This window comes from Oscillochloris sp. ZM17-4, assembly GCF_019599295.1.
In the GTDB taxonomy this organism is placed as follows: Bacteria; Chloroflexota; Chloroflexia; order Chloroflexales; family Chloroflexaceae; genus Oscillochloris.
This window is the reverse complement of record NZ_JAIEWN010000010.1, coordinates 111,163-152,755: the sequence shown is the minus strand read 5'-3', so window position 1 is coordinate 152,755 and position 41,593 is coordinate 111,163. Positions and strand designations below refer to the sequence as shown.

Annotated in this window: 33 protein-coding genes; 13 read left to right on the top strand and 20 right to left on the bottom strand. The window is 66.5% G+C overall.

The window, feature by feature from the left end:
• Positions 1–4,034 (bottom strand): Ig-like domain-containing alpha-2-macroglobulin family protein (locus tag K2Z83_RS10510; protein ID WP_220595128.1); only part of this gene is annotated, 4,034 nt, incomplete at its 3' end.
• A gap of 124 nt (positions 4,035–4,158) precedes the next feature.
• Positions 4,159–6,657 (bottom strand): transglycosylase domain-containing protein, encoded by a 2,499-nt coding sequence (locus tag K2Z83_RS10505; protein ID WP_220595127.1) that lies wholly within the window; start codon positions 6,655–6,657, stop codon positions 4,159–4,161.
• A gap of 210 nt (positions 6,658–6,867) precedes the next feature.
• Here K2Z83_RS10505 and K2Z83_RS10500 point away from each other — a divergent pair, with 210 nt between their 5' ends.
• A complete protein-coding gene (locus tag K2Z83_RS10500) occupies positions 6,868–7,350 on the top strand; it encodes a peptidylprolyl isomerase (protein WP_220595126.1) in 483 nt (160 codons plus the stop codon).
• A 141-nt stretch (positions 7,351–7,491) separates the two neighbouring features.
• Here K2Z83_RS10500 and K2Z83_RS10495 read toward each other — a convergent pair whose 3' ends face one another.
• From K2Z83_RS10495 to K2Z83_RS10485, 3 genes are all read right to left on the bottom strand, one after another.
• Positions 7,492–8,178 (bottom strand): hypothetical protein, encoded by a 687-nt coding sequence (locus tag K2Z83_RS10495; RefSeq protein WP_220595125.1) that lies wholly within the window; start codon positions 8,176–8,178, stop codon positions 7,492–7,494.
• Between the two features lie 127 nt (positions 8,179–8,305).
• Positions 8,306–8,689 carry an Hpt domain-containing protein gene (locus tag K2Z83_RS10490; protein WP_220595124.1) on the bottom strand — a complete coding sequence of 128 codons (384 nt, stop codon included), beginning with the start codon at positions 8,687–8,689 and terminating at the stop codon, positions 8,306–8,308.
• Between the two features lie 28 nt (positions 8,690–8,717).
• Positions 8,718–10,043 carry a hybrid sensor histidine kinase/response regulator gene (locus K2Z83_RS10485; RefSeq protein ID WP_220595123.1) on the bottom strand — a complete coding sequence of 442 codons (1,326 nt, stop codon included), beginning with the start codon at positions 10,041–10,043 and terminating at the stop codon, positions 8,718–8,720.
• 247 nt (positions 10,044–10,290) lie between these two features.
• On the opposite strand from K2Z83_RS10485, the gene fusA reads away from it, so the two are divergent.
• Positions 10,291–12,402, top strand: a complete 2,112-nt coding sequence (gene fusA, locus K2Z83_RS10480) for an elongation factor G (RefSeq protein ID WP_220595122.1) — start codon at positions 10,291–10,293, stop codon at positions 12,400–12,402.
• A gap of 110 nt (positions 12,403–12,512) precedes the next feature.
• Here the strand turns inward: fusA and K2Z83_RS10475 are convergent, their stop codons facing one another.
• The 10 genes from K2Z83_RS10475 to K2Z83_RS10430 form a co-directional block, all read right to left on the bottom strand.
• A complete protein-coding gene (locus tag K2Z83_RS10475; protein ID WP_220595121.1) occupies positions 12,513–14,015 on the bottom strand; it encodes a serine/threonine-protein kinase in 1,503 nt (500 codons plus the stop codon).
• 201 nt (positions 14,016–14,216) lie between these two features.
• On the bottom strand, positions 14,217–15,683 hold the full coding sequence (era, locus tag K2Z83_RS10470) for a GTPase Era (protein ID WP_220595120.1): 1,467 nt from the start codon (positions 15,681–15,683) through the stop codon (positions 14,217–14,219).
• A 50-nt stretch (positions 15,684–15,733) separates the two neighbouring features.
• Positions 15,734–16,903 (bottom strand): AI-2E family transporter, encoded by a 1,170-nt coding sequence (locus tag K2Z83_RS10465; RefSeq protein WP_220595119.1) that lies wholly within the window; start codon positions 16,901–16,903, stop codon positions 15,734–15,736.
• A gap of 218 nt (positions 16,904–17,121) precedes the next feature.
• Positions 17,122–17,388, bottom strand: coding sequence for a cell division topological specificity factor MinE (minE, locus tag K2Z83_RS10460; protein WP_220595118.1), 267 nt, complete (start codon positions 17,386–17,388; stop codon positions 17,122–17,124).
• A 15-nt stretch (positions 17,389–17,403) separates the two neighbouring features.
• Positions 17,404–18,204, bottom strand: a complete 801-nt coding sequence (gene minD, locus K2Z83_RS10455) for a septum site-determining protein MinD (RefSeq protein ID WP_220595117.1) — start codon at positions 18,202–18,204, stop codon at positions 17,404–17,406.
• 3 nt (positions 18,205–18,207) lie between these two features.
• Complete coding sequence (minC, locus tag K2Z83_RS10450) at positions 18,208–18,882, bottom strand: septum site-determining protein MinC (protein WP_220595116.1); 675 nt, start codon at positions 18,880–18,882, stop codon at positions 18,208–18,210.
• 191 nt (positions 18,883–19,073) lie between these two features.
• Positions 19,074–21,170, bottom strand: coding sequence for a penicillin-binding transpeptidase domain-containing protein (locus K2Z83_RS10445; RefSeq protein WP_220595115.1), 2,097 nt, complete (start codon positions 21,168–21,170; stop codon positions 19,074–19,076).
• A gap of 30 nt (positions 21,171–21,200) precedes the next feature.
• Positions 21,201–21,734 (bottom strand): rod shape-determining protein MreD, encoded by a 534-nt coding sequence (gene mreD, locus K2Z83_RS10440; protein ID WP_220595114.1) that lies wholly within the window; start codon positions 21,732–21,734, stop codon positions 21,201–21,203.
• Positions 21,707–22,663 carry a rod shape-determining protein MreC gene (gene mreC / locus K2Z83_RS10435; RefSeq protein WP_255603720.1) on the bottom strand — a complete coding sequence of 319 codons (957 nt, stop codon included), beginning with the start codon at positions 22,661–22,663 and terminating at the stop codon, positions 21,707–21,709. Before mreC ends, mreD begins: the two co-directional genes overlap by 28 nt.
• Before the next feature lie 20 nt (positions 22,664–22,683).
• Positions 22,684–23,763, bottom strand: a complete 1,080-nt coding sequence (locus K2Z83_RS10430; RefSeq protein WP_370650134.1) for a rod shape-determining protein — start codon at positions 23,761–23,763, stop codon at positions 22,684–22,686.
• 339 nt (positions 23,764–24,102) lie between these two features.
• Here K2Z83_RS10430 and K2Z83_RS10425 point away from each other — a divergent pair, with 339 nt between their 5' ends.
• The 7 genes from K2Z83_RS10425 to K2Z83_RS10395 all read left to right on the top strand — a co-directional run bounded on the left by K2Z83_RS10425 (position 24,103) and on the right by K2Z83_RS10395 (position 31,424).
• The gene (locus tag K2Z83_RS10425) at positions 24,103–26,190 is read left to right on the top strand and encodes a putative cobaltochelatase (RefSeq protein WP_370650133.1); all 2,088 of its coding nucleotides are present in this window, start codon (positions 24,103–24,105) and stop codon (positions 26,188–26,190) included.
• A 41-nt stretch (positions 26,191–26,231) separates the two neighbouring features.
• Positions 26,232–27,803, top strand: a complete 1,572-nt coding sequence (locus K2Z83_RS29600) for a S1 RNA-binding domain-containing protein (RefSeq protein WP_220595112.1) — start codon at positions 26,232–26,234, stop codon at positions 27,801–27,803.
• Between the two features lie 186 nt (positions 27,804–27,989).
• Positions 27,990–28,163, top strand: coding sequence for a 50S ribosomal protein L34 (gene rpmH, locus K2Z83_RS10415; RefSeq protein ID WP_129682636.1), 174 nt, complete (start codon positions 27,990–27,992; stop codon positions 28,161–28,163).
• Positions 28,164–28,237: 74 nt separating this feature from the next.
• Positions 28,238–28,642 carry a ribonuclease P protein component gene (rnpA, locus tag K2Z83_RS10410; RefSeq protein ID WP_220595111.1) on the top strand — a complete coding sequence of 135 codons (405 nt, stop codon included), beginning with the start codon at positions 28,238–28,240 and terminating at the stop codon, positions 28,640–28,642.
• Positions 28,643–28,653: 11 nt separating this feature from the next.
• On the top strand, positions 28,654–29,658 hold the full coding sequence (locus tag K2Z83_RS10405) for a YidC/Oxa1 family membrane protein insertase (protein WP_220595110.1): 1,005 nt from the start codon (positions 28,654–28,656) through the stop codon (positions 29,656–29,658).
• A 135-nt stretch (positions 29,659–29,793) separates the two neighbouring features.
• Entirely contained in the window at positions 29,794–30,498 is a 705-nt protein-coding gene (gene jag / locus K2Z83_RS10400) for an RNA-binding cell elongation regulator Jag/EloR (protein WP_220595109.1), read from the top strand.
• Positions 30,499–30,566: 68 nt separating this feature from the next.
• Complete coding sequence (locus K2Z83_RS10395; protein WP_220595108.1) at positions 30,567–31,424, top strand: PfkB family carbohydrate kinase; 858 nt, start codon at positions 30,567–30,569, stop codon at positions 31,422–31,424.
• Between the two features lie 21 nt (positions 31,425–31,445).
• Here K2Z83_RS10395 and K2Z83_RS10390 read toward each other — a convergent pair whose 3' ends face one another.
• The 3 genes from K2Z83_RS10390 to K2Z83_RS10380 form a co-directional block, all read right to left on the bottom strand.
• Complete coding sequence (locus tag K2Z83_RS10390; protein ID WP_220595107.1) at positions 31,446–31,793, bottom strand: single-stranded DNA-binding protein; 348 nt, start codon at positions 31,791–31,793, stop codon at positions 31,446–31,448.
• A 94-nt stretch (positions 31,794–31,887) separates the two neighbouring features.
• Positions 31,888–32,703, bottom strand: a complete 816-nt coding sequence (locus K2Z83_RS10385) for a response regulator transcription factor (protein WP_220595106.1) — start codon at positions 32,701–32,703, stop codon at positions 31,888–31,890.
• 65 nt (positions 32,704–32,768) lie between these two features.
• Positions 32,769–34,772, bottom strand: a complete 2,004-nt coding sequence (locus tag K2Z83_RS10380) for an ATP-binding protein (protein ID WP_220595105.1) — start codon at positions 34,770–34,772, stop codon at positions 32,769–32,771.
• A 234-nt stretch (positions 34,773–35,006) separates the two neighbouring features.
• Here K2Z83_RS10380 and K2Z83_RS10375 point away from each other — a divergent pair, with 234 nt between their 5' ends.
• The 3 genes from K2Z83_RS10375 (at position 35,007) to K2Z83_RS10365 (ending at position 36,873) form a co-directional block, all read left to right on the top strand.
• Positions 35,007–35,378 (top strand): roadblock/LC7 domain-containing protein, encoded by a 372-nt coding sequence (locus K2Z83_RS10375; protein WP_220595104.1) that lies wholly within the window; start codon positions 35,007–35,009, stop codon positions 35,376–35,378.
• A gap of 198 nt (positions 35,379–35,576) precedes the next feature.
• On the top strand, positions 35,577–36,311 hold the full coding sequence (locus K2Z83_RS10370; RefSeq protein WP_220595103.1) for a DUF4388 domain-containing protein: 735 nt from the start codon (positions 35,577–35,579) through the stop codon (positions 36,309–36,311).
• A gap of 19 nt (positions 36,312–36,330) precedes the next feature.
• Complete coding sequence (locus K2Z83_RS10365) at positions 36,331–36,873, top strand: ATP/GTP-binding protein (RefSeq protein WP_220595102.1); 543 nt, start codon at positions 36,331–36,333, stop codon at positions 36,871–36,873.
• A gap of 69 nt (positions 36,874–36,942) precedes the next feature.
• Here K2Z83_RS10365 and K2Z83_RS10360 read toward each other — a convergent pair whose 3' ends face one another.
• Both K2Z83_RS10360 and K2Z83_RS10355 read right to left on the bottom strand, forming a co-directional pair.
• The gene (locus tag K2Z83_RS10360) at positions 36,943–38,790 is read right to left on the bottom strand and encodes an APC family permease (protein WP_220595136.1); all 1,848 of its coding nucleotides are present in this window, start codon (positions 38,788–38,790) and stop codon (positions 36,943–36,945) included.
• Between the two features lie 439 nt (positions 38,791–39,229).
• On the bottom strand, positions 39,230–40,813 hold the full coding sequence (locus K2Z83_RS10355; RefSeq protein WP_220595101.1) for a CBS domain-containing protein: 1,584 nt from the start codon (positions 40,811–40,813) through the stop codon (positions 39,230–39,232).
• Positions 40,814–41,076: 263 nt separating this feature from the next.
• Here K2Z83_RS10355 and K2Z83_RS10350 point away from each other — a divergent pair.
• The coding region (locus tag K2Z83_RS10350; RefSeq protein ID WP_370650132.1) for a phosphoribosyltransferase family protein at positions 41,077–41,593 on the top strand (517 nt) is incomplete at its 3' end.

Here is a 41,593-nt window from a genome sequence, read left to right as displayed (position 1 = left end):
TAGATATTCGGCGCGTAGTCGGCCGTAATCGGCACCTCCAGCAGCTCGGTCGTCCCGGCGATGCTGAGGATGCGGTGCGAGATCACCTCGCCGCGCTCGATCGTCAGCAGGGCCGTGCTGCCCTTGTAGGGCGCGGTCACCAGGATCTTGGCCGTGTCGCCGGGCTTGTAGCTGGTCTGGTCGGCGATCAGGTCGATCCGGTTCGAGTCATTCACGCCCCAGAAGGCGTCGCCGCCGGCGGCCCAGACGAAGGCGCTGGACTGCACCGTCCGCCCGCCGTCGTCCTTGCCCGTCGCGCCGATCCGGTAGGAGCCGGCCTCGCGCGGGGTGAAGCTGATCTGCGCCCGGCCCTGGGCGTCCGTGGTGGCCGGGATGGTCTGCTGGAGGGTGTCGGTGTAGGCCGAGGTGAAGTAGAACTGGCCGTCCGGCCCCTGCTCGCGCACGCTGTACCACTCGCGCTGGTAGACGCCCACCTCCACCGCGCGCCCGGCCACCGGCTGGCCCTGCGGGTCGAGGGTGATCAGGTCAACCTGCTGCGGCTGGCCGATCTGGGCCACGTAGCCCGCCGGGCGCAGGCCGAGGTAGAAGGCCCCCACGTGCAGGCGCAGGTCGCCCTGGCCGGCGATCACCTGGCCGTCGATGTCGGTCACCTCGATGTCCAGGGTCAGCGCGCGGCTGTGCGGGTCGCTGGCGGTGCCGGCCGGCAGGCTCAGGGCGAAGCGGCCCTGGGCGTCGGTGGTCGCCTCGCCCTCGGCCACCAGATCGCCGCCGCTGGCCGGCGGGCCGTCGAACCAGCGGTACGAGGCGTAGGCGTCGTCGAGGTTCTCGAACTGGTAGCCCGGCGCCGCGTCGGCGCTGAAGTAGTAGGGGTTGGCCAGCAGCCGCCAGTGCAGCGGCGCGTTGGCCAGCACGCCCCCGGCGAAGTAGCGCGCCGTGGCCGTGGCCACGATCGGCTCGCCCATCAGCACGTCCTCGCGGTCCGGCTGCACGCTGATCTCGAAGACCGGCTTGCGGTACTCGGCCACGCCGAAGCTGCCGTAGGTGCCGTAGTAGGAGCTGTCGCCCACGAGCTGGGCGCTCATGAAGTAGCTGCCCAGGGGCGCGTCCCCGCTCAGCGGCAGGTCGGCGCTGAAGGTGCCGAACGGGCTCAGCTCCAGGGTCGAGGAGTAGACCTGGTTGCCGTTCGAGTCGCTGACGGTCAGGCTGGCCAGCCGATCCGCGCCGGGAATCGTGTAGCGCCCGTCATCGTCAAGGCGCAGCACCCCGCGCATATGCACCGGCTCGCCCGGCCGGTAGATCGGCCGGTCCGTGCTCAGGCTGCCCACCACGGCGGCCCGGTCGATGCTGGCCGGCAGCGAGAAGCTCCAGGGGTCGATGCCGTCGCTCCAGACGGTGCTGCCGAAGGCGAAGGGCGCGCCCTCGGCCGACCAGATGTAGATCGGGTCGTAGGGGTTGTCCGCCGCGTAGTCCGCCTGCACCACCCCGTCGGCGTCCGTGATCCCCAGGCTCGCCACCTCGCCCATGCGCTGCCCGCCGTCCGCGTAGGTCATGGCCGCCGCCTGGATCGCCTGGCCCGCCGTCGGCCTGCCGCTGGCCAGGTCCACCGCCCAGACGAAGAGCTTATCCGCGCTGCGCTTGACCGTCAGGGTCGTCGGGCTGACCAGCATCAGCTGGCGCTCGACCTGCCCGGCCCCGCGAGCCTCCAGCAGGTAGGCCCCGGCCTCCAGGCTGCCCATGTCGAGCAGAGTCAGGTTGACCCGGTTGCGCGGCCCCTGCGGCGCGAGCGTGTCGCTCTTGATCGCGCCGCCCGCCGGCGCGAAGGCCCGCCACTGATCATCGTCCTGGGTGGCCGCGACCAGCGCGCCCAGCCGGGCGCGCTCCACCCGGTAGAGGTCGTAGCTCACGCTGTCGGTGTTCACCGTCTGCAGCGGGACGCGCGCCGGCGCGTAGCTGCTGTAGGTCATCATGCGGCCGCCGCCGACGAGGTTCAGCGAGGGCGGCAGCGCCGCGGTGCGGAAGCTGATCGTCGTGTCCTGGCCCAGCGTGCTGCCGTAGAGGTCGCTCGCCGCCGCGCCGACGGTGATCGTGTAGTCGCGCTCGGCCTCCATCGTCAGGTAGAGGGAGAGCTCGCCGTCGTAGGTTCCGGTGTAGACCTCGGTCGGCTGCGGGTCGATCGTCAGGCTCTTCTGCACCGAGGCCCAGTCCATCGGCTCGCTGAAGCGCAGGTTGATCGAGTCGTTCGGGCTGACGCCCCGCGCGCCGCTGGCCGGTGTGCTGTCGAGCAGGGCCGGCAGCGGGGCGACGGTGAAGGTGGCCGAGAAGGGCTGGGCCAGGGCCGCGCCGCCCTGGGCGGATCGCGCGCTGGCGCGCACGATCAGGCTGTAGATCGCGCCGCGCGTCAGCGGGGCGGCCGGTGTGAATGTCACCGTGAAGCCGCTCACATAGGGGTTGTCGTAGTTCTGGCCGCCCTGGCGGAAGACCTGGGCCGGCTTCGCCGCCACCGACAGGCTTCCCGGCACGCTGGCTCCGCTGGGGTCGAGCAGGGCTACCGCCCCGCCCAGGCTGCCCATGTCCATCGGCTGGTTGAACACAATGCTCAGCGGCCCGCTCGGGCTGGCGAATGCCTCCCCGTCGGCCGGGAGCGAGCCGTAGGCCAGCGGTGCCACCGTGGTGAAGCTCCAGCTGAAGGCGTCGCGCAGCTGCCCGCCGGTCTGGTCGGCCAGCCCGGCCGCCACGCTGGCGGTGTAGGTGGTGGCCGGCTCCAGCGGCGTGGTGGGCGAGATAATGAAGGTGCTGGTGTCCAGCCAGCGGCCCACGCCCGCCACCGCCGGGCTGATCGTCAGCGGCTGCGGCAGGCTCGCCTGGGCCGAGGGGCTGACCAGGGCCACAACCGGGTGGTTGAAGTGGACGGCGATCTGCTGGGTGGTGGTGATGATGTCGCTGGCATCGGCGGCCGGGATCACTTGGGCCACGCTCAGGTCGCCGATCACGCCAAACTCCCAGCTCAGCGGCTGGCTGTTGATCGCCGCACCGCTCGCCGCCAGCACCCCCGGCTGGATCGTCGCCACGTAGCGCCCGCCCCGCGTCAGCGCCGAGGCCGGCTTGAAGATGAAGCGGTCGGCCTGAGAATCCACCGTCCCCGCCACCGGCGCGCCGCTGGCCGCGTCGGCCAGGACAAAGCGCTGCGCCGCCGAGGCCACGTCCACGCCCCGGGCCAGACGCACCTCGACCGGCTGGCCGGCCGCCACGTCCTGCTCCTGGTCGAAGGGCCGGGTCGAGGCCAGCACGCTGGCCGCCGTGCTGAAGCCCCAGCTGAAGGGCTGCTCCATGCGCGCCGCGCCGTCGGCGCTGACCTGGGCCGGCACCGTGACGGTGTAGCTCGTCGCCGCGCCCCAGCCGCCCTCGGGCGAGAAGACATAGCGCGTGGGCGAGAGCCACTGGCCCGCCCCGGCGATGGCGGGCGTGAAGGCCAGCGGCTGCGGCAGATCCGCCGCCTGGCGCGGGTCCTCGGCCGCCGCCCGCACCTGCTCCGCGCTCACCACCGGTGAGTCGAAGATCACCGTCAGCGGCGCGTTCGCCGCGATCTCTTTGGCCCCATCCTGCGGGCCGACCTCGGCCACCGCCACGAAGGGCTGCGTGGTGAATCCCACGCTCACCGGCTGCTCCAGCTGCCGGCCAAAGCTGTTCTTCACCGCCCCGATCGTCAGGCGGTAGCCCGCCCCGTAGGCCAGCCCGCCCTCGGGCCGGATCGTCACTGTGGCACCCGAGGCGCTGGCCGCGAAGGCGGCCGGCGGGTCGAGCTGGATGGCATCTGCGAGCGAGGACTCCTGCACCGGCTGGTCGAAGGTGATGGTGATCTCGGCCTGCGGGTTAGCGTGGTCCGACCCGTCGGCCGGGCTGACGCTGAGCACCTGCGGCCCGCGCAGCAGCTGCGGGCCGACGGCGACCCCGCCGCCGATCAGGCCGATGACGGCGAGCACCGCCAGGGCGATCAGCCCGCCGCGCGGTGTGAGAAGAGAGCGAAGACGGCTCATAACATCCTCCCGGTGGGGGTATGGGGGCGGCTTCGCCGCCCCCACAATATTTTTTGTTCTGGTTTGGCGGCGAAGCCGCCAAACCAGAACAAAGAGCAGGTCTGGGGCGCAGCCCCAGAAGGCCTTATCTGATCACCGTAAAGCGCACCTCGGCGCTGCGGGCGCCGCCCGCCTCGGCCCAGGCCCGGTGCTCGCCCGGCGCGAGCTGCCAGAAGGCGTGGTAGGGCGGCCCGCTGAGTTGTGCAACTGGCTCTCCATCAATGACGATGGTGAGGGCCGAATTTGTTCCCCCGCCGACCGCCTCGATCACGATCTGCTGGCGATCCGCCGGCACCCCCGCGCTCATCCGGTAGACCGAGCCGGCGGCCGGGCTGATCAGGGTCGGGCCGGCCGCCACATCCCCGGCCGATACATTGGCTTGCGGGGCTGTCGGCGTGGGGCCGCCCTCCTGCCGGCAGGGCTGGGCCGGCGGCGCGGGGATGCCGTTCTCCCGGCCCCAGGCCGCCGCCTCAGGCGGCAGCCGCCGGAAGATCCGCGTTGTCGTTCTGGCGGCCGGGTAGCCCGCCGGGGCCAGGCAGCCCAGCAGCCGGTCCACCCGCAGCGCCACGTGGGTCGTGTCAGGCTGGCGCGGCTCCGTCCCCGCCACGAAGCGCTCCAGCCGGGATGCGGGGCATGCCGGCCCCGGCAGCATCCCGCCCTCGGCGCAGACGCTCAGCTCGACGATCCCCGCCGGCCGGGCGAAGTCGCGCGCCGGCAGGCCACGGTGCGCGGCCAGCATCACATCGTGCCAGACCGGCCCGGCCCCGCTGATCCCGCTCACGTCCTTCATCGGCTCGCCGTCGGCGTTGCCCACCCACACCCCCACCGCCCGGTCCGGCGTGTAGCCCACCGTCCAGTTATCGCGCCAGTCGGTCGTCGTGCCCGTCTTCGCCGCCGCCGGCCGGCCGATGTCCAGCGGGCTCTCGACGCCGAAGGCCCGCATCCGGGCGTAGCGATCCGAGAGAATGTCGCTGATCAGGTAGGCCACCTGCGGCGAGAGGGCTGGCTCAGGCCCGGCGTGCCCCGGCGTCGCCGCGCCAGAGATTGACATAACAGAATAGGGCGTCACCCGGCTGCCGCCGTTGGCGAAGGCCGCGAAGGCCGCCGTCAGCTCCAGGGGCCGCAGCTCCCCGCTGCCCAGGGTCAGCGAGAGCCCGTAGCGCGCCGAGTCCTGGCCGAGCGAGGTGATCCCCAGGCGCTGCGCCATCTCCAGCAGGGCCGGCACGCCAATGTGGTCAAGGGCGCGCACCGCCGCCACATTCGAGGATGTCGCCAGGGCCTCGCGCAGGCTGAGCGGGCCGTGGAAGGTCGAGTCATAGTTCTCCGGGGCGTAGGGCCGGCCCTCGCGGGTCGCAAACGAGCTCGGCACATCGAGGATCGTCGTCGCCGGCGTCCAGCCGCGCTCCAGGGCGGCCGCGTAGGTCAGCGGCTTGATCGCCGAGCCTGGCTGGCGCAGGGCCAGGGCGGCGTTCACCTGCCCGGCGCTCGCCCGGTCGGCGAAGTCCGGGCTACCCACCATCGCAAGAATCGCGCCATCGCGCGGGTCGAGCACCACCACCGCGCCGCCGCTCACCCGGTGGGGCAGCCCGCCGTCGCGCGGGCTGCTCAGCCGCTCGATCTGGCGGCGCAGGACCTCCTGGGCCGCGTCCTGCAGGTCGGCGTCCAGGGTCGTGGTGATCGTCAGCCCGCCGCGCAGCACCGTGTCGGGGCCGAGCGCGGCGGTGAGCGTGTCGAGCACATAGCCCACAAAGTGCGGGGCGCGCATCTCCGCCGCCGCGCCATGCAGCTGGAGCGGCTCGGCCTTGGCCCGCTCAGCCTCCTCGGCCGTGATGAAGCCCTCGCGCGCCATCGCGTCGAGCACCTGGGCCTGGCGGGCCGCCGCCAGATCGGGCTGGCTGAACGGGTCGTAGCGGCCGGGCGCCTGGGGCAGCCCCGCCAGCAGCGCCGCCTCGGCCAGATCCAGGTCGCTTGCCGGCTTGCCGAAGGTGCGCTGGGCCGCCGCCTCCACCCCATAGCTTAGGCCGCCGTAGTAGACCTGGTTCAGGTACATGGACAAGATCTCGCCCTTGCCAAAGCTGGCGCTCAGCTTGAGGGCCAGCACCGCCTCGCGCAGCTTGCGGCCGAGGCTCTGCCGCTGGGCCTCGCGCGGGTCGAGCAGGATCGTCCGCGCCAGCTGCTGGGTGATCGTCGAGCCGCCGGCCACGATCTCGCCGCTGCGCAGGTTCTGCCAGGCCGCCCGCGCGATCCCGCGCAGGTCGACGCCGGGGTTCTGGTAGAAGCTCGCATCCTCGACGGCCACCGTGGCCTGCTGGAGGGCCAGCGGGATCGCGGAAAGCGGCACCGGCTGCTGCCGGCCGCTGAGCGGGTCGGGCACCGCGTAGAGCAGCCGGCCGCCCCGGTCGAGGATGCGCGTGTTCCCCAGGCTCGCCCGCGCCCAGATCTGCCCCGGCTCCGGCAGCGGCGTGGAGACCCACAGGTAGCCGCCAAACAGCAGCCCGGCCAGCAGCAGCAGCCCAGCGATGCGCAGGGCCGGCCGCCATAGTCGGCGTGTCGCAATAGTTTGTGCTCTGGGCTGGCGTGCCATCACTCAACACTTAACACTCAACACTCAACACTCTGCCCGAATCATAGCACTTTGTTCGCCGGTCGTACTCTGATAGCCAGATTATGCGTAGCTATCAGCTATCAGCTATCGGCTATCAGCTATCGGCTATCAGCTATCGGCTATCGGCTATCTCCTCCCCGTGCTATAATGCCGCCGGCATTCGTAACGGCATACAGTAAGGAGTGACGTGTGGCACACCAGTGGAGCAGCCCGCCGGCGCTGACGATCGACAAGACCAAGACCTACAAAGTTACCATAGATACCACTAAAGGCGATATCGAGCTCGAGCTCTATCCCCAGAGCGCCCCGCTGACCGTGAACAACTTTGTCTTCCTGGCGGGCCAGGGCTTCTACAACGGGCTGAAGTTCCACCGCGTGATCAGCAACTTCATGATCCAGGGCGGCGACCCCACCGGCACTGGCAGCGGCGGCCCCGGCTACAAGTTCGCCGACGAGGTGCGCGGCAACCCGCTCACCCACCAGACCGGCGTGATCTCGATGGCGAACGCTGGCCCGAACACCAACGGCAGCCAGTTCTTCATCACCCACGCGCCCCAGCCCCACCTCGATGGCAAGCACACCGTCTTCGGCCGCGTCACCAGCGGCATGGATGTGGTCAACGCCATCCGCCAGGGCGACGTGATGGTCGATGTCTCTGTCGCCGAGGCGTAGCTGCGCCCGGTGAGGGTGTGCGAGAGCGACGCTCTCCCACACAACACAAATGGTGCAATACCGCAGAAGTCACGCGGTGACCCGACCGCGCCCGGCCCGTAAACGGGCGGGCTAGGGTTTGCGAAGGCCGCCTGCGCGGCCTCAGACAGGCCGCGCAGGCGGCCTTCGCATTGGGCGCCCGGTGACGATCTGCGCGTCCAGGGCGGCAGGGACGCCGGTTGCGCCAGTGCTATCCTTCCATCCCGGGGTGCCCCAGATCCAGTCGCCCGCGTTCAGCGCGCCGGGCTGGTTCGGGTAGTCGACTGGCGCGGTTCCCAGAACTGGCCAGGGAGCCTCCTCAAAGCCCGATCCATAGTTGCCCTCGCCGCTCAGCGAGTTCACCAGCGCCTGCCCGCTGGTCGCCGGGATGCCCCCTGGCGCAAAGCTCTCGTTCCAGCGCAGGTAGGCGAAGCCGCCGGGCATGCTGTCGGTGGTGACGTAGAGTCGGCGCTGGATCTGGCCGTTGCTCAGTACCTTGTACTCGTTGGGGTTAGTCGTGTCAACGCCGAGATTGTTGAAGGTGTCCCCCGTGATCGTCGCCGTGTCGATCCCGATCGGATAGACCCCGGTGCAGGGTTCTGTCGGCGTTGTCGTCGCGGTGGCGGTGGCGGTGCTGGTGGCGGTGGCCGTGAGGTCGGTCGGCACCGGGGCCTGGCCTTGACCCGAGCCATCGCTGACGAGCAGTGGCAGGTAGACGGTATTGCCCGTGTCGGCTCGGGCGATACTCAGCAGCGTGGCGAAGGCCAGTAGTGCGGTCAGAGCCATGAAGAAGCGACGATGGTGCGGCATAGCGTTTCTCCTACGATTCCACCATGAAGGAGTATAACCGGAGAATTTGCTATGTAAATACCTGTACGGGTGACAGTTTTTTTAAGACGTATTGAGCTTTTCTATCTGCCCCCCTTATCGCAGAACCCTACAGCGCCTCAAGCGCGGCGCGCACGAGGGCGAGCTCTGCGGCAACCTCGTCAAGCGCCGCGCCGGCATCGCTCAGACCGCCATCCGCCGCGCGCCGCTCCAGATCGCGGCAGAGGGCCTCCAGCGCGCGCGCCCCGAAGGTGTTGGCGTTCGATTTGAGCGTGTGCATGGCCCGGCGCATGGTGGGTCGGTCGTCTCGCCCGATCGCCACGCGCGCGCTGGCCAGGAGCGCGTCGCCGCTCTCGATGAACGTCCTGATCAGCGCGGGCATGACGGCGACGCCCTGATCTCCCAGGGCGCTGGCCAGCTGCTGGATGACGGCCCTGTCGATCGCCTGGGGCGCGCTGTCGGCCGCCGCACCATGGGTGCTCTGGGGAGTCATGGGTGATGGATCCTGTCCTGGGTGGCGCTCAGCCAATTGCTATGCGAAATCCGAAGCTGCTCCCCACGCCGGGTGTGCTGCGGGCCAGCAGCTTGCCGCGGTGGGCCTTGATGATGCAGCTCACCAGCGCCAGCCCCATCCCCAGCCCCTCTACGCCGCGCTGCACGTCGTCGCTCGTCTGCGCGAACACATCCCAGATCGTCTCCAGCTTATCCTGGGCGATCCCCGGGCCATCATCCTCAATCATCAGCGTGAGCTGCCCGCCCTGCGCCGCGCAGCTTAGGCGGACATGCCCGCCGGGCTGGCTAACCTTGATCGCGTTGTGTACCAGGTGATGGATCGCCTCGCTGAGCTGCTCATGATCGACCGACATCATCGGCAGCGGCTCGGCGATCACATAGCTCAGCTCCACCTCCCGCGTCTCGGCGAGGCGCTGGAGCGGGGCGGTGCTCTCGCGGATCATGGCGGCCATATCAGTCGGCTCGGGCTGGGGCGCAGTGAGCTTGCTGACCAGCGACGCGTAGCTGATCACGCTGTCGATCATCTGTCGCCCCGCCGCCAGCTGCCGATCAAGCTGGCCCGCCTCCACACACACCTCGGCCAGCATCTGGCGCTCGGCGTAGCGCTGGATCAGCTGGGCCGTGAGCCCGACCGAGACGAAGGGGCTGCGCAGCTCGTGGGTGATCTTGCCGATCAGGGCCGACTTAAACTGGCTCTCCTGCTTCAGCTGCCGCTCGCGGGCCTCGACCTCGCGCGCCATCTGCGTGAAGACGCGGGCCAGCTGGCCGAGGGCGTCCCCGCGCGCCGCGACCGGCCCCAGGCTGGCGGCATCGAAGCGCTTGGCCTCGATCGCTGCGGCAGCGTCGGTGATCCGGCGCACCTGGTGCAGGTACTCGGCCTCCTGGTCGTGCAGGCGCTTGGCCGCCAGCGAGGCGTTGATCCGCGCCCGCAGCAGCATCGGGTTGAAGGGCCGGGCCAGGTGATCGGTGGCCCCCATCTCGATGCAGTGCGTGATGTTCTCCATCTCGTCGAGCGCCGAGATCACGATCACCGGAATGTGCCGCAGCTCGCTGTCGGCCTGGAGCAGCGTGAGCACCTGGAAGCCATCCATCTCGGGCATGAGCAGATCCAGCAGCACGATGTCGAAGGGCCGCTCGCGCAGCATCGCGATGGCGGCCAGCCCATGCTCCGCCGTCTCAACCTGATGGCCCTCCTGCTGAAGCTGGATGCGCAGGATGGTGCGGTTGATCTCATTGTCATCGACGACCAGGATCGTTCCAGGGTATGCTGGCATTGCTCGCTCGGGGTGTGGGGAGAAGCTGTGGGTGTGGCCGCCGCTCGTTCTTGAGGCCATGTTCGCACGTGCTCACGAGCATAACAAGGGCGTATTACCAGTAGGGGAAGAAAAAGGGCACGGCATTTTAGCGCATTATGAAGAGGTTTCTTGTGCATTCGGTGTTCATGCGCTGTGTTGCGGCGTTCTCTATTGACGTTGCCCTTAAGGTGTCTATAATGCAATCTTAACACACCCCTTTCCAAATTCACCGCCCATCCCGCCCACCCCCAGGGCGGCCTCGACGGTCCAGTCAAGGAGGACAACCATGCGAGCGTATGGCCCGGAAAGGATCCACAATATCGGCATATTTGGTCACCTCGGCAGCGGGAAGACCACGCTGGCCGAGGCAATGCTGATGACCGCCCACGCCATCCCGCGCATGGGGCGCGTCGAGGACGGCTCGACTACGAGCGATTACGATCCCGACGAAGCCCGCCGCGGGATTTCTGTGTCCCTCTCTGTGCTGCCCCTCGAATGGCACGATGACAAGGTGAACCTGATCGATGCCCCCGGCTTCGCCGACTTCGCCGGCGATATGGCCGCCGCCATGCGTGTGATCGACGGCGCCGTCATCGTCCTCGACGCCTCCGCCGGCGTGGAGGTCGGCACCGAGATCGCCTGGGAGATGGCCATCCAGAACAAGGTGCCGCGCCTGATCTTTGTCAACAAGCTCGACCGCGACAACGCCAACTTCTACCGCACCATCGAGCACGCCCGCGAGGTTCTCGACGCCGCTGTCATCCCGATGCAGATCCCGATCGGCACCGGCAAAGATTTTCAGGGCCTGATCTCGCTCCGCCAGCAGCGTGCCTGGCTCGTCTCGCCCCAGCACGACGGCGGATTTGTCGAGGCCGACGTCCCCGCCGAGATGAACGCGCTGATGCACGAGTGGCGCACCGCGCTGATCGATAAGATCGCCGCAACCAACGACCACCTGATCGAGCGCTATCTGGAGGGCGGCGAGGATGCGCTGACCCTCGATGAGCTGCTGATCGGCCTGCGCACCGGGATCGCCGATGGCTCGATCGTCCCCGTCTTCTGCGGCTCGGCCACCGAGGTCGCCGGCATCGCCCAGCTGCTCACCGGGATCGTCGACTCGATCCCCTCGGCCGCCCGTAAGCTGGTGCATGTCACCGACATCAACACCGGCGCCGACTTCACGCTCAACGCCGCCAGCAGCGAGCCGTTCAGCGCCCTCGTCTTCAAGACGGTCTCCGACACCTACGGCAGGCTCAGCTTCTTCCGGGTCTACAGCGGCGAGCTCCACGGCAACACCAGCCTGCTCAACTCGCGCACCCGCAAGGAGGAGCGCGTCGCCCACGTCTACAGCGTGCGCGGTAAGGAGCAGGCCGAGATCGATGTGGTCGGCGCCGGTGATATCGGCGTGATCACCAAGCTGGTCGATACGGCGACCAACGACACGCTTAGCACCGCCGCCCACCCGCTCCAGCTCGACCCGATCAGCTTCCCGGCTGCGCCCTTCGTCGCCACCGTCAAGCCCCATAGCCGCGCCGACCTCGATAAGCTCGGCGTCGCCCTCGGCCGCATGATCGAGGAGGATCCCATCCTCCGCACTGACCGCGACCACCAGACGGGCGAGACGCTGCTGATCGGCCTCGGCGAGAGCCACCTGGGCATTGTCGCCGAGCGCATGAAGCGCAAGTTCGATGTCAGTATCGACATTGAGCTGCCGCGCATCCCCTACCGCGAGACGATCCGCGGCAAGGCAGAGGCCCAGTACCGCCACAAGAAGCAGACCGGCGGCGCCGGCCAGTTCGCCGATGTTAGCCTGCGCGTCGAGCCGCTGGAGCCCGACCCTGATCGCGAGGATCCGCTGGAGTTTGTCAACGCGGTCGTCGGCGGCGTGATCTCGCGCGGCTTCATGCCGGCGATCGAGAAGGGCGTGCGCGAGGCTATGGCCGACGGCGTCCTCTCAGGCTGCCCGCTGCTCGACGTGCGCGTGGCCGTCTTCGACGGCAAAGAGCACCCGGTCGACAGCAAGGAGATCGCCTTCAAGAGCGCCGGCAAGGAGGCCTTCAAGCTCGCCGCCGCCAAGGCCCACCCGGCGATCACCGAGCCGATCTACCACATGGAGATCATCGTCCCCGACCAGTTCGCCGGCGATATCATGAGCGATATGAGCACCCGTCGCGGGCGCGTCCAGGGCATGCTGCCCGCCGGCAACGGCAAGACGACGATCACCGCCCAGGCGCCGCTGGCTGAGATCCAGCGCTACGCCACCGACCTCAAGGGGATGACCCAGGGCCGCGGGCGCTTCTCGGTGGCCTTCGACCACTACGAGGACGTCCCGCCGCACCTGGTGGATGGCATCATCGCCGCCCACAAGAAGGATGTCGATGCGGCCCACGCGCACTAGATCACTGCGCCACTGAGGTGATCAACAAGCGGGGTGGTCGATGCCTAGCATCGACCACCCCGCTTTCGTTCAATGCGCGGCTCTGGCACGCACCTTAGCGGCTCAGTGATCTACGGCGTGTAGATGTAGCCCTGCATGGTGGCCTGGTAGGTTGCCATGCCGCTCGCGTCCGGATCGCCGAGCTGCTCGATCGTGCCGCTTATCGGGCTCGGCGGCGAGTTGGGGTTGACCAGGGTGCCCTCGCCATACTGCGCCTTCGCTGTCGTCGCGAAGGCTGCGCGCAAGGCGTTTGTGATCTCCTGGTTGCTCGATCCGGCGGGGACCTGGATCGTCACGGTGATCTGCACCAGTTGCGAGGTCAGGTTCGTGGGTGCGCTGGTCGGCACCAGGTTGGTCAGCGGGGCCAGGTAGGGCTCGGCCCAGGCCGGGCGGGCCACGTACACGTAGGCGCCCAGGCCGATCGTGGCCACCACCAGCAGCGCGATCATCCAGCTGACAAACGCCGCGATGCCGGCCAGAAGGCCGCGCCGGCGTCGGGCGGGCTGCTGCGGCGAGGGCGTCGGGACGGGCGGCCGCTGCGGCGTCGGCTGCGGGGGCGGCGTCGGGCGGGCCGGCGCCGGCTTGGCCGCCGGGGCTGCCGCGCCGGCCATCGCAGGGGCGCCGGACACCTGGGCCGCAGCGGCGGCCGGCAGCGTCACCGTCGGCTGGGCAACCCGCACCTGGGCCGGCCGGCGCGCCCGCTCGGGGCGCAGCGCGTCCCAGAACTCGGTCATCGTCGCGAAGCGGTCCTGCGGCACCTTCTGGAGCGCCCGCTGGAGCGCCTCGCTCGTGCGCTTCGAGACGCTGGAGTTCACGCTGTTTGCCGGCGGGAAGTCGAAGGGCATCTGCTCCGTCGGGTCGCGGCCGGTCAGCAGGTGGTGCAGCGTCGCCCCCAGAGCGTAGATATCGGAGGCGGGCGTGGCCAGCCCCTGGTACTGCTCGGGCGGGGCGTAGCCCGGCGTGCCGATCTGCGTGCCGCGCTCGGTGGGCTTGAACAGCTTGGTGATCCCGAAGTCCACCAGCTTCACGCCGCCCGAGGCATCCTCGATCATCACGTTCGAGGGCTTCATATCGCGGTAGATCAGGTTCTTGCCATGCAGGTACACCAGCACATCGCAGATCTGGTCGGCGTAGGCCAGCACCTGATCCTCGGGCAGCAGGCCCCGATCCTCGGCGATCTGCTCTAGATCCTTGCCGCGGATAAAGTCCATCGTCAGGTAGTGCCGGCCCTCGTCGGTGAAGTGGCTGTAGATCCGCGGGATGCGCGGGTGGCTCATGCCCTTCAGCAGCTCGGCCTCGGCGTTGAATCGCTCGATCGCCTCGGTGCGCTCCTTCGGGTCGGTGAACTTGTCCAGCATCTCCTTGATCGCGAAGACCTGGCCGCTCTCATCGATCCCCTCGTAGACCGCGCCCTGCCCACCCTGCTTGATCACGCGCGTGATCACATAGCGCCGGCCGTCGGTCGGCTTATCGTTATTCAGCACAATATCGCTGCCGCAGTGCTGGCAGAAGCGGGCGCGGCGCAGGTTCTGCTTATGACAGATCGGGCAGAGGATCTGGTTGACCTCAGCCATAACGCTCCAGATAGGCTTGGCGAGGGCGACGGGCGCTCCTGCCGTTCGGGCATAGGTGGGCATCGTGCCGCCTCCAGGGTAGCATAGGCGGCACCTCCCGGCAAGGGCGGCCGCACATCCTATCTACGTCTGTGACGGCCATTTTGTTGCATATACGCGATGCCAACCCCCAACCCCCAACCCCCAACCCCCACCTCCCACCTACGACCAGTCCTTCATCCGGTAGCCTAGCCACCCCATCGCCGAGAGGTCGTCCCGCCAGTTCTCGCGGACCTTCACCCACAGCTCCAGGAAGACTTTCTGGCCCAGCATCAGCTCGATATCCTGGCGGGCCGAGCTGCCGATCCGCTTGAGCATCGTGCCGCCCGCGCCGATCAGGATGCCCTTCTGGCTATCCTTCTCCACATTGATCGACATGCGGATATAGGTGGCCGCATCCTTCTGCTCCCACTCGTCCACCTCGACGGCCACGGCGTGCGGCACCTCCTGCTGGATGAAGTAGAGCACCTTCTCGCGCACCAGCTCGCCGGCCAGCTGCTGCTCGTTCTGGTCGGTCACCTGATCGGTCGGGTAGAGCGGCTCGCCCTGCGGCAGGCGGGCCACGATCTCATCGAGCAGCTGGCTCAGGCCGTGGCCGCGCCGCGCCGAGATCGCCAGCTCCATCGCCCAGCGCCCCAGGTCGCGGTACTCCTCCATGTAGGTTGCGCCCCGCCGCGGCGGCACGTCCACCTTGTTGAGCAGCAGCAGCTTGTGCCCGCGCGCGCGCTGCACCTGCTCGGCGATCTTGCGGTCGAGCTGGCTGGGCGGCTGGCTGATATCGACCATAAAGCAGATCACGTCGGCGCCCGGCAGGCTGCGCTCGGCCAGGTCGACCATAAACTTGCCCATCTTATGGCTCGGCTGGTGGATCCCCGGCGTGTCGATGAACACCACCTGCGCGTCCGGCCGGCTCAGGATGCCGCGCACCGGCACCCGCGTCGTCTGCGCCCGCGGCGAGACGATCGTCACCTTCTGGCCGAGCAGCTGGTTCAGCAGCGTGCTCTTGCCGACGTTCGGCTTGCCCACCAGGGCCACGAAGCCGGAGCGGAAGCTGGCGCCAGGAGGCAGGTGGCCGGAGGCAGATGGCAGGTTCGAATCCTGCGTCCCGCCACCTGCCTCCTGCCCCTCGCCACCTGCCTCCTGCCCCTCGCCACCTGCCTCCTGCCCCTCGCCACCTGCCTCCTGCGGAGCAAACACCACCGGCCCCTCGCCGGCCTGGGGCTCCTCATCGAGGGCGACCATCGCCGACGTCAGGTGGGCCAGCCGCTCGGGGGTCAGCCACGATTCCGGCGGCGCCAGCTCCACCCCCAGGATGCGCTCGTCCTCGTCCAGGTCGAGGATCGCCGTCTGCTCCAGCGGCTCTGCGCTCGCCGCCACAGCGCCCGGGACCAGGATGGAGAGGAATCCAGTCTCCATATCCAGCCGGCCGAACTCATCGTCAAGGGCCAGCGCCAGCTGGTCGAGCGTGATCTCATCGTCCAGGTCAAGGCGCAGGCCGACCACCTGGCCGGCGTCGTCGAGCAGCAGGCTGGCCGGGTACTCCAGGGTGTAGACCGCCTGGCCCGCCTCAAGCTCGGTGAAGTAGGCGTACAGGGTACACGCCTCGGGATCGTGCGAAAATTGCAGCATAGTCTTTCTATAATCGTGTGTGGGCGCACTCGCGCCCCAGAATCAGTGCCTCAGTGATTCAGTGCCTCAGTGCTCTTTGGCTGGGACGCCGGCTTGGCCGGCTCCTCCTGCTCTCTCGTTGTCGTCGGCGGCGACGCCGGCGGCTCCGGCTGGTCGGTCATCTTGCGGTAGAGGTAGCTCAGCAGGATGCGCACCACCGCCGCCAGCGGGATCGAGATAAAGAGGCCGAAGGCCCCGCCGAGAGCCCCGCCGGCCAGGATGGCGAAGATCACCATCGCTGGGTGCAGCCGCACCAGCGGCCCCATAATATTCGGGATGATGAAGTGGTCCTCGATCTGGCGCAGCAGGAAATAGATCGCGCCGACCATCGCCGCCAGGCCGAGGCCCGACAATCCGAACGGGATCTCGGTCTGGAACAGCGTGGCGGTGATCGCGATCCCCGCCGCCGACCATGGCCCGATGATCGGCAGGATCTCCAGCGTGCCCGAGGCCACCGCGATCACCAGGGCGTAGGGCACCTGGAGGATCGAGAGCGGGATATAGAGCAGCACCGACATGATCACGATCAGCAGGAGCTGGCCGCGAATATAGGCGCTGAACACCGCATCGATCTGCCTGCCCAGGCTCCCGATCTCATCGCGGTAGGGCGCCGGGATGAGGTTCGATGACCAAGTTTTTAGCTGGCCGGCCTCAAGCAGCAGGTAGAAGGTGATGATCAGGTACACCAGGATGTAGATCACCGTCTCCAGGGCCGAGAAGACCAGCCGCGGCACATTGCCGCTCATCCAGGCACCCATATCGCGCACCACGCTGATCAGCTGATCTTCGAGGGGCGCCAGGTCGATCACAAAGCCGCCCAGCTCGATCTGCTCGCGGCCCTCGAAGAAGCTGCGGATCTCATTCACGAGCTGTGGTGCGGCGCGGGCCATATCGCGCGTCTGCTCCACAATAATCGGCCAGATCCAGATGAACAGGCCGTAGAACAGCAGAAAGGCCAGGACATACAGCACCACGATCCAGATCGCCCGGCCCATCCCCGTGCGTCGCTGGAGCCAGGTCACCAGCGGGTTGAAGAGATACGCGGTGATAATCGCCCCGATGAAGGGCGGCAGCACGTGCCTGATATGTTGAAAGAACAGGATCGTTAGAGCGACGATCACCGCCGTCGTAATAAGCTTATAGCGCGCCGAGAAGCGAATCGGCACTGACTCCTGCGACATAGTCGATCCTCTATAGCGGCGGGAAGAATCATTGAGCCTGTCGCAGCAAGGTGCGAGCGCAGCGAGCCACCAGATTCAGTGCCTCAGTGGCTCAAGCATTCCGCTTCAGTGCTCTCATGGGGCGTCGTCGTACCACACAGACACTAAAAACAGCATGCCCCGACCACCGCGCGTCGAGCCATGCTGACTATTATACCGCGTTCAGCTGTTTCAGGGCGTCACATATCGGAGGATGCGCGCCGCAGCGGGATATCCGCCTTCAGATGGTCATTCCCCTCGCCGCGCATCAGCGTCACCTCGATCTGATCCGGGTCAACCGATGGTAGGTATCGCGCCAGCACTTCGGCGATATCGAGCTTCATCTGCTCCTTCATCTCCGGCGTGAGCTTATAGCGGTCGTCCACGAGCACCGTCGCCAGGCGCTCCTTGGCCACATGGGCGCTGCGGTCGCGCCGCCCGCCGAATATCGAGTCGAAGAAGCCCACTGCTGTCCCTTTCCGCTACGAGCGGCGCCGGCCGAACATCCCTAACAGCCGCTCAAGCACGCCCTGCTGGTCGGTGATCGCCATAAACGGCACATCCTCGCCGCCGAGGCGCCGCGCAACATTGAGGAAGGCCCGCCCGGCGAGCGAGCCCTGGTCGTAGACCACCGCCTCGCCGCGGTTGGTCGAGGTGACGATCGCCTCGTCGTCGGGGACGATCCCGATCAGGTTGATCGCCAGCAGCTCCAGCACATCCTCGACCGAGAGCATCTCGCCGCGGTTCACCAGCCTCGGCTTGATCCGGTTGACGATCAGGTGCGGCGGCCCCTTCTCGGCCGCCTCAACCAGGCCGACGATCCGGTCGGCGTCGCGCACCGCCGAGACCTCGGGGGTGGTCACGATCACCACCTCGTCGGCACCGGCGATCGCATTGCGAAACCCGCCCTCGATCCCGGCCGGGCTGTCGATCAGCACGAAGTCGAACTCCTGGCGCAGCTGGTTTGTCAGCGCGATCATCTGGTCGGGGCTGACCGCGTCCTTGTCGCGGGTCTGCGCGGCGGGCATCAGGCAGAGCTCCGGCAGGCGCTTATCTTTGATCAGCGCCTGCCGGAGCCGAGCGCGGCCCTCCACCACATCAACCAGATCGTACACGATCCGGTTCTCCAGCCCCATCACCACATCGAGGTTGCGCAGCCCAATATCGGCGTCGATCACCGCCACCTTCGCCCCCTGCATGGCCAGGGCCGTCCCAAGGTTTGCGGTGGTGGTGGTCTTGCCGACGCCGCCCTTGCCCGATGTGATTGTGATGACACGCGCCATCCTCTATCCCCTTTTCGGCCCTTCCCAAGGCTCAACGACAATTCGGCCATCCTCGATCCGCGCGGTCTCCGGCCCGAGCCGCCCCACACCATCGGGCGTCCGGGTGATCTGATCGGCGATCCGCAGCTGTGTTGGCCGCAGCTCCAGCGCACACACCACAGCCTCGGCATTCCCCAGCGCGCCCGCGTGGACCAGGCCACGCATCCGCCCCCAGACCACCACGCTCCCGCCAGCGATCAGCTCGGAGCCGGGGTTGACATCTCCGATCAGGGTGATATTCCCGTGGTGACGCAGCACCTGGCCTGATCGCAATGTCCGTGTCACCATCATCCCGTCGCTCTCGGCGGCCGGCGCAGGCCCGGCGGGCTCCTGGTAGCGCGGCAGGGGGCGGGCCGTCACCCCAGACGCGCGGGCGGCGTTCCGGCTCTCGCGGGCGGTCGCGCCCAGCGACTCGATCTGCACGCCGTAGTGCTGGAGCAGATCAAGGAGCGTCGCCATCTGCGCATCACTCAGCGCCCGATCACCGATCTCCAGGGTCAGCCGCGCTCCGGCGAAGAAGCCGCTGTTCTGCGTGATCTGCTGCTTCAGGGCTTCCGTGAGCACCTGCCAGTCAGCCGTGTCGTCGAGACGAAGCCGTAGCCCATCGCGACCTCCTTTGATGCTGATCAGGTCGCTCATGCTCCTGTGTCCATATTTGAACGGGTGATATCTGTTAATTATAGCATAGGAAGGGCGAATTGCGCGCCTCGCTGATCCGCATTGGCCTTACACTCTTGATAATTGCAGATTGCAGATTGTAGATTGTAGATTGGCAATACCGCAGAAGTAACGCGGTGAAGCGTCATGTCATTCTGAGCGAAGACATGGTTTCAGAAGCACTTGACAGTTTGGCGTCGCTTACCGTCGGGCGTGAGGATCGGTCCGAACTCGGCCGTCCCCGTCTTTCCGGCGATGCTCAGGCCCGAGCACTCGTCGCGCGCGGCGATGTTGAGCCCCTCCGTTACCGACTGGCGCATGCCCTCGCGGATCACCGCCAGGTAGGCCGGGTCCACCGGCGCCTTCGCCCGCACCTCCGGCGTGATCGTGCTGACCACATTGCCGTCGCTGTCGGTGATCGCGCTTACCACATGCGGCCGGTAGACGGTGCCGTCGGTGGCCACCGCGCCGGCGGCGGCCACCAGCTGGAGCGGCGTCACCTGGAGGTAGCCCTGGCCGATCGCCGTGTTGTAGGTGTCGCCGGTCGTCCAGCTCTCGCGCAGCGTCTGGGCCTTCCAGGTCTTCGTCGGCACCAGGCCGGGCGCCTCGCCGGCGATGTCGACGCCCATCAGCCGGCCCAGGTTAAACCACGATAGCCCCTCGACCAGCCGGTCGATGCCGAGCCCCTCGGTGCGGAAGGCCTTGTCATCGATGTTGACCACCTGATCGTTGCCGCCAGCCACCGAGGCGAAGAAGACGTTTGAGGAGAGCCGCAGGGCGTCGACCACCGTCAGCTCGCCATTGTCGCGGCTGCGCACCGAGTTTGGCAGGATGAACTCGATCCCGCTGCGCTCGATCAGCCGGAGCAGGCCCGGGTCGCGCAGCTTGGTCTCGGGGGTGATCACCCCATCCTGAAGCGCCGCCGAGCCGACGAACTGCTTGAGCGTCGAGCCGGGCGGGTACTGCCCGGCGATCGCCCGGTCGAGCAGCGGCGCCACCAGCGGGTCTTCGGGCGCAAGAAGCGCCTGGAGATCCGCGACGCGCGCCGGGTCCACCCAGACATTGTTATCGTAGTCGGGCACGCTCACGATCGCCAGGATGCGCCCGTCGCGTGGGTCGATCGCCACGGCGATACCATTCGTGATCGGCCGATAGTTGCGCTTGTAGTCCTCTTTGACGTTCTGGCGACGTCGCTCGCCCTCGGCGATCCAGCGGCGCACGATCTGCTCAACCTCGGCCTGAAAGGCGACATCGATCGTCAGCACAAGGTTATCGCCGTTCTGGACGGGGCGCAGGGTGCTGGCTGGGCTGGCCGGGCGCTCCAGCGCATCCACGAGCAGGGTCTCGATCCCCGCGACGCCGCGCAGCTGCGCCTCGTACGAGGCCTCCAGCCCATCCTTGCCGATCCGGTCGTCGCTCTGGTAGGGCGGCTGCCCGATGCTGCCGGGGTCGATCTGCTTGCGGATCAGCCCGCACCTGCTCGCGTGGCTGATCACATTGCTTAGGCTGGTGAGCCAGGAGCTGGCCGGGTTCTCGGCCACAAGCTCGCACTCGTTCACCCGGCCGATGTAGCCGAGGGTGTGCGAGAGTGAGGGCACTGCGGCGCTCGCTGGGTAGCGCCGCCGATAGCCCTCAACCACCAGCACGCCCGGCAGGTAGTTGCTGTTCTCACGGATCACCAGGGCCAGCTCCGACGAGATATCCTCCTTGATGATCAGTGTCTCGTAGCGCCGGATGTCCTGCCGCTCGATCTGCTGCTCGATCGGATTATTGATACGCAGCACATCGCTATAGGTGCGGGACAGGCTCAGGGCACGCAGCGTATCGTCGGGGGCAATGGTGACGGTCAGCGGCGAGCCGGCCGTGATGGCGGGGAGCGTGGCGATGCCGCGCAGATCATCCCGCAGGCCGGGCCGCACATCGAGGGCGCTGGTGGGCGAGAGCGTCAGGGTGCTGGTGAGCGTGGCAATCTGACTGACCCGAGCCAGCACCATATCGCGCCGCTCCGCATCCTCGCTGCGCGAGGGCAGCCGCCCGGGGACGATGGCGATATTGTAGATCGGCACGCTCTCGGCGAGCAGGGTGCGCCCGTCAGCGGCGAAGATCTCACCACGCCGCGGCGGCACCGTCAGGTAGCGCCGGTTCATCGTCTCAGGGGTCTCGCCAAAGCGCTGCTGATCGCCGGTGATGATCTGGAGCTCGTAGAGCCGGCCCACGAGCACCACCACCATGAGCAGCACCGCCACTCGCAGCACTATCAGTCGTGGCATCTGGTGCCAACCTTCCCGGAAACTCGTTGTCTACAGCTGCCCGCGCAGGAACCAGCGTAGCATAAAAAAGGTCGGCAGAGTCAGGATGATGGCGACGAGCATACTGGGGAGGAGCGCCACGCGCGCGGTGCTCTCCCAGTCGATCGGGCCGGGCTGGAGCAGGAGTGCCAGCACCAGTTCATAGATCAGGCTTGACACGAGTATCGACAGCAGTGGGAGGATCGGCCCCTCGATCCGCAGGCGACGGGTGAGCGCAGCGACAGCGAGGGAGGCCAGCAGAATAGCGAGGGCGTGGCTGCCAAGAGGCGTCGCCGCAAAAACATCGAGGGCCAGGCCGCCGTAGAGCGCCCAGCGCAACCCGCGCATCACCCCGCTGTCGGGGAACGCCGATCCGACGCCGATCAGCGTACGGCAGATCGCCAGCACGAGAATCAGCGGAGCGCTAAACCCTAGCGGCGTGGCCAAGAGCGTCACCTGCACCAGGGCGAGAACGCCAATGGCGAGGATCAGCCCGACCTCACGCGCCAGCAGCTCCTCTAGTCGTCTTGGTTGAGAATCACCCACACGTAGCGTACCTGATCGGGGTCGACGAAGGGTCGCAGCTCAGCAGACTGCACCTGACCGCTGGCAGCGACCGTATCCACCGAGCCGATGGGGATATTTGCCGGGACAGCCGCGAGGTCAAGATCCACGTGGAGCGAGCCGGTGAGACCCGCGCTGACCACCGAGTCCCCCGGCGCGATCTGGGTGCTGCGGTCGATCTGCCCAAGGGTGAGGCGTGATCCGCGCTGCCACTGGCCCTGGGTGAGCCCGAGGCTGGCGATTGTGCCGTGGATCACACGGGCGCTGATTTGGCTGCTGACATCGGTGATAAGTAAGACCTCGGCGGTGTGGGCGCTGGCCGTCTCGATAACCCCCACTAGTGCGGCGGGGCCACCGGGGTTCTGGCCGATCACGGCCATGCCCACCGTCACCCCGTCGGCGGTGCCGCGAGCGATCGTCATCACCCGCCGGCCGGCGTCGGGCGGGCGAACCGTCACCTCGGCTCCCAGGAGGGTCCACGGCTGCTCACGCTGGATCTGGAGCTGCTGGCGCAGGAACTCATTCTCCACCCCAGCCTGCTCCAGGCGCAGATTATCGGCCTTCAGCTGGCTGTTCTCCTGCTCAAGGCTCTGGATGTGTGCCTGGAGGCCCGCCTCGCTACGGGGTGCAGCCGCCAGATCATTCATCGCATCACGGAGGCCCGTGAGCTGCTGGGCGATCGGCGCGACGACCTGTTGGGCAAGCAGCCTGATCGACGTGATCATGCCCTGGCGGTCGAGGACGATCAGCGCCCCGGCGACGAGGCACAGCACCACAGCGAGCACAAACGGCCGGCCCGAGGCCGGCGTGTTGGTGCGATCGCGGCGCAGCTTGATCGGCCGGTCATCGTCGAGGTAATTGCGCATAGACGAATGTTGAATGTTGAATGCTGAATGTTGAATGCCGGACATTCAGCATTCAGCATTCAACATTACAACTTGGCTCTTCGGCTGCTCTGGGTGCGGGCGAGGATATCCTGGTAGACCTTATTCTCAAAGTTCTCGACCATCTTGCCGGCGCCGCGGGCGACACAGGAGAGCGGGTCCTCGGCGACGTAGACGGGCATGCGCGTCTCGGCGGCGATGCGCTTATCAAGGCCGTGGAGCAGCGACCCGCCGCCGGCCAGGGTGATCCCGTGCTCCATCACATCGGCCACCAGCTCCGGCGGCGTCTCCTCAAGGGCGGCGCGCACCTCGGCGACGATCGCATTGATCGGCCCGGCGATACCCTCGCGAATCTCGACGCTGCTCACCTCAACCGCCTTCGGCAGGCCGGTGAGCAGGTCGCGCCCGCGCAGCACCACCTTGATCTCCTCTTCGAGTGGGTAGGCTGAGCCGGCGGCGATCTTGGCCTTCTCGGCCATGCGCTCGCCAATAAGGAGGTTATACTCACGGCGAGCGAACTGGATGATCGCCTCGTCGATCTCATCGCCGGCGGTGCGGATGGAGTGGTTGATTACAATCCCGCCGAGCGAGATCACCGCCACCTCCGTTGTCCCGCCGCCGATATCGACGATCATCGAGCCCATCGGCTCCTCAACCGGCAGGCCAGCCCCGATCGCGGCGGCCATCGGCTCCTCGACCACATAGGCCTCGCGCGCCTTGGCGTTCAGAGTCGCGTCGCGGGCGGCCCGCTTCTCAACCTCCGTCACCCCTGAGGGCACGCCGACAATCACCCGTGGCCGCGGGTCCATCAGGCGCACTGATGAGTAGGTGTGGGCCTTCTTAATGAAATAGGCCAGCATCTTCTCGACCACGTCGAAGTCAGCGATCACGCCATCCTTCAGCGGGCGCACGGCGATGATGTTTGCCGGCGTCTTGCCGACCATTGCCTTGGCCTCAGCGCCGACCGCATGGACCTGCTTTGTCTTGCGGTCGATCGCCACAACAGACGGCTCGCTGATCACAATACCCTTGCCACGCACATGAACTAGGGTGTTGGCGGTGCCCAGGTCGATCCCAAGATCGCGGCTGAAGGCACCAAACAGCGAGTTGATCGGGTTAAAGCCCACGTAATATACTCCAGAGATGAAGGTGTGTGTTTGTGTAGCGGGACATCTTCACATCATCCGCATGATGTTCGGCATCGGATTATAGCATAGCTGACCCCATCTATCGCGGAACGCCCTGCCGCGTAGGCTGATAAAAAACTGATACCGCTATTTGACTTTTGCTAGGCTTTGTGAGACAATAGCCTTGTCGTACACATGAGGCGACACTCCGTCAACGCGTGGGCAACAGCCGTGTCAACGTCGGTTCCTGTCGGCATCATCCGGTCTATCAGATACATCGGATCACGGCGCTGCTGCTAGTGCTTCTGGCTCGTTATGGGCCGGAAGATTTTTATTGTTGTGAGCACGTCGGTATTGCGCCCAGTATATCCATTTACCGCGATCGTCGGCCAAGAGCGGCTTAAGCGCGCGCTCATCCTCAACGCGGTCAACTCACGAGTTGGTGGCGTTCTCATCCGCGGTGAGAAGGGTACCGCCAAGTCGACGGCGGTGCGCGGCCTCGCTCGCATCCTCCCCTCGATCACGGTCGTTGCCGACTGCCCCTATAGCTGCACCCCCGATCGGCCCGCCGGGCTCTGCGGGAGCTGCCAGATGCGGCTGGCTGGCGCAGATCTGCCCACGCTCGAGCGGCCTACGCGCCTCGTTGAGCTGCCGGTCTCGGCCTCGGAGGATCGTGTTGTCGGGTCGCTTGACCTTGAGCACGCGATCACTGAAGGCCAGCGCCGCTTTGAGCCCGGCCTGCTCGCGCAGGTCAACCGCGGGCTGCTCTATGTCGATGAAGTCAACCTGCTTGATGATCACCTCGTCGATCTGCTCCTCGACGCCGCAGCCATGGGGATGAACACCGTTGAGCGCGAGGGCGTGAGCATCTCGCACCCATCGCGATTCATCCTTGTCGGCACGATGAACCCCGAGGAGGGCGAGCTGCGCCCGCAGCTGCTCGACCGCTTCGGCCTCGCGGTTGAGGTTGTCGGCCTGACGGATATCCCCTCGCGGGTGGCGGTGATCGAGCGGCGCATGGCCTATGAGTCCGAGCCGCAGAGCTTTATGGAGCAGTGGCAGCGCAGCGAGAGCGAGCTCGCCGAGCGGATCGCAGTCGCCCGCGACCTACTGCCGCGCGTGCGGATCGAGACGGCGGATATGGCGGCGGTTGCGGGGCTCTGCCTTGAGCTCGGCGTCGATGGCCACCGCGCCGACCTGACGATCCTGGAGACGGCGCGCACCCACGCGGCCTGGAGCGGCCGGCTTGCCCTGAGCGCCGAGGACATCCGCCTCGCCGCCGAGCTGGCCTTGCCCCATCGGATGCGCCGCCAGCCCTTCGCCGAGATCAAGGTCGATGAGCAGCGCATCGCCCAGATCCTTGAGCGCAGCGGCAAGCCCGCTGATGGCAGCACCGGGGATGATGTAAAAAAAAAGTCTGACGTAGGTGATCCGACGGAGACGGGCGAGGGCGGCGACGATAACGACAGTAGCTCCGGGGGCGGCAGCGTCGCCCCCCTGGGCAGCGCCGGGTCGAGCGAGAGCCAGCAGTCTGGCGACACGAGCGCCGGCGGCAAGCAGATCGACGCCGACCATATGTTCCGCACCCGCCGCCTCGAGAGCTCGGCCGACCGGAAGCAGCGCAAGTCGCCGGGCAAACGCTCGCGCACCCGAACGACACGTAAGCAGGGCCGCTATATCACAAGCCAGATGGTTCCACGCGTTACGGACCTGGCGCTCGACGCGACCCTGCGCGAGGCCGCGATCTACCAGCGCAAGCGACGCGCCGAGCTGATGCACCAGCCACACACCCCCCATCGCCGCACCCCCAAAGTGCTGATCACCCGCAGCGACCTGCGCCAGAAGGTGCGGGTGCGCCGCACGCGCAACGCGGTGTGCTTCGTCGTCGATGCGAGCTGGAGCATGGCCGCCGAGGAGCGCATGCAGGCGACGAAGGCCGCCGTCCTGTCGCTGCTGCGCGACGCCTACCAGCGCCGCGATCAGGTCGGGCTGGTGAGCTTTCAGCGCGACTACGCGCGCGTGCTGCTGCCGCTCACGAACAGCGTCGAGCTCGCGCAGCGCCGGCTTCAGACGATGCCAACGGGAGGGAAGACCCCCCTGGCCCGTGGTATGCTCACCGCGTACGAGCTGCTCGAGCGGGCGCGACGCCAGGATGATGAGATTGTCCCGCTGATGGTGCTGCTCACCGATGGACAGGCGAATGTCGCCATCGGTAACGCGCCACCGCAGCAAGAGGCATATGCTATCGCCGATCTGATCGCCGCGCGCGATATTCGCGCGATTGTGATCGATACCGAGCACCCGAACTTCGAGCGGGGGCTTTCACGGCGGCTGTCTGAGCACCTGAAAGGGCGCTACTATCGGCTCGAAGATCTCCACGACGATGGCCTGGTACAGGCTGTCCGACGGCAGATGCAGATATCATAGGAATAGCAGGTTTGTCGATCAACGCAGGAGGGATTCAGGAGATGACCGATCAGGTACGTAGGGACGATGTCGCTGAGAGCGAGCTGCTTGACACGCTGCTCGACGCAGCTGACGCTCCGGCGGCTCAGGCCGACGCCACCACGCCGGAGACCGCGGCGGGGGAGGCGACGGCACAGCCTACCCCTGAAACTGAGGCTCAGGCACCCGCTGCTGAGGCGGTGTCGGAGGCGTCGGACGCTTCGGAGGCTGTCGCCGAGGCGGAAGGGGTTGAGGCTGCTGTTTCAGAGAGCGCCGCTTCGGAGGCTAGCGATGAGGTCGCTGCTTCGGGGGCCGGTGATGAGGGCACCGCTTCGGATGCCGGCGATGCGATCGCCGCTTCGGATGCCGGCGATGTGGGTGCCAGCTTTACGCCGGTTGCCGAGGAGAGCGGCCGCCCGCGCCGCCTCAAGGATCTCCAGGCCGGCATGGAGCTTGAGGGCAGGGTCACGTCGATCGCGCTGTACGGGATCTTCGTGGATGTGAATGTTGGCCGCGATGGCCTCGTCCACATCTCGGAGATGAGCGACACCCGGATCGATACGCCGTCTGACCTGGTGCAGATCGGGGATACGGTGAAGGTGCGGGTGAAGAGTATCGATCCTGATGCGCGGCGGATCAGCCTGACCATGCGCTCGCAGGAGCGCAGCGAGGGCGGCCGCAGCCGCGGCCGGCCGAAGCGCGTCGAGGTCGACAAGGATAAGATGACATCGCTGAAGATCGGCGATGTCGTTGAGGGGACGATCACTGGCTTCGCGCCCTTCGGCGCCTTCGCTGATATTGGCGTGGGCAAGGATGGCCTCATCCACGTCTCTGAGCTGGCCGAGGGCCGGGTCGAGAAGCCTGAGGATGCGGTCAAGGTCGGCGAGCAGTTCAACTTCAAGATCCTGGAGATTGACCCCGATGGCACCCGGATCAGCCTGAGCCTGCGCCGCGCCATGCGCACCCAGCGGATGCAGGGCCTGGAGCCCGGCCAGGTGCTTGATGGCACCGTGAGCGGCCTGGCCCCCTTCGGCGCCTTTGTGGACATCGGCGTCGGCCGCGATGGCCTTGTCCACATCTCGGCGCTCTCGTCGAGCCGCGTCGGGAAGGTTGAGGACGTGGTGAAGGTCGGCGATAAGGTCACCGTCCGGGTGATCGAGGTTGACCAGCAGAGCAAGCGGATCAGCCTGACCATGCGCCTCGATGACTCGGAGCCGACGAGTGGGAGCTACGATGACGAGCCGCAGAGTCAGGTGATCCCGCGCACCGGCCCCGGCGCGGCACCGCGCTTCGCCGCCGCCGCCGCCGCCGCCCGCGAGGGCCGCAATGATCGGGGCGACCGCGGTCGGGATCGCCGCCGCACGTCTCAGCCCGCTGTCCCTGAGACCTACAGCACCGAGGATGACACCGAGGAGTTTGTGGGCGATGCGACCCTCGAGGATCTGCTGAGCAAGTACGGCAGCCCCACAAATAGTCGGCGTGATCGCAAGAAGGATCAGGTCGATATCGAGGACGAAGAGGAGACAGCAGGCAGCGGCAGCCGTCAGCGCGACGCCATCCGGCGCACGCTGCAGCAGGTCGGGCGCGACGAGTAGCAAGATAGCAAGGCGCGCGAGTGATCGCGTGTCCCTTGTGTGTGGAGGGGCGGCTTGCCGCCCCTCGCATCTTTCTGTCGCGCGGCCCCAGGGCCATTTGACACTGTCGTAGCGCGACGGGTATAATGTCTAGCGTTTGTCTATAAAGCATAGCGCGCGCGTTAATGCGCGTAGAGGAGCATACAGATGCCGAAGCGAACATGGCAGCCGAAGCGTATCCCGCGTCGTCGTAAGCACGGCTTCCTCTCGCGGATGGAGACGAAGGACGGTCGTGAGGTGCTGCGCCGCCGTCGTATGAAGGGGCGCTGGAAGCTGAGCGTGAGCGATGAGCGCCGTGGCGTTCGTGGCGGGCACCGCTAGATGGTGCGCTGTTGGGGTGCAGTGTGTAAGATCGACCTGGTGTCACATCCTCCCTGCACCCTGATTGGTACGGTATGAAGCGCGCCTATCGTCTGCGCCGGCCTGACCAATTTCGGCGCGCACGGCGCGAAGGCCGGACGTTTTCTTCCCCGCTTCTCCTGCTCAATGTTGTTTCCGGTCGCCGCAGACGTATACGGTGCGGGTTTGTTGTCGGGAAGCAGATCGGCATCGCGGTGCGACGTAATCTTGCGAAGCGGCGCCTCCGTGAATCGGTGCGGATTGCCCTCCCTCACATCACCCCTGGCTACGATCTCGTATTTGTGATACGTAGCGCAGCTATCATCGACACTCCATTTATCATGCTCCAGCGTGCTGTGGAAGAGCTATTGCGCCGGGCTCAGGTCTGGCGGCCTTCCCCATCGCTAGATGTGGCGACACCATCTTCTGGGGATTCGACTCATCCCCATACTGGGCACTAGAGGCTTGTACTATGGGTGGAATCTGGTCCGCATTTGTTGGCCTGCTTGAGCAGACCTTGCTCTGGTTCAGCACCACGACCGGGAGCGTTGGCTTTGGCATCATCATCTTCACGATCTGTGCCCGGCTGATCATCCTTCCGCTGACGCTCACCTCGCTGCGCTCGAGCCGGAAGATGCAGCAGATCCAGCCCCTGATCAAGGAGCTGCAGCGTAAGCACGGCAAGGATCAGCAGAAGCTCCAGGAAGAGACGCTCAAGCTCTACCGCGAGTATAAGATCAACCCGGTCGGCGGCTGCCTCCCGGTGCTGCTCCAGCTGCCGATCTTCTTCGGCGTGTACCAGGCCGTCTACCACCTGATGGTCGAGGCGCAGCGGGTGAACCTCAGCGCGGGCGCGAAGGCCGCCCTTGAAAATCCGAGTGTCGCCGCGCTGTTCGACAGCAACCATCTTTTCCTCGGCCTGTTCGACCTTGGCAAGACGGCCTTTGGGCCGGGCGGGCTTGGCTTCGCCGCCCCGATCTACCTGGTGCTGCCGGTGCTGTCCATCCTGCTCCAGCTGATGCAGACGACGATGGCGACCCCGCGCACCCAGGACCCGCAGCAGAAGGCGATGACCCAGGCGATGATGTTTATGCCGCTCGTCTTCGGCTATATCGCCTTCACGTTTCCCACCGGGGCGGTGCTCTACTGGGTGGTGAGCAGCCTCGTCGGTGTGGTGCAGCAGTACTTCACGTCGGGCTGGGGCTCGCTGGCGAACTACCTGAAGTTTCTTCCGCCTGATAGCGGCCCCGCCGCGCCCTCACCGCTTACTCCGGCGGTGGTCGTCTCTTCTGGAAGCGGTGAGCCCGGATCCACGCTGAGCGTTGCCGCACAGCGTGCGGACTTCTGGTCGGTCATGCGCCCGCTGACCGAGACGGAGACGCAGCCTGAGGCTGATGCGACAGAAGAGGCAATTGATGATGCGCGACTCCAGGGTCGTGCGCCAGAGAACCCGCGCCGGCCACGGCGACGGCGCTAGACCTGTGACGATCGCGGCAGTTGTGGTGGAGAGCGCATCAGCTCTCCCCATCTTTCCTAGTTGCAGCGTTATGATCATCGCTGATCTGCTCTCCGAAATGTTCATGGAGAGCGTGTCTGAGAAGCGAGGAGCGATATGAAGAGCATCGAGATCAGCGCGCGAACGGTCGCAGAGGCCGTTGAGCTCGCACTCGCGCAGCTCGGTAAGGATCGCGACGAAGTTGCTATCGAAGTGCTGGAGTCCGGCGAGTCGGGCGATGAGGCACTGGTTCGTGTAACGGTCGTGGACGATGATGCCGATGATGCTGAGCCTGAAGAGTCAACGCCGCCGCAGGCTGATAGCGCCCCGGTTGGGGACGAGCTTGGCACTGTCGCTCGCAAGATCCTTGAGGATCTTCTTGAGCGCATGGATATTCACGCCTATGTGACGGCCGTGCTCTCCCGTGTGCCTGGTCAGAAAGGTGACATTGAGGAGACCGTGACGCTCCACGTCGAAGGCGCGGATGAGGAGGCGATGGGGCTGATGATCGGCCGGCGCGGCGAGACGCTGCGATCGCTGCAGTTCCTCCTGAACCTCCTGGTGAGCCGTCGGGTGCAGAAGTGGCCGCAGGTTGTCGTGGATGTCGGCAACTATCGCCAGCGCCGCCAGGAGTCGCTTGAGGGCCTGGCCCGGCGTATGGCTGAGCGGGTGCGCCAGACGGGGCGCCCGCTGATGCTTGAGCCTATGGCCGCCTACGAGCGCCGCATCGTACACCTGGCGCTTCGTGAGGACAAGAGCATCTATACCGAGAGCTCTGGCGAGGGTGAGAACCGTAAGATCGTGATCTACCCCGCAAAGTAGCGCGGGCTGATCTACGCGGGCAGGAGGCTGGGGCATACCCGGCCTCCTCTTGATTCGACGAGCAGCGTATGCCCCCAGAGTACCTGGTCATCGGTGACCTGACCCGCGATCTGCTGCCCGATGGCGGTAGCGCCCTCGGCGGGACGGCGCGCTACGCGGCGATCACGGCCAGCCGTCTTGGTGTCCGTGCGGCGGTTCTGGCGGCTGGAAGCCCTGGGTTCATCCCCGGCCTGCCTGCGGGCGTGCAGGTCGCGCTTGTGCCCTCGGATGCGCTATCGACGTTCGAGAACCACTACACGCAGCACGGCCGCGTGCAGCTCCTGCACGCGCTCGGCGCCCGGCTGCGCGCCGCCGATGTGCCGCCGGCGTGGCGCTCCGCTGCGCTCGTACACCTCGGCCCGCTGACGGGCGAGTTTGGGCTGGAGCTCGCCGACGCCTTCCCCGACGCGCTCATCGGCGTCACGCCCCAGGGGTGGATGCGCGCGTGGGATCTGCCCCTGCCCGCGCCCATCCGGCGCGTGGTGTGGCGGCCCGACCCGGCCCAGCTGCGCCGCGTCGATGCGCTGGTGCTCAGCATCGAGGATGTGGGTGGGGATGAGGCGCTGGCGGCGAGCTACGCGCGTGACTGTCGCCTCGTGGCGGTGACTCGTGGGGCGCGCGGCGCAACCCTCTACATCGGCGGCGCGCCGCACGAGATAGCCGCCTTCCCGGCGGATGAGCGCGACCCGACGGGCGCCGGCGATGTGTTTGCCGCGTCGCTACTGCTGAGGCTGCGCGAGACGGGCGACCCGCTCGCCGCAGCCGCCTTCGCCTGCGCCGTGGCCGCCTGCGCGGTGGAGGGGCGGGGCGCTACGACGGTGCCCACCCGCGCAGAGGCGATGGCGCGGCTCACCGCCCATGCGCGGCACGACACGCCAGGCTTGTAGGCGGCGGACACAACGCTGCGATCAGATGGCGCGTTCCTGGTCAGCGAACAGAATAATCTCACTGGCGATGATCTCGGTGGTCGAGCGCTGTCGCCCATCACCCTCGGCCCACAGGCGCGTCTTGAGCCGGCCCTCGATATAGATGTGGGCGCCCTTCACCAGCGAGCGCTGGCAGAGATCGGCGAGCTGATCCCAGGCGACGACATAGAACCACTCGGTCTCTTGGTGGGAGATCCCGGTGGACGATCGCCAGGATCGATTTGTGGCAACGCGGAATGTCGAGATGACGCTGCCGTGGGCCGTGCGGCGGAGTGTCGGGTCGGCGCCGAGGCGCCCCGTGAGCTGAACCTTGTTCAGGTCTCGCGCCATGTGTCACCTGTGGGTAGAATCGCACATTTGATCGCATTCAGTGTACGAGATACCACAGGAGTTGTCAAGCGCGCAGGCCGACGCGCCGACGTCATCACCGCTCATCGCCGCCCTGGTCGTCGGTGTCGCTCCAGCGGTAGCCGATCCCGCGCACCGACTGGATATACTGTGGCCGGTGGGGGTCCGGCTCAAGCTTTCGGCGGAGGCGCACGATATGCGGGCGCATGACCGTGCGCGCCTCATCCTCATCCATCTGGCTGCTCTGGAACGACTGGATCAGCTGGTTGCAGGAGATCACCACCCCCGGCTGGCGCACCATGGCGTACAGGATCGCAAACTCGGTGGGGGTGAGATCGACGGGCTGCCCGTCCATACGCGCCACATGCTGCTGCACATCGATCATCAGGGGGCCGGCGCGCAGGCTTGCGCTGGGCGTCGGCTGCGGCGCTGCCCCCCGCGCGGTGTCGAGACCCTCATCCTCGACAAGCGCCTGGAGCTGCTCGTACATCGTGCGAATGCGCTCGGTCCGCTGCTGGCTGACGCGGTGCTGATCAAGAATGTCCGCCACACGTGCCTTCAGGACGTCCATCCTGATCGGCTTGAGCAGGTAGTCGGCGGCATCGTTGCGCACCGCCTCAATCGCGCTGGACATCGACCCGTGCGCTGTCAGAATGATGATGGGGAGGTTGGGCCACCTGCTGCGGGCGGTGCGCATGACCTCGACCCCGTCATCATCCCCGAGCTGGAGATCTAGCAGCATCAGATCGGCGCCGGTCTCCTCAAGGATGGTGAGCGCCTCGGCGCGGCTCGCCGCACGATACACGCGGTACCCGGCCTGGCGTAGTGCGTCCCCGAGGACTCTCCGCACCAGGGTCTCATCATCAACCACTAACACCCGGGATGATTCCATCTCTCTCTCTCTGCTCATATGTGCGCCGAGCCTCACACGATAGGCGCGCCGCCGCACACGTAGGATCACGCACTCCTCTGCGCACGATGTGGCCGCCACGGCCCTGCGTCATTCCACGGGAACTGCATGATGATCGTGGTGCCCTGGCCGAGCTGGCTGGAGATCTCGATGTGGCCCGTGTGCTGTGTGATGATCTGGCGGCTCAGGTAGAGTCCCAGTCCCACGCCCTGAGCCTTCATCGAGCGGAATGGCTCAAAGATATGGGCGAGCTGATCGGCGCTCATGCCAACGCCCGTGTCGCGTATGATCACCTGGCAGATTCGGTCGGTGGGCTTGTGCACCGTGCTGACATGGATCTCCCCGCCCTGCTCCATCGCCTCGTGCGCGTTGAGCACAAGGTTTAAGAAGACCTGGCGCAGCGCGTCGGGCTGGCCGGTGATCGGCGGCAGCTCACCATCGAGGTGGAGGTGCAGGCGCACTCTTGTGCGATCAAGCTGGTGCTGGGTAAACTGCCCCACCTGACGGATGATCTGGTTGAGATCGACCGGCTCCCAGACAATCTGCGGCGGCCGGTAGAGATTGCGCAGGCTCGCCATCGTCCGCGCCATGCGATCAAGCTCACCCAGCGCGAGATCGAGGTACTCATGGCTCAGCGGGCTCAGGCCTTGATCCTCGCGGCAGAGCTCCAGGCAGCCGAGCGCGCTCTGGAGCGGGTTCCCCACCTCGTGGGCGACGCTCGCCGCCAGGCGCCCCAGGCTGGTGAGCTGCTCGTGTACGAGCAGCCGTCGCTGGAGCTCCTCCTGCTGGGTGATGTCGCGCCAGCGCTCAAGGCACTGCTCTGCGGTGCCTTGGGGGCCTGCGATGGGGGTTCGCTCAACGGCGTACCAGCGCTGCTGTCCCATCATATCGCTGCTGAGCACGCGCCAGCTCGCCGCGATGCTGGTGAATGCCTCCCCCTCGGCGAGCGCGAGCGGGACACCGCTCTCCGATGGCCCCTGCGGGGTCAGGCTGAGCTCAGACTGCTGCATCAGATCGCGCCAGAGCTGATGGTAGCGGCTCCCAACGGTCTCGCGCGGCATGCGCCCGACGATGCTGCGGCAAAATGTGCTGTTGGCCGCCAGGATCTCGCCATCTGCGTCGAGCAGCAGCAGGCCCTCGGGCAGGTGGTCGAAGACAAGCCGCAGCAGATCGCGCGACCGCTGGAGCTCATCGGTGCGGCGGCCCACCAGCGCGCCGAGCTGCTCGGTGTGCTGCCGCTCGGCCTGAAAGCGAAGGCTCAGGCTGATGGCCACGCTCGTCTGGGCGACGATGCCCTCCATCAGGAGCAGATCGTGGTTGGTGAAGGCGTTTGTGTGCTGGGCGTAGACGGTCAGGCTCCCCAGTGCGTCCGTATCCTGGCGCAGCGTGAGCACGATCGCACTTCCCGTCTGGCTGCCGCCGCCGGCCTGCCAGCGCTCGGAGGTGCTCACATCGGCGAGCACGGCACTGCTCGTGGTTTGCTGCACCCATCCCTCCATGCCGTAGTCGAGCATCTGGGCGATCCGTGGCGGATCAAGCTGCTGGAGGTGCCGATTCTCCCAGCGCATCCCGAGTCGGGTTGGGCTTTCAGGGGGCGAGAGGATGATCGTGGCGCTATCGATGTTCAGGCTGCTGCCAAGCACCCGCAGCACACGCTCGGCGATCATCGTTGTGTCGAGGCTCTCGCACAGCTCAATGGAGATCTGGGTGAGCAGCGAGGTGCGGCGCAGCTGGATCTCGAGGTCGCGCTGTCGATCACGCAGGATATCGCGCATCGTGTGGTAGCTGTGAGCGATGGTGGCAAACTCGGCGGGCATTTGGCGGGGTAGGGCATACTCCAGATCGCCTTGGGCAACCGCATCCAAGGCCGCGCCGACCTGCTGCAGGGGCGTGACGAGGGCGCTGCTCTGCGTGTAACGTATTGCCGCGACCACCGCACAGACGGCGAGGATCGCGGCGATGCCGAAGAGTGTCGCCGGGCCTTGTGTGGTGATTACGACGAGCAGAATAGCGACGCTATAGCCAAGCGTCAGCTGCAGATGGCGTGACATAGGTACAGCCCTGGTGTAGTACGGGGCCATCGCGCGGCCCCTGTGATGTGGTGAGCATCAGGATAGTATAGTGCTGTTAGGTTATCGGGGCAATGGAATGATCACGTGATCGTTGTGGTTCTGTTGTACACGGATGGCCCGCGCCCCTCTATACTGGTGCTGTGGAGATGCCCGACGAGCGCTACGGGCGCTGGCCCAGGGCGGTACTATTCAATAGGTGAAAGGAAATATACCATGGCCTCACGACAGGAGCAGATTACGACGGTGCTTGATCACTTGTCCTCCAATGCTGGCACCGATGTCTCTGGTGTCGCTGCGGTGAGCATGGATGGGATCGTCCTCGTCTCGAAGATGTCGGCCGATGTGAACGCCGACCGCGTCGGCGCCGTGGCCGCCACGATGATGGGCGTGACGCGGCGGGTGTCGGGCGAGCTGAAGATCGGTATGACTGAGGAGACGATCATCAAGGCCGATAACGGCCTGTTCATGGTGCTCCCGGCGGGCGACCAGAGCCTGCTGGCGGTGAACCTGCGCCAGGGCGCCAACCTCGGCCTGGTGCGGATTGAGGCCCGCGACGCCGCAAAGGCGATTGCCCAGATCCTATAGAAATACCACGTGGGCTGCTGTCCCTCGACGTGGCGATCTTCAAGCAGTCGTACGATGATAATCAGCTCACGCACCTTGCTGAGCTGGGGGGCGGTGAGCGGATGGCCCGGCGTCAGCTGGCCGGCATCTAAGTGGCAGATGGGGGAGTGTGTGGGGAGGGGGGGCCAGCCCTTCCCCACATGTGTACGGAGGGCCTCCATGGCACTCGAAGGCACACTGCAAGATATGTCCCTGAGCGACCTGTTTCAGGTCTTTCGTATGGGGCCAAAGACTGGGGTGCTGCTCCTTACGAGCGGCGCCGAGCGCGGGATTATCTATGTGGCTGCGGGGCGACTGATCGACGCAGCGGTAGTGAGCGGCCCTGAGCGCACGGTTCTCGCGTCCCATGATGAGGGCGTGATTCGTATGCTGCTGTGGGATGATGCAGATTTCACCTTCCGCCACTCGCCTGCTGTCCTAGAGCGACCAGTGCATATTGCGCATGACAGCGAGTGGCTTGTGCTTGAGGGGATGCGGCGGCGCGATAACCCGGCCCTCGCGATGCCCTACCACACGATCACCCTCGACACACAGCTCCAGCTTTCGCCGCTGCCCAGCAGCGCGGAGAGCGGGGTGAGCCTCGATGTGAACCAGTGGCGCATTCTTAGCCAGGTCTCCATCGCCCCGAGCCTGCGCGCTATCTGTGATGCCACCGGGATCAGCGTAGACCAGGCGATCCGCACGGTGGCCGAGCTCATGTCCATCGGCCTGGTTGAGATTGTCCCGCCGGCGGTGCCGAAGTCCAAGCCACGCCCGCGACTCGATCTGATGACATCACCGCAGGGTTCGATGATGGAACCGGTGTTGGCTGGCGCGCGCTCTGGAGAAGAGGGTCCGCCAATGGTTGGCCGAGGTCTGCTCGACGCGATTATGCGGCGCGTCCGTGGGCTGTAGGTGAAAGGACAACCTGACCATGCAGCCGCTGAAAATCGTCATCACCGGCAGTTACTCGGCTGGAAAAACCCAGTTCATCCGGACAATTAGCGATATTGAGACGGTCTCTACCGATTATGCGGTGACCCTCGATGAGGAGCGCGAGCTCAAGCGTGAGACGACGGTCGCCCTCGATTTTGGCACGATCGCGATCAACGAGAAGCTGAACCTCTACCTCTTCGGAACACCTGGCCAGGAGCGCTTCGACTTTATGTGGGAGCACCTGAGTATCGGCTGCCTGGGCTATGTGGTGATGGTTGACAGCTGTCGCCCCGGGCACTTCGCCGAGACTCAGCGGCTCATGGCCCGCTTCGCCGATATTACCGACGCGCCCTTTGTGGTGGCCGCTAATAAGCAGGATGACCCCGCAGCCCTGCCAGTGAGCTATGTGCGGCGGCGTCTGGGCGTGTCGATGGATGTCCCGGTGCTGCCCTGTATCGCCAACGAGCGTTCGAGCGTCAAGATTGTCCTGCTCTCGCTGCTCAAGCATATCGCGGCGCAGCACCAGGAGGAGCACGTCTGATACAGGGGGACAGGGGACAGGGGACAGGGTTCACCCCTGTCCCCTGTCCCCTGTCCCCTGTCCCCTTGCTTATCGTCCCAGGTGGTAGGGCACGCTCGTCACGACGACGCCCTTGTTGAACATCAGGGCCGTCTTGATCAGGATGCCCGTCTGGTTGTGCAGCAGGTGCTCCCACCAGTGGGCGGGCACAAACTCGGGCAGCACGACGGTGAGCACATCGTCGGTGTAGCGCGAGTCGACCTCCTGGATGTAGTTGAAGAGCGGCGTGATCAGCGAGCGGTAGGGCGATTCGAGCACCACCAGGGGCACATCGCAGCCCCAGTCGATCCAGCGCTGCTGGAGCTTGGCCGTCTGATCCGCGTCGAGGTTGACATAGACCGCAGTGACATTATCGGGGGCGATCGAGCGGGCGTACTGTAGGGCCGGGAGCACGCCACGGTGGATGCCGCTCACCAGCACAATCGATGTGTGGCGGCGCAGCGGGATCGGCAGGTCGGCGCCCTCAAGCGAGAGCTGGCTGGCCACGCTGCCGTAGTGCCGGTTGATGCTGTTGAAGAGCAGCACGAGCATGGGGATGAGCACCATCACCACCCACGCGCCGTGGGTGAACTTGGTGACGGCCAGCACCACCAGCACGACGGCGGTGAGGACGGCCCCCATCGTATTGATCGCCGCGCCGCGCCGCCACCCCTCCTCCTTGATCCGGAAGTGGCGACGGACCATGCCCGACTGCGAGAGCGTGAACGAGATGAAGACGCCGATCGCATAGAGCGGCAGCATCGCGATCTCATTTGCCTGGAAGAGCACCACCAGCATCGCCGAGAAGAATCCCAGCGCGAGGATACCGTTCGAGAAGACCAGCCGGTCGCCGCGCGAGGAGAACTGCCGGGGCAGGAAGCGGTCGCGCGAGAGGAACGAGGCCAGTCGCGGGAAGTCGGCGTAGGCGGTGTTGGCGGCCAGCACCAGGATGAGCGCGGTGGCCGACTGGATCACAAAGTAGATCGGCCCGTTGCCGAAGATCGTGCGGGCGATCTGCGAGAGCACGGTCTCGTGGGTCAGCTCGTTGGGGATGGCGCCGTGGGCGTGGGCCAGCCAGGTGATGCCGAGGAACATGCTGACCAGGATGGTCACCATCCAGGTCAGCGTGGACGCCGCATTCTTCGACTCGGGCACCTTGAAGGCGGGGACCCCATCGCTGATCGCCTCGATCCCGGTGAGGGCGGTACACCCGGCGGCGAAGGCCCGCAGCACCAGCCAGATGCCGATCGTCTCACTAACCGGAACCTCGGGCAGATCCTGGACGACCGGCTGCGCGCCGAAGAGCAGGTCTACGCCGATGCCGTAGGAGACCAGGGCCAGGATGCTCGCGATGAAGACGTAGGTGGGCACGGCGAAGATCACGCCGCTCTCCTTGACGCCGCGCAGGTTGGCCAGCGTGACGAAGAGGATGCAGACGAGGCCGATCTCGACGGCGTAGTCTTTCACCCAGGGCGCGCCCCAGGTGCTGGCCAGCGAGGTGATCGCGGCCACGCCGGCCGAGATGCTGACGGCCACGGTGAGCACGTAGTCGATCAGCAGGGCGCCGGCGGCGATCAGGCCGTAGATATTGCCCAAGTTCTCGCGGGCGACGATGTAGCCGCCGCCGCCCTTGGGGTAGGCGCGGATGGTCTGCCGGTAGGAGAAGGCCACCACCACGAGGAGCACCGCGATGCCGGCGGCGATCGGCAGCGAGAGGCCGAGGGCGGCCGCCCCGCCGAGGATGAGGATCGAGAGGATCGCCTCGCTGGCGTAGGCCACCGACGAGAGCGCGTCCGACGAGAAGACGGCGAGGGCGGTAATCCGGCTCAGGCGCTCGTTATGCTGATGCTCGGTCGCAATGGGTTTACCGACAAGAAACCGCTTGATCTGGCCCACCATGACACCATTACCTTCATAGCCCGCGCCTTCCCAGGGCGGGATCTGCTGCTCGGCCGCTAGAGACAACAAAAAAACGCCTAACCTCGGCAGTCGGCGTGCTGTCGGCTGTCGCACTTGGCTATTGGCTTGTTCGCTGGCTGTGTTCTACTGGGGTAGGGCCGCTGCTCCGCGCCCTTATGCGGCGATGATCATAGCACGTTGGGTGTGCCGCGTCAACACGTAGCGCGGGCATCTACAGGGCTGTTGCAACGCCCCTGGCCCCCGGCTGGCGGCTGGTAGTCGCGCCGACGAGGCGCTGCGCGCCGGGCGTCGGCCTGCGCCGACGCCGGATCCGCCCACGGAGGTGGGCGGTCGGCCGCAGGCCCTGCGGGCGCGCGTTTACTCGCCCGCTGACGTTGCTCATGCCCTGCGGGCATCTGTGGCATACGCCTGCCCATCATCAAGGATCGCCGACGTTCGGCCAGGTGGCGCGCTGCATGTGGGCGCGGGCGTAGGCGATGGCCTCGGCGCGGTCCTTGAGCTTGAGCTGGCGGATAGACTCGCCGGTGTGGTACTTGATCGCCCGCTCGCTGTAGCCGAGGATGCGGCCGATCTCTTTGTAGGTGTTGCCCTGGGCCAGCAGGGTGAGGATGCGGATCTGGTGGTGGGTGAGGATGCTGGATGGGTCGGGCTGGAGGGCGCTGTCCTGGCGCATCTGGCTGGCCAGGGCGCTGAGCACCCGCTGGGCCAGCACCGGCGAGAGGGCCGCCTCGCCGCGCATCAGGCCGAGGATGTACTGGCTGAGCTGGTCGATGTCGACGTCTTTGAGCAGGTAGCCGGCCGCGCCGTGCCGCACTGCCTCGAAGAGCGTGTCGTCGTCCTCGGCGACGGTGAGCATGACGATGCGCGCGTCGGGTCGCTCGTCCATGATCGCGCGTGTCGCCTCGAGGCCGCTCATCTCGGGCATCTCGACATCCATCAAGATAATGTCGGGCTGGAGCGCGCGGGACTGCCGGATCGCCTCCTGTCCGCTGCCCGCCACGCCGGCGACAGTGAATCCACGGCTCACCAGCAGCCGGTGGATCACCTGGAGGAAGAGCCCGTTGTCGTCGACGAGCAGCAGGCGGATGCCGCTGCGGGGCTGAGCGTCGCCGCCGGCTGCGGGGCGCGGGGTGAGCGCCCCGGCCGTACGCATGCTCACGCTGCGCTGGAGCAGGTCGAAGGTGCGCTGAAGATCCTGCGGGGCGGTGGCGTTGAGTAGGTTGCTGTGGGTGAGCAGGCCAACAAGGTAGCCGGCGGAGTCGACCACGATGAGCCGCCGGACGTGGGCGCGGTCGAGGGCCTGGTGCGCATCCCAGAGGCTGGCGTCGGGCGTGATCGTGATCAGCTGGGGGGTGATCTGCGCGCGGGCCGGGGTCGCGGCCAGGTCGATCTGGGCCGCGTGGGCGCGGGTGATGTCGCGATCGGTGATCATGCCGAGCGGCCGCGCCCCGCCCTCCTCGACGGCCACGACCACCACGCTGCTAACCTTGCCCTCGCCCATGCGCCGGGCGATGCTGAGCAGCGACTCCTCGGCCCCGACGCTGATGACCTCTGTGCGCATCGCCTCGGCCACCGTGCGCATGTGGATGAGCATCGCCGGGGTCATCGCAGCGCAGATGCTCTCCTGTGAGATCATCCCGGCGATCGAGCCGTCGGCGTTGCGGACGATCAGCTGGCCCGTCTGGTGCTGCGCGAGCAGCCGTAGCGCGTCCAGGACGCCATCGGGCGCGTCGCGGGCGATGCTGATCAGCGGGCGGCCCGCCGCGGCGTCGAGGGTCAGGCTGTCGGGCGCAGGGCCGTCCGCGATCATCTGCACCACGTCGTGGATCGTGAGCGTGCCCGTGATCTGGCCCGCCGCTCGGATGAGCGTGAAGGTGGCTCCCTGCTGGTTGAGCTGCTCTATAATGGCGCGCACGGGAGTGCCGAGATCAATGATCTGTAGGTCGGTGTTGGTGACATCGTCGAGGCTTGGGAGGAAGAGATTTGGGTTCGTTGAGTTCATGCTGCTCACAGGATAGCTCAAGGGGCAGAAAAAACGCCCTCCGCTGCCGACAGCCACAGGGCTACACAAGAGCGCCGAAGGTAGTGGAGAAGTGGGAAGTGGCGACGTATACGTATTGTATATCTGAACGGCATATATGATAGTACCAAGAGGTGAAATCATGATAACACACTGTTGCTTTATGGTGTGTTGCCCGATTTTTGCCCCCTCAAGAGCGCGTACAATAGAGCGCGGAGCCACTGAGCCGCTGAGGAGGACTATCTGTGAGCGAACCTGAGGACAGCCTGCGCCTGATCACCGCGCCCTTCGCCCCGCTGGTCGACCGCATTATCGCCGAGGCCACGGTGGTCGATGACCGCATCCTGAAGATCGACCACTTCCTCAACCACCGCATCGACCCGGAGCTGATGCGGGTGATGGGCAACGAGCTGGCCGGGCGGCTGATGCGCTTTACGCCCGACCTGCTGCTGACGGCCGAGGCCAGCGGGATCGCGCCGGCCCTGGCGGTGGCCCTGTCCACCGGGCTGCCAATGGTCTACGCGAAGAAGTACTCGCCTGAGGTGGAGGCGCCGGCGCTCTCGCGGGTCGTGCCCTCGCCCACCAAGGGCGGCGTGGCGCGGCTGGTGATCGCGCAGCGCTACATGCCGGCCGGGGCGCGGGTGGCTCTGGTGGACGACTTCCTGGCCAACGGGCGCACGGCCCTGGCCCTGGCTGAGATCGTGGCTGAGGCGGGCGCAGAGATGGTTGTGGCGGGCTTCCTGGTTGAGAAGCTGTTCCAGG

What these genes read in the sequence shown, in the direction of transcription:
- K2Z83_RS10505 (WP_220595127.1), bottom strand. Translation starts at nt 6,657, where the DNA reads ATGGCACGCCAGCCCAGAGCACAAACTATTGCGACACGCCGACTATGG.
- K2Z83_RS10495 (WP_220595125.1), bottom strand. Translation starts at nt 8,178, where the DNA reads ATGCCGCACCATCGTCGCTTCTTCATGGCTCTGACCGCACTACTGGCC.
- K2Z83_RS10490 (WP_220595124.1), bottom strand. Translation starts at nt 8,689, where the DNA reads ATGACTCCCCAGAGCACCCATGGTGCGGCGGCCGACAGCGCGCCCCAG.
- K2Z83_RS10485 (WP_220595123.1), bottom strand. Translation starts at nt 10,043, where the DNA reads ATGGCCTCAAGAACGAGCGGCGGCCACACCCACAGCTTCTCCCCACAC.
- fusA (WP_220595122.1), top strand. Translation starts at nt 10,291, where the DNA reads ATGCGAGCGTATGGCCCGGAAAGGATCCACAATATCGGCATATTTGGT.
- K2Z83_RS10475 (WP_220595121.1), bottom strand. Translation starts at nt 14,015, where the DNA reads ATGGCTGAGGTCAACCAGATCCTCTGCCCGATCTGTCATAAGCAGAAC.
- era (WP_220595120.1), bottom strand. Translation starts at nt 15,683, where the DNA reads ATGCTGCAATTTTCGCACGATCCCGAGGCGTGTACCCTGTACGCCTAC.
- K2Z83_RS10465 (WP_220595119.1), bottom strand. Translation starts at nt 16,903, where the DNA reads ATGTCGCAGGAGTCAGTGCCGATTCGCTTCTCGGCGCGCTATAAGCTT.
- minD (WP_220595117.1), bottom strand. Translation starts at nt 18,204, where the DNA reads ATGGCGCGTGTCATCACAATCACATCGGGCAAGGGCGGCGTCGGCAAG.
- minC (WP_220595116.1), bottom strand. Translation starts at nt 18,882, where the DNA reads ATGAGCGACCTGATCAGCATCAAAGGAGGTCGCGATGGGCTACGGCTT.
- K2Z83_RS10445 (WP_220595115.1), bottom strand. Translation starts at nt 21,170, where the DNA reads ATGCCACGACTGATAGTGCTGCGAGTGGCGGTGCTGCTCATGGTGGTG.
- mreC (WP_255603720.1), bottom strand. Translation starts at nt 22,663, where the DNA reads ATGTCCGGCATTCAACATTCAGCATTCAACATTCAACATTCGTCTATG.
- K2Z83_RS29600 (WP_220595112.1), top strand. Translation starts at nt 26,232, where the DNA reads ATGACCGATCAGGTACGTAGGGACGATGTCGCTGAGAGCGAGCTGCTT.
- rpmH (WP_129682636.1), top strand. Translation starts at nt 27,990, where the DNA reads ATGCCGAAGCGAACATGGCAGCCGAAGCGTATCCCGCGTCGTCGTAAG.
- rnpA (WP_220595111.1), top strand. Translation starts at nt 28,238, where the DNA reads ATGAAGCGCGCCTATCGTCTGCGCCGGCCTGACCAATTTCGGCGCGCA.
- K2Z83_RS10405 (WP_220595110.1), top strand. Translation starts at nt 28,654, where the DNA reads ATGGGTGGAATCTGGTCCGCATTTGTTGGCCTGCTTGAGCAGACCTTG.
- jag (WP_220595109.1), top strand. Translation starts at nt 29,794, where the DNA reads ATGAAGAGCATCGAGATCAGCGCGCGAACGGTCGCAGAGGCCGTTGAG.
- K2Z83_RS10395 (WP_220595108.1), top strand. Translation starts at nt 30,567, where the DNA reads ATGCCCCCAGAGTACCTGGTCATCGGTGACCTGACCCGCGATCTGCTG.
- K2Z83_RS10390 (WP_220595107.1), bottom strand. Translation starts at nt 31,793, where the DNA reads ATGGCGCGAGACCTGAACAAGGTTCAGCTCACGGGGCGCCTCGGCGCC.
- K2Z83_RS10385 (WP_220595106.1), bottom strand. Translation starts at nt 32,703, where the DNA reads ATGGAATCATCCCGGGTGTTAGTGGTTGATGATGAGACCCTGGTGCGG.
- K2Z83_RS10380 (WP_220595105.1), bottom strand. Translation starts at nt 34,772, where the DNA reads ATGTCACGCCATCTGCAGCTGACGCTTGGCTATAGCGTCGCTATTCTG.
- K2Z83_RS10375 (WP_220595104.1), top strand. Translation starts at nt 35,007, where the DNA reads ATGGCCTCACGACAGGAGCAGATTACGACGGTGCTTGATCACTTGTCC.
- K2Z83_RS10370 (WP_220595103.1), top strand. Translation starts at nt 35,577, where the DNA reads ATGGCACTCGAAGGCACACTGCAAGATATGTCCCTGAGCGACCTGTTT.
- K2Z83_RS10365 (WP_220595102.1), top strand. Translation starts at nt 36,331, where the DNA reads ATGCAGCCGCTGAAAATCGTCATCACCGGCAGTTACTCGGCTGGAAAA.
- K2Z83_RS10360 (WP_220595136.1), bottom strand. Translation starts at nt 38,790, where the DNA reads ATGGTGGGCCAGATCAAGCGGTTTCTTGTCGGTAAACCCATTGCGACC.
- K2Z83_RS10355 (WP_220595101.1), bottom strand. Translation starts at nt 40,813, where the DNA reads ATGAACTCAACGAACCCAAATCTCTTCCTCCCAAGCCTCGACGATGTC.